Origin of the sequence: Erysipelothrix anatis (genome assembly GCF_009828745.1) — a bacterium.
Classification (GTDB): Bacteria; Bacillota_I; Bacilli_A; order Erysipelotrichales; family Erysipelotrichaceae; genus Erysipelothrix; species Erysipelothrix anatis.
The window spans coordinates 1-57,671 of the sequence record NZ_WTSX01000001.1 but is presented as its reverse complement, the minus strand read 5'-3'; the positions used below and the strand labels follow the sequence as shown (position 1 = coordinate 57,671).

The window sequence follows — 57,671 nt, the reverse complement described above, 5'->3', positions numbered from 1 at the left end:
AAGATACTACATTCGTATTTGCATTTTTAGTGTATAAATTCCAAAAGTGTGAAAAACAACATAAAGTATTTGTGAAAATAAGAAAAAATTTTGATATACTAAGCGTGCTAATATAAATATAGAAAGTATGATGCCCATGAAAAAAATTGCAATCGTTTGCGACTCATCCGTGTCGTTCACCCCTGAAGAAATCAAGCATTTTGATGTAAAAATTGCACCATTAACTGTTATGAATAATAACCATGCATATATTGATGAAGTGACAATTACGAAAGAAGAGGTTAATAACTTACTTCGTAATAAAGAACGTGTGACAACATCCCAACCAAGTATTGGATTTATGATGGAGTTGTTTGAATCGATGGTTGACGAAAATTATGACCATGTTTTCGTCCTAAGTATTGGAACGGCACTGTCCGGATCCTATCCATCATTCCAACAGGCAGTGAATGAAAGTGGACTTCAAAATACCACAGTTATAAATACCCATACGATTACCGGACCTGTACAACAAGCTGTCCGTGGTATTCGAGAATACAACGAACGTGGCGAATCCATTGAAACAATTCAAGCAATGCTCGACAAGATTTTCTCGGACACAATTTCATATGTCTATCCAGAAACACTAGACCAAGTTGTGCTAAGTGGTCGTATGTCCAAGACAGCACAAAAAATTGCATCATTACTTCGTGTGAAACCGATGCTCTATTTAGAAAATAAAGGTGTATCGATAGAAAAACGGAGTATTGGACGTACTGATCGAAAAGCGTTCCAAGCACTTGTTGATGATATGATTACGTATCATGTAAAACCTGAAACGCATGATCTTTATTTACTTGAAAGCGAAGGGATGGCAGTACTAGAGTCATGCCGTGATTACCTTTTTGAAAAACTAGGAACCTTTAAATACTATATTATCCCCCTTCCGGCAGCTGTTGCAACCCATGCAGGGTTGGGAACTATCGCCATCCAATGGGCACCTAAATATTAATCACCGCAAGGTGATTTTTTTTTGTATACATAAAAAAAACATACAAAACCGATTAAAAACAACGAGTGGAAGTAATGCGTGGTAAGATATTTGTATAGGAGGGATCTATCATGTTCCACAAACACGTACATCAAGCGTTTAAGTCTACCGTTGAAACCGCGTTCTATCATAATCACGTAATTCCGGTTAAAACCCGTGAAGCAGCATATCGCATGGCGGAAACTGCACCTGCGACCATTGTTACAGATCTTGTTGTGAATCATACAGAAGCACTCGGACTTCCTAGCAATGCAAAAGTCCTCGTTGATAACAACGGTTCTGTAGTCGGAAGAACTGCACGTGCACGCCATATTATTGACAGTCCCAAAGACATGGCTTTTGTAAAGCTTGTTCAAGATATCATCGAAAGCAATCATCACCGGACATTTTACAGTTCATGTGTTTATATTGGATTGGATGCAGATTTTCAAATGAATGCCCATATCATGCTGCCTCAAGGACACGAGAATAATCTCTATAATACAATGATAAACTTTGAAGCAGGTTGTATTGAAAATCCTAAGGGCGAACAGTTTATATATGTCGATCCAGAATGGCGTCATCCAGACTATCCCCATGGACTCGTCCTCCTAGATCCTCATGAAGATGTTGCTGTTATTTTAGGTCTAAACTATTTTGGCGAAATCAAGAAAGCAATTCTTTCACTCGCATGGAACGCAGCGAAACGCTACGACTATATCCCATGCCATGGTGGGTTAAAATACATGAAAGATGGCGAGCATGAACAAGTCATGGCTGCTTTTGGACTGTCTGGATCTGGTAAGTCTACAATTACGTTTGCTCAGCCCAAGGCAACAACTGAGGTTAAAGTCTTGCATGATGATGCGTTTATTATTCATGAAGAGACCAAACGTGCGATTGCACTCGAACCATCTTACTTTGATAAGACTGCCGATTATCCGATGGGACACGATGCCATAGAATCATTCATTACAGTTCAAAATAATGGCGTTGTACGTGATGAAACTGGAAAGCTTGTTCTGCAGACGGAAGATGTTCGCAATGGAAATGGTCGCACCATCAAATCGAAATATTGGACAGATAATCGCATCGATGCGATCGACTCACCACTCAAAACAGTTTTTTGGATTATGCGTGATGATGCTTTTCCACCGTGTGTGCGATTGGACGACCCAGTCTTAGCGGCTGTTATGGGAGCAACCATCAGTACAACCCGAAGTAATGCTGAAAATACCGACGAGGTGGGTAAATTGGTCATTGAACCGTATGCGAATCCATTTCGACTCTATCCACTATTGGAAGATTATACACAGTTCAAAGCGTTATTTGAAACAGGTGATGTCACAGGTTATATTTTAAATACAGGATATTTCAATGGTGAAAAAATAAAACCCGAAGATACAATGAAAGTAATTCACGACATTTTAACGGACACTGCAGTGTTTGAGCCATTCGGACCCCTTCCAAAAATGTCATATGCTGTATCCAATTCGTTTACACCACAATTTGCTGATATCGAATATTTAGAGAAGCTCCGTCGTACATTTACCCTGCGCGAGAAATATTTATTGGATGCTGATGAATGGCATTGGCTTCCGAAAGAAACCTATTCCATCATCAAAAACATCCTTCAAGAGATTGACTAATAATCTATTTTTTCACAAGTGTATTGCAAAAGCTTGCCTAAGCGGAACCTCAAAAAGCCACTCAAACGTGGCTTTTTATGTGAAAATGTGGCTTAATAAGTGAGTAATCCCATAGTGTACCCCAAGTGTATAGGGTGTTTATTGAGTGTTTTTTGGGCTGTTCAAGTATTGTTGTAATCGCTTTCTGGCATTATGATGAATGTACATTCTGATAAAGAATTATCCACAGGGAGGAGAAATATTATGCCTATAGCACTAACAGTGTTGGCGTGGGGAATGATCGCTGTATTCCTATTCTTGATAATGAAGAAAAAATTATCACCATTTACAGCTTTGATCATCGTACCACTTGTATTTGCATTAGCAGGGTCTTTCATGGGACTCTACACGGATCAAATAGTTGAGATTAAAAAACTAGCTGATCCATCAATGGTCACATTCATGGACCAAATTTGGATTCTAGGGGACTTTGTTCTTGATGGAATTAAGAAAACATCAACAACAGGTATCATGTTACTCTTTGCGATTTTCTACTTCGCATTGATGCTCGATGCAGGGATGTTCGATCCAATTACTCGAGTCATGATTAAATTCGCGAATGGAGATCCATTAAAAGTCTTATTCGCTACCGCAGTTGTTGCGGCTACCGTATCACTGAATGGTGATGGAACGACAACAACGTTAATTACATGTACCGCATTTATACCGCTTTATAAGAAGCTGGGTATGAAGATGATGAACTTGGGTGTTCTTGTTATCCTCATGAACACAATTATGAACTTACTACCATGGGGTGGTCCTACAGCCCGTGTTATCTCAGTTCTACCTGAATTAAACGGAATGGACTCAGAAGTCCTTCGTGCAGTTGCACCAGGAATGATTCTAGCTGTTATCTACATGTTAGGTGTTTCAATCTACATGGGATTCCAAGAACGTAAACGTATTGGAATCAAAGTATTATCAGAAACAGAATTACTTGAGCTTACATCAACAGATGATGAAGAAATCTTAAAAATTCGTCGTCCACACTTATTCTGGCCAAACTTAATCCTTACATTAACAATTGTTACATTGCTAATGATGGAAGGAACATTCCCATCAGTATTCTTGTTCCTTGTAGGTACAGTTATTGCATTAATGATGAACTATCCAAACCTTAAAGATCAAAAAACGCGTTTACACGAAAACTCAGGAGACGCAGTTGCTGTTGTTATCTTAGTACTTGGTGCTGGGGTATTTACAGGATTATTTACAGTTTCAGGTATGTCAGATGCATTAGCAATTAGTTTAACAAAAATTATTCCTGCAAGCTTTGGTCGTTTCTGGGGTCTTGTTGTTGCCTTCTTGTCAGCACCAGGTACATTCTTCCTATCAAACGACGCATTCTACTATGGTGTGTTACCAGTGCTTACAGAAGCAGGTGCAACATACGGATGGACACAAATGGAGTTGGGAGTTGCTTCACTCTTAGGACAAGCATTCCACTTACTCAGTCCACTCGTTGCCTTCATCTACTTACTCTTACAAATGACAGAGTTAGATATGGGTGAATGGCAAAAAGAATCCGCAAAATGGGCATTGGGAATCTTCGTGATTTTCATCCTCGTGGCTGGATTCACAGGTGCTGTACCATTTATTAAATAACAAACTAAAGCTGGTATTTCGCAATACCAGCTTTTTGTAACTATTTACAACGACTCCGATGATGTAGTTTGCGATTGGGTAAAAGGTAAAATCTTGGTTTGGACCAAATAACTAAGTCCCATTGATAAGCAATCAGTCGGTAAGAAAATTAACCAATAGGTGACGAGTAACTTTGAAAGTGAAAGCACCGTTCCGGTATTTAACTTCAGATTGAAATATAAAATAGGAAGTGCCACAGCATAGAGTGAAAGGCTTCCAGCAATGAAGGCAAGCCAACGTTTGCCTTTCGGTAGTTTATGGAATAGTGTGTTGATAATGAAGACCATGGGAATGAATCCAAGAATAAATCCAAATGATGGAGATAAGATAACTTGGAAACCACCACGACCTCCAGCAAAAACAGGAAGTCCGATCAAACCAACTAGGGTATAAGTCAAGATGGCAAAGAGTGCCTGTTTACGCGTTAGGCAGATAGCTGTTAAGCTAACAGCAAATACTTGAAGCGAAAAAGGAACGACAGGGAGTGGAATGACGATATAAGAGCTAATTGATATAAAGCCTGCAAAGAGTGCAGCAAGTGTTAAATCTTTAGTTTTCATTTTTGAAACTTCCTCCAATGCTGACTTCGCCAGCGTTTAAGATATGACGGTTGTGTTCATCATCTTCAACGATGAGATAACCATGATCGTCGATATCAATAGCAGTAAAAGACTGGTTCGGATCATTATTAACATGAACGACTTCACCCAAGACAATGCTAGATGCTTTATATTCGTGCAACAATGCATCTCGATTCTGGGGGATTCCATGGTAAATATCATAAAAATTGTTAATGATCGCCCCGACCAATTGATTTCGATCAATAGGCTGGGATACAACAGCATCGAGGGCCGTGTAAATGCTTTGAATCGAATCTGGCAATTGGGAATCAGTATAAACATTAATACCAAGTCCCAAAATTAAATAACGGTAACTGCTAGACTCAAGGACGATTTCACCTTCGGTCAGAATGCCGCATAATTTACGTTTGTTACTATAAATATCATTAAGCCACTTAATATCAACATCAACATCATAAAGTTGCTTGATACTTTGGACAACGGCCACCGCGGCAGCAATCGTTAATAATTGCGTATCTTGCAGGGCTAAGTTTGGTCGTAGGATGAAACTCATGTATACCCCATTTTTAGAAGGGGAATAAAATGAGCGTCCCATGCGGCCGCGGCCATCGGTTTGAAGGTCAGAAACAACAACATAATCTGTTACGTCACTATCTTGTGCAAGCAATTTGGCATACGTATTCGTTGAATCAACCGATTCCAAATACTCAACATCACGAATTAACGCGTCGTGAACATGTGTTAGAATTTGTGATTTCGATAAATTACCGTTTAAATCAATAAGGCGGTAGCCTTGATTGCGAACTGACTCAATTCGGTAGCCTTGAGCCTTAAGTTTTTGGATTTCTTTCCATACATTAGCGCGTGTCATCCCAAATTGGGTAGCAATCGCTTCGCCGCTGATAAAAGAACCCATATTGTTTTCAAGTATTTCTAAAACTGATGGCGTCATAAAAGCCTCCTTATGCATGCTAGAATATCATGCAAATCAGGCATTGTAAACTCAAATAAATAAAATAGTTTACAATAGGTGTTTTTTGAATGTTCAGACACGTAAAAAACACCATAAAATCATATATCCAGAAGTGTATACATTATAATAAGAGTGTAGAAAGAGCAGGTACTGGCATGTTTTGGAGAAAACGTAATAAAGTAGAACCCGTTGAAGATAAAACTGTAGCACCAACGCCAGTTGCCGCACCTCAAATTCCATTGGTTGACTTCACTGAAGCAATCACAGATCAAGAGGAGCACGATACGGTAGCTGTCATTGCTTCTGCAATTTTATCTACAAGCTTTGATGATGCGACAGTTAAAATCAAATCAATTCGTCGTATTGATCAAGACAAAGAAGCTGCAGCATTGATTGCAGCAAGTGTCCTGGCACACGATAAGCCAGAATCAACCTTTAGGTTGGTAAGTATTACTGAGGAAGGGAGCAATTAGAATATGCTTAGAAAATTTAGAGTAAAATTAAACGACAAAGAATACGTTGTTGAAATGGAAGAAATTGGAAATCCAGAAGGTTTATCATTTACACCTGCTGCACCAGTAGCAGCACCTGCACCAGTAGCAGCCGCAGCGCCAGTAGCTGAAGCAGCACCTGCACCAGCACCAGCAGCTGCACCAGTAAGTGTTGAAGGCGGAACAGAAGTTATTTCACCAATGCCAGGAAATATCTTATCAATCGCTGTTAAAGTTGGTGACGTCGTTACTGAAAACCAAGTATTACTTGTTCTTGAAGCAATGAAAATGGAAAACAATATTGTTGCACCAAAAGCAGGAACTGTTGCTGCAATTTATGCAGAAAAAGGAACTGCTATTGACGTTGGACAAGTCATGGTCGTCATTAAATAGTAAAGGAAGGAAAGACATATGGATATTTTAATTCAGGGGATAATGCAAATCACATTACCACAGATTATTATGATGGTAATTGGATTAGTACTCATTTATTTAGGAATTGTTAAAGAATACGAACCAACGCTTTTAGTACCAATGGGCTTGGGTGCGATTCTTGTTAACTTCCCGAACTCGGGACTTATTACACAACCAGGAGGGCCAGAAGGTGTTCTAAACATTCTTTTTGCCGCAGGGATCGAAACAGAGTTGTTCCCACTCCTCATCTTTATTGGAATTGGAGCAATGATCGACTTTGGACCATTACTACAAAATCCATCAATGTTACTCTATGGTGCTGCTGCACAATTCGGAATCTTCTTTACGATTGTGGTTGCAGTTATTGCTAACTTTACATTACCACAAGCCGCTACTATTGGAATTATTGGAGCTGCTGATGGACCTACATCAATCTTCGTTGCAAATAAACTTGCACCAGAGCTCTTAGGGCCTATCACTGTTGCCGCATACTCATATATGGCTTTAGTACCAATCATCCAACCTGCCGCAATCAAATTAGTAACAACTAAAAAAGAACGCGCAATTAAGATGAACTATAAAGCATCCGGTGTATCAAAACGTACGAAAATTCTTTTCCCAATCATTATCTCAGTGGTTGCTGGATTTATTTCACCAGTTTCATTACCACTTGTTGGATTCTTAATGTTTGGAAACTTACTTCGTGAATGTGGAGTTCTTGATCGCTTAAGCCTTACAGCACAAAACGAATTAGTAAACCTTGTTTCAATCTTACTTGGTTTCACGATTGCTATGAAGATGACTGCTGGTGAATTCCTTAATGTTCAAACATTACTCATCATTGCATTTGGTCTTGTTGCCTTTATTATGGATACAATCGGTGGTGTTCTCTTTGCAAAATTCATTAACTTGTTCCGTAAAGAAAAAATTAATCCTATGATTGGTGGTGCTGGTATCTCAGCCTTCCCAATGTCAGCACGTGTTGTTCAAAAACTTGCTACAGAGGAAGATCCACAAAACTTCGTACTCAACTACGCTATTGGAGCGAACGTGTCGGGTCAAATTGCATCAGTTGTTGCTGGTGGAATGATCCTCATGTTCTTCGCTTAATAAAGGAGTATCATTATGACATTAAACTTAAATATGGCAGATATTATGCCAGCATTGGAAATTATGGTAATTGGAATGGGTGGTATCTTTGCCGCATTATTAATCATCTATGCAGCAAGTGCCGTCTTACTTAAAGTCTTCCCAGAAGACAAAAAATAATCGAAAGGAGTGCGCCAGATGTCAGAAATTCGTCGAATGCACATCAAACGTTATCGTGATGAATACGAACAATGGGTTTCGTTCTTGAACGATGCCAATATCCGTCATGAGGACAACGTCGATTATACTTATGGAGTTTTTGAAGGGGATACGTTAATTGCGACGGGATCCATCTATCAAAATATTCTAAAATGCATCGCCGTGTGTAAGAAATACACTGGAGGTGGAACCTTGAACCAACTTATCTCATTCTTAATGAATGAGGTGTTGGACAATGGTTACACTAATGTGTACGTTTACACAAAACCAAGCGCTGTTGAATCCTTTAAATATCTTGGATTTAAACAAATTGCCGCTGTTGGTGAAGACCTTGTATTCTTAGAAAAAGCAATGAATGGTTTCGATCGTTATCTTGAACGCATCGAGCCGTATCGAAAAGAAACAGGCGTTAGTGCAGCCATTGTAATGAATGCAAATCCGTTCACCAAAGGTCATCAATACCTTGTTGAATATGCAACGTTACATGCTGATCATGTCTTTGTGTTTGTTTTATCAGAAGATGCGTCCGCATTCCCTGCGCATGTGCGTCGTAATCTTGTTGAAAAAGGAACAGCACACTTTGCAAATGTGACAGTGTTAGATACTGGGAACTATATGGTTTCCAATCAAACTTTCCCTTCATATTTCCTTAAAGAAGACGTCAGTGTCACTGCAGTTCAAGCAGCTTTAGATGCAACCATCTTCAAAAATATCGCGAACGTAATGAATATTACCAAACGCTTTGTTGGTGAAGAGCCGTACTCTGAAGCAACAGCAATCTACAATCAAGCGCTAAAATCTGTTTTAGAACCTGAGATTCGTCTAAGTATCATTCCCCGCAAAGAAATTACGGGCAATGTCATTAGCGCATCTTTGGTCCGTAAAGCGCTTTTCGAAAATGATTTAGAGCTGGTTCAAAAGCTCGTGCCAACGACCACCTATGACTACTTAATGTCAGAGGAAGGTCAAACACTCATCAGTGAGATTCGAAATGGAGGAACATCAATTGGCAAAATTTGAAATTAAAAATCAAGCGGTAGCCGGTACGCTGGAATCATCAGATTTACAGATTATGATTGACCAAAACGCTGGTAAAGGAATTGAAATTGACCTACAAAGTAGCGTCGAATTCCAATTTGGAAAACAAATTCGTAAAGTTGTCGAGGAAACACTTGCGAATCTTGGAATTACCGATGCAAAAGTATCTATTGTTGATCAAGGAGCATTGGACTGTACCATAAAAGCACGTACCATTGCAGTTGTTCACCGTGCGTCAGGAATTACACAAAATATCGATTGGGAGGCATTAGAATCATGGAACGTTTAAGAAGAACAATGATGTTCATTCCTGCAAGTAATCCAGGAATGCTACGTGATGCAAACTTATACGGGGCTGATTCCATTATGTTCGACCTCGAAGATTCAATTTCACTTAAAGAAAAAGATACATCACGTTTCTTAGTTTACCAAGCAGTAAAAACACTCGATTTTGGAACAACTGAAACTGTTGTTCGTATTAACGACTTAGCACAGGGTGGTCGTGATGATATTCATGCGATGGTTCGTGCAGGAATCGACGTTATTCGTCTTCCAAAAACAGAAACTGCGCAAGATGTTATTGATGTTGAAGCAATTATGCTCGAAGCTGAAAAACAATCCGGTCGTGAAGAAGGATCTACTAAAATCTTTGCTGCAATTGAGGGTCCAATGGGAGTCCTCAACGCGTATGCAATTGCAACTTCAAGTCCACGAATCGTGGGAATCGCAATTGGGGCAGAAGACTATGTTACTTCAATGAAAACACGTCGTTACCCAGAACGTAACAGTGAAGAGCTATTCTTTGCTCGTTCAATGATTGTACATGCTGCACGTGCAGCAGGTGTAGCTGCGGTCGATACGGTCTTCTCAGACGTCAACGATCCTGATACACTTCGCCGTGAGACAGAATTAATTCGTCAACTTGGATTTGACGGAAAATCTGTTATCAACCCACGTCAAATACCTATCGTTAATAGCGTTTACCGTCCTACAGACAAAGAAATTAAAAACGCAAAAGACGTTATTGCAGCAATTGCTGAAGCTGAAGCAAAAGGTTCAGGTGTTATTGCACTAAACGGTAAAATGATTGATAAACCAATCGTAGAACGTGCTGAGCGTGTCATCATGCTTGCACGCGCTGCTGGAATCGATGTAGACGGGGAGGTACGTTAATATGCCAAAAAATAAAGTCGGACGCGAAATTCCTACAGAATACGCAGAAAAATTTGGAATGTTTGTTGATCAATTTGATCGCAAACCAACATACCAACGTAATGCCGCAACTGTAACTGCAGTATTACCTGGGGAATCAAAACTTCGTGAATCCATTAAAGATGTTATTATTGAAACAGGTTTAAAAGATGGTATGACCGTATCATTCCACCACCATTTCCGTGAAGGGGATAAAGTCCTCAACATGGTTATGGAAGAAATTGCAAAACTTGGAATTAAAAACTTAACATTAGCATCAAGTTCTATCGCAAACGTTCACGAACCAATTATTGACCATGTCAAAAATGGTGTGATTACAAATATTACATCAAGTGGACTTCGTGATAAAGTTGGAGCAGCTGTTTCTAACGGACTCATGGAAAACCCAGTTGTGATCCGTTCACACGGTGGTCGTGCACGAGCAATCGAAATGGGCGATATTAAAATTGATGTTGCCTTCCTTGGAGCATCCAGTTCAGATGAATATGGAAACTCAAATGGATCACATGGTAAAGCAGCGTGTGGATCATTAGGATATGCACGCGTTGATGCAGAATTTGCAGAAAAAGTCGTCATTATCACTGATACACTTGTACCATACCCAAATACACCAATTAGTATTCCACAAAACCATGTCGATTACGTTGTTGTCGTTGATTCAATTGGTGATCCAAATGGGATTGCTAAAGGCGCAACACGCTATACAACAGATCCTAAAGAACTTCTTATTGCAGAATATGCAAGCAAAGTTATTCAAGCATCACCATACTTTAAAGAAGGATTCTCATTCCAATCAGGAACAGGTGGATCATCACTTGCAGTTGCACGTTACCTAAAAGACGCAATGATTGAGAAGAACATTAAAGCAGGATTTGCTTTAGGTGGACTTACAGGCCACTTAGCAGAAATGCATGAAGAAGGCTTAATCGATACATTAATTGATACACAATCATTTGACCGTGGTGCGATTGATTCGATTAAAAACAATGAAAAACACTACGAAATTAGTGCTTCAATGTATGCGAACCCTGGAAATAAAGGTGCTGCTGTCAACATGCTTGATGTGGTTGTACTATCTGCATTAGAAGTTGATACTAAATTCAATGTCAACGTTATGACTGGTTCTGATGGTTTAATCCGTGGTGCTTCAGGTGGACATAGTGATACCGCTGCAGGTTCAAAACTCAGCATTATCCTTTCACCAGTCGTGCGTGGTCGTATCCCAACAATCGTTGATGACGTTAATACAGTTATTACACCAGGACAATCGATTGATGTCGTTGTTACGGAAGTAGGGATTGCAATTAACCCATTACGTCAAGATCTAATCGAACGTTTCAAAAATGTTGATATTCCGCAATTCACCATTGAAGAACTTCGTGATCGTGCTTATGGAATCGTTGGAACACCTGAGCCAATCCAATATGGAGATAAAGTGGTTGCATTAATTGAATACCGTGATGGTAGCTTAATCGATGCAGTGCGCCAAGTTAAACGTGACTAAATATCACATTGATCAGAGTGTAAAAGATGCTTTTGAAGTTGGACCAGTTCCTACGCTTGAGGCAGTTCTTACACATCGTGATCATCGTATTCAGTTCCAACAACAACTTGTGTCGCTTTATCCGGATGCAGTTCTCATTGCATTAAAGGTCAATATGCCAGGTCCTGTTAAAAACAATGAACTGATTCAAACACTTTTAGAACTTGGAATTGAACGGTTGCATGCAGCTTTGAGTGCTGCAGCACTTGAAACGCTTTATACGAAAACTGTGAATGCCATCACAGGGATCGAATATTTCATTGTCGTCAATACATCACAAATTGACTTCGTAAAAAAACTCACAATTCAACTTGAAGATCAAAATGCACTTGGAAGACTCTATGACTTTGATGTTTATAATTCAAATGGATCGCTTTCTCGTGAAGATCTTGGATATGATGGCCGTCGTTGCTTGATTTGTAATGAATCAAGCAAGGCGTGCGGTCGTAACCGAACACATACAGTTAAAGCATTGCACAAGGCAATGCAAGATATATTAATAAAAGAAGGGAGTGTGACGTTTAATGACGAAACACGTTAAAATCACCGATACAATCTTACGTGACGCACACCAAAGTCAAATTGCAACGCGCATGACAATAGAACAAATGATTCCAGTATTGGAAACACTTGACCATGCTGGATTCGAAAGTCTTGAAGTATGGGGTGGTGCAACTTTTGATGCATGTATCCGTTTTTTAGGAGAAGATCCATGGGAGCGACTCCGTACAATCCGCAAACACGTAAAAAATACCAAGCTCCAAATGCTATTGCGTGGTCAAAACCTTCTTGGATACAAACACTATCCAGATGATGTTGTGGATGCTTTCATCCAAAAATCCATTGAAAATGGTATTGATGTCATCCGCGTTTTCGATGCTCTAAACGACTTACGAAATTTAGAACAATCTGTTAAATCAATTATTCAACATGGTGGACATGCACAAATGACAATTTGCTATACAATTAGTGAAGTTCATACAGATGCATACTATGTTCAATTGGTTAAAGATATGGAAGCAATGGGTGCTCATTCAATCTGTATTAAAGATATGGCTGGAATCCTGACTCCAGCTCGTGCTGAAACTTTAGTCCGTCTTATTAAAGAAGTGACAGCATTACCTATTCATGTTCATACACACTCAACAAGTGGTATTGCCGAAATGACATACCTTAAAGCTGTTGAGGCAGGAGCAGATGTTATTGACACAGCAAACTCATCATTTGCTGGAGGGACAAGCCAACCCTCAACAGAATCCATGGTTATTGCGTTACGCGAACTTGGATACGACATTGATGTGAACCTCGAAGACTGCCAAATTGTCGCGGATCACTTCAAAGCTGTAAAAGAAACATTCAAAGAGAGTGGTGTCTTTAATCCTAAGGTTCTCGAAACGGATCCAAATACGCTTATTTATCAAGTTCCAGGAGGTATGTTGTCAAACCTTCTCTCACAACTTAAAGAAGCAAAACAATTGGATAAATATGAAGAAGTGCTTGCGGAAGTTCCAAGAGTGCGTGCAGATATGGGATATCCTCCTTTAGTTACCCCATTATCTCAAATGGTTGGTACACAAGCCGTTATGAACGTCTTGAGTGGTGAGCGCTACAAACTAATACCAAACGAAATTAAAGAATACGTTAAAGGTTACTATGGTAAATCTCCAGCTCCAATTGCTGAAGAGATTGTTGAAAAAATCGTAGGTAAAGATGCAGAAATCGTAACTGTCCGCCCAGCTGACCTCCTACAGCCAGCTATGGCAACATTTGCGAAAGAAGCGGAAGCATTTGCAACGACAACAGAAGATGTCTTGTCTTATGCATTATTCCCACAAATTGCTACTCCTTTCCTTAAGAAAAAACAAGATCCATTCTACGATGTACCAGAACAAATCGTAACGATCGTAATCTAATCACACGCCAATAATGTGTGTTATACATCAAGACCAATGACCTTGATGATACCTTGAACACTGCACTTTTCCCTGCAGTGTTCTTTTTTACGGCAAATAAAAAAGCACCACATTGTGGTGCTTTCGTTATTCAGAAATAATGATATCGAGTAAAGGTGCATACTGTTGCGAGCCATGCATATCACTTTCACCAATGCTTCCCTGTGCCCAAGGACGTGGAATGGTAATTTTCAAGCCCCGCGCTGGGTCAAAGTATTCAAAGGTAATGACATCTTCTGGGCTTAGGTGATACAACGTTGCAAAGGACTCTTTAGTAAGTGCTTGACTGTTTTTAAAGTGATTGTAGTCAGCTTCGCTTTTGAATATTATATCAAAAGTAATTTCAAAAGGACCCGAGTTTTTACTCCGTATAACTTGTGCAAAATCTTTAAGTTTCATTATAAAGTAACCTCCGTAATTCGAGTTGGGAATTGTGCAATTGGATCGGTAATATCCATTAAATGATAAACATTAAAGGCACATACAGGACCGAGTGGAATTTCTAACGGTGTAAAAGGCATTCCAATATTTCCTGATGTCGCGATACGGCCAGGGTAATGGTAATGTAATAATGTAGTACGGACGCGGTTGGTTACGAGTTGTGCTATTTCTTGTGTTGGGCCAGTTACCTCAGCGATGACGCATACTTCATGGGCACTTGGGCCATTATACGATTCGAGAGATTGCATGATACCGTTTCGTCCATATTCGTGCATGATGATAGTACATTGGGAACTTTCATCAGGTAAAGCTTTCGCAACTTCAGTGCGCACATACTTTAGGACATCATCGAGTTGACTTAAAAGAATTGGGTCGCGAAGTCCCATTACCGTAATTGAACGGTAACCGACAATTTTCGCACCTTCAAGCTTGATACGATACTGTGAGTCGGGTGCAAACTTGCTTCCCGCAACACGAGCAACGGAATCAGTTACTGCACTAAAGTCACAGTCATTGAGTAAAAGCTGACCACCTGGTCCTGGAAGGATGCTTGGACTACTTTTTTCATACATTGTATGTGCTGCAACGGTATGTGGTTTAGCTTGAGAATTTTCATTCATAGGTTCAATCGTAAAGTGGTCATGGTAAAGGGTTCCGATGACACTCTTTCCTGAAGGAACAGCACACAATGCGCCACATTCAATGATTTTACCCATATGCCATGCTAGTGCAGGAGCGAAGCCATTCATGATCCCAATCGCTGCAGTAGGTGCTGGATCATATGTACGACCACCGATAATAACATGTGGTGGATTTTCAGATTGAAGAAGATTGATGTAAGGTTCTGCACCCATTTGAGCTGTAATAACCGTTACATCATCAATATCTTCGAACGTTAAATCTGGAACATTCGTCATTGCACTGATCTTATTATTTTTGAGTGCTTCGCGGACGGTATCTTTCGGAATATCACTATAAACTGCAGCAATTCGAACCTCAAGTTGATGTGCTTTCGCAACGGATTCAGCAAGTTCCATAAACAAATCAACATGCTCATTGGTTCCGTCACCACCAGCAGATGTAATGATAAGTGGTACCTTTGCTTTAACTGCAGCAGGGATAAGAATTTCCATTTCTTTCTTATATGCGGACGCAGGGCATGTCATTTCACCAAGTGCTAACTTTTGCGGACCACTGTCGGTTGATCCTGCATCCAATACAATTGCATGTGGTTTATAAGTTAAACCACGTTCAAATTCCTTAATCGGAAAACCATACCCCATCATTGGTGTAGGTACTAAAATACGTAAAGAATCCATGTAATGCCTCCTTATTCATAAATATAGTGTACAATGATAATGAGAAATCGTCTAAGACTATTAAACGATAAATGGTATCGCTATTTACGATAGGAGAATGTATGCGAACAAAACAATACGAATACGTTATTGCGCTAGCAGAAACACAATCGTTTTCGCAAGCAGCAAAGAATTTATACATAGCACAATCCTCATTAAGTCAGTATATTCTCAATTTGGAGAAAACATTGAATGTGACGTTATTTGATCGATCTCAAACGCCAATACAGTTGACTCAACACGGAAAAATCTATCTAGAGACTGCTTATGTTATCATGCACCTTGAAGATAAATTAGGGACGCAATTACAGACTGTCGATGCACAGGCGACTTCAATTTTACGGATTGGTACCACACGCTATTGGAGCGGCTTATTATTGCCTCGAATTTTAGGACGTTTTCAAGATAGTTATCCACATATCAAACTTGAAATCAGCGAAACACGCACCTTTGAACTTTCTGATAAATTAGAACACAAGGACGTGGATGTCGCATTCTTTTCACCTCCAGTCGATTTGTCGGGAACGTATGCGAACTATAGTTGCGAGCGTTTGTTGAAAGAAAAGATTGTCCTAGCGATTAACCGTGACTTGAAACGATACTATGGGATTATGTCCAATGTTGTGGATCGTGAAACTATGAAGCAATTGCCTTACATAAGTTTGAAGCGGGGTCAAAAGATGCGGCATTTTTCAGATCAACAATTTACGGAACTGGGCTTTGCGCCAAATATCGTTCTTGAAACGGAAAACATTGCTACAGCGTACAAACTTGCAGAGTCGGGCATTGGTGCGGCTTTTGTTCCTGCACACATTTATGAGTTTGCACCGAACTTAGATAATATCGTTCATTTTGACTTGGAAACGCCACGATATTGGTCATTGTATGGCTATATTTCGGATTCGCTTGAAAATCAAGAGGCGGCAAACTATTTAATTACGCTTATTAAAATGGAAGTTTTGAAATTGGACAAATAAGAAAACATCGACATTAATCTGTCGATGTTTTCTTTTATGATGATTGTTCTTTATCGTATAGATATAAGAAGATTGAAATGGCAAGTAAATCAGCACTGCCTCCTGGACTTAAATTTCGTTGAACAAACATGCGATTCATGTAGCTCAGATGATAGTCGAGATCATGATAATCCATTGCTGCTAATGATTTTCCATAATCAAGTCCTAAGATGCCTCCGCGTTTGACCATATTTGCGTCATCGTTGGTTGCGATGAGTTGAAGTAAGGCAAGTTTGAGACGGTGGTCATAGGGAACTGAGTCATCTTGAAGGATTGGAAGTGCAAGGTTAAAGGCATGAGGTATCCCGGCTTCAACCTCACCGCGAATGCCTGTAAAACCGTATTGTTCATACATTTTTTCGCCATGTGTTTGAAAATGGGTCAGTGAACCAAGTTCTGCTTGAACCAATCCAGTTGTCATGGTTTGAATGCTGGTTTGTAAAGTCTCTAAGTCTGGATAATCAAGATACGCGATTGCTGCAATTAGGATACCAAACATGAAGTTTGCACCTTTGTGTGTGTTAACATTCGCTGTAGCTGTAAACATTTTAGCTTCATTATTGATGCCGGCTTGGCGAATACTTGCGAAGAGTTCAGGTAATGTACCGTGATGCTGTGCTCCTATCTCATAATAAACGTGAAACCCAGGTACTAATGCGAAACAGCTGTCAATAAAGGTAAAGGCATCCATATCAGTATGTGATCCTGGGTGATAAGGATCAACAAGTCCTGGTTTTGGTGTTAAGGTAACTTCTTGAATGAGTGCTTTAAGTGCAAGGGCAACGAGTTGATCTTTACTCATGCGTGTTGTTCAGATTCCATTGCTAAAATAATAAACTCTTCGGATAATGCAAGGTGTTCTGTGATCACAAGTTTCATTTGTTCAACATCACCGTTCTTAAGGCAACGATAGATGAGTCGGTGCTCTGCCAAAGCTCGCTCACGACGTGGTGCGGCTGTCAGTGAAATATCGCGGAAGCGTGTCAGATAGTCACGAAGCCGATTCTGAATGGTTTCAAGACGCGGCATTTCTGAGAATTCATAAATCATCGTATTAAACTCTTTGGACATTTGAATGACACTGTTGACGTCATTAGCTGCTTGAGCGGCGTCGGTGCGATCTAGTAACGCTTCCATACGAGCAAAACGCTCGTCATTCATTAATTGCATGGCATTGGTTGCCGCGAGAATATCCAGTGCTGTACGAATCTGATAAATTTCGCGAACATCGTCTAAATTAAATGTTGTAACTACAATTCCGTAATTTGGAATGTATTGGACAATGTCTTCATCTTGAATCCGTCGTAATGCTTCACGAACAGGTGTTCGGCTTACGTTGAGTGATTCAGCATAGAATTTTTCATTGATACGTTCCCCCATAGGAATGACACCACTAATGATTGCGGTACGAAGTCCTTCGTAAATGATTTGATTGAGCGGTAAATTTTGGCTCAAGTCAACCAAGTCAATAACTCTATCCATGTAATCTTTCATATATTTATCTCCTTATTTGCTTAGTAAGCTCATGGTTATTTCTATTATATGCTATTTTTTAGCCGTAGGTCAAAATAGTGTATACACTGTATACACATCATATTGTCCATATAATCACTAATGAGTGCGTTTACATTGGTGAATTGTATTGGTTTTTCTGATGTTTTTTTTCCATAATTAGAAAAATACATCACCGTCATAGGAAAAAGATACGGTAATTCATATTTGATAACAGGAGATGATATACATGAATTTAGAATTACCGATGCATTACGAATTGATTGAACACCACGAACGAATCAATGGAGGTGATGGCCAACGCTTTTTCAATAACCTTCGTGGACTTATCTTAGGTGTTCCGTCAGCAAATCGGGCACTCAAAGCGATTGGAATTAACACAAGTAGATTGTGGGGTGTAGTTCGAATGGGCTATGGTGCCGCTTATATGAAATTTGGCACTGCTGCTCTAATTGCGGGTGGTGTTGTTGGTGGGGCGTTGGCAGTGGGTGCATTTGCTGCACTGTGGAATATCCGGATGTTCTATTAAAAAAAGCAAGCGTAAGCTTGCTTTTTAAAGGGGATTATTGTGTGTTTGTGCTAACGAATTTTAACGCAGCATTTAAGACAAGTTCTGCTGATTCACGGTGGAGACGGCGATAGTCTTCATCGTTGGTCCATTTTTCATTTGTGCGACTGACATGAACGACAAGGCAGTTCGCTACCGGAATGTTGTAAAGGGATCCGAGAAGATATAAAACGGCAGTTTCCATTTCACAGTTGATGATACCGCGAGGCTCCCAATATTCGATAAGATTAGGTGTTTCAATCCGTGTCTTCAGTGCTGGTGTGCGGCCTTGTCCGAAATAATATGTTTCCGATGTAAGTCCAATTCCTACATGTACTGTCTTGTGATTTGAAGTTAATTCATTGTGTATTTGTGATAGTAGCAATGGGTTTGGAACCGCAGGATAAACTGCAGGTACATAGGCTGATAATAGACCTTCAGAACGAGCCATCCCGCTATTTAAAATAATATCACCAGGATTGATTCCTTCTCGCCATGCACCACAGCCACCACAGCGAATTATCATTTGTGCATCATTCTCAAGGAGTTCTGTAATAGCGATTTCTGTAGAACCAACTCCGATACCTGTTGAACAAACAGAAACGCGACGTCCTTGATATTCGCCAACATACAAGACAAATTCACGACTGGTATCAACAACTGACTCCACGTTCGTAAATAATGATGATATTAACTCAACCCGACCTGGATCGCCAACGATGAGTGTTACTTCTCCTAAATCGCCAGGCTTTAATCCTTTTAAATGTATGCTCATAATGTTACTCCTTTGTATTTATTTTCAATGATAGTACAGTAATTAAAGAAACACAATACAGTCCTGATAAGAAAAGCATTGCAATTGTTAGTGAGTAGTTATCGAGGAAGAATCCAATTGCTACGGATGAGAATCCTCCAACGGCACGGCCAATGTTAAAGATAATGTTATTAGCAGTTGCACGAATACGTGCTGGATAAAGGTTTCCAACGATTGCTCCATAACCTGCATTCATCCCATTTGCAAAGAATCCAACAGCTGCACCACCAATTAGGATACCAAGGTTAGAGGATGCGAATGAGTAGAGATAAACGGCGAGGGCGGATGCAATTAAGAATGAAGCATACGCTTTTTTAGCACCAAGTTTATCCATAATTTGACCAAATACGAGCATTCCTAAGGACATCCCGACAATTGTTGCAATCATCCAAATTGAAGAACCCGAAATACTAATACCAGCTTTTTTCTGTAAAATTGATGGTAACCAGTTCATTAATCCAAAGTAACCCGCAACTTGAGCAGTCGCCATAATCGTTAATTTGATCGTTGTTGCTGCGCGTCCTTCTTTGAATAATTCAGAGATACCAATTTTTTCAGCTTTTTCAGTAGATTGTTGACGTTGCTCTTTCCATGATGCAGACTCATCCATGGTTAGGTAAACATAAATTGCTAAGAAGATTGGCAATGCACCAAAAATAAAGAGACCTTTCCAACCGAAGCTTGGCATAATAATGGCTGCTGCGATGGCTGCAATGATACTACCAACTTGACCTGCGATGGTAACAAAAGAATTCATTCGTCCGCGTTTCTCTGCGGGGAAGGCGTCAGCGACTAGTGACATTACGACACCATATTCACCACCACCACCGACACCAACGAGGAATCGTAAGAAGTAAACCATGGTAATATTTGTTGCGAATGCCATCATTCCTGTAGCAATAGAGAAAATTGCAACGGTGATTGCAAAAATCTTGATTCGCCCGTATTTATCAGCGAGTGTCCCGAATATGATACCTCCTACAAGCATCCCGATATTCGTGATTGTGGAAATAAATCCTCCAGCAGCACCATTGATTCCAAAATCAATAATCATGGAACTGAGTGCGAATGATAACATCATTGTGCTCATGCTTTGTAATCCGAGCCCGGCCATCGAGCTGAATAAAGCTTGACGACGATATGACTTGTTATCGTGTGTTTCTGTTACTGTATTCATATTTGTCTCCCTTCGACTTTGAACGCCTTAACTATAACAAACACTCATTGAATAAAATATTGTAGAATCACACATAAATATCGAAAATTATTGTGTTATAATACAATTGTTTGTAAGCGGATACCGCTATATAATGAATGCGGAACGGTAGCGCTCTCAGGAGATTGCAATGATTAGTTTAAAAGAAATATACGATGCACTGAATCGACGATTCGATATTATATCGCTTAATAAGCGTGCAGAATACGCGGAACATGCATCCGTTTCTTCAATAACCGTAATGGAAACGGTAAATGTTGACCAGTGGGTAAAAGGCGGAGAACTCATACTTACAAGTAGCTCAACATTTCCAAAGTCACACGAGGACCTAACATCATTAATTGAGACACTCAAACAAAAGCATGCAACATGTCTTGCGATTAAAGTCATTGAGGAAGATCGCCCGTCTCAGGACGAGCTCGAAGCTCTTACCGAAAATCTAGAATTCCCAATCTTATGGATACCCCACAGTGTTACATACCTTGAGATTATGAATTATGTCAATTCCATGCTCTTTAATATCAAAGAATACAATGATTTTAGAGAACGTGCAGCCTACAATATTATTTTTAACAACGGAACAATAGACAGTTTAATTGTTGACTCATTTAAGTCATATGATGTCGATATTACGAATTTAGACTGCTTGGTTGCTAATTTTAATTTCAAGGCAGACTCAGAAGACAATCGCATTAATGTTCATTTTGATGCATTTTTTAAAACAGTCCAGCTTATGTGTTCGGATTTAATTAATACATCGAAGATTGCAGAATATTTGTTTGTTCGCCAGTTGAATAGTTTTATTATCATTTTTCTTGGGAATCGAGAACAACTCCAAGAACTGAAATTAAAGCACTATTCAATCGAAGCATTGGATCAATACAAAGAGAATTTAAATGTGCTGAGTGTAGGACTGAGTAACATCGAGTATATTAAATTTATGCCGCAACTTCTTGATCAAGCCCAATTTACGTTGAGTTTTACAAATCATGATGTTGAAGGTGGTTATATTGAAGCCTATGAAAATGTCGAGTTTTACCACATGATTTACAAGGGCATTGGTTCGGATATGGATACATTCCTAATGTCCACATTACACACTGTGCGCAAAGGTTCGATTCTCTATGACACATTACTGATGTATTTCCGTTGCAATGAAAACCTCCAAGAGACGAGCAAACAACTGTACATCCATATCAACACCTTGAATTATCGTTTAAAGCGAGTTCAAAATGTGACAGGATTAAATTTAAATGTGACACAAAACAAAGTGAAGTTATACTTAGCGGTCATTGCTGAGTACAACCAATAAGGGAGATAGATTATGTCAAGTAAACGTATTGTCAGTGTTCAAAATCTAAATAAAACATTCGTAAACCAAGCGAATGAAACGATCACGGCACTCAAAGATATAAATTTTGAAATCAATAGTCAAGAGTTTGTTTCAATTATCGGTCCATCAGGATGTGGAAAATCTACATTGCTTCGGATTGTATCTCAACTTGAAACATACAATAGTGGTAACATTGAATATTTCACAGATGGTCCAATAGCTGATAACATCGGATTTGTTTTCCAGGAATCTGTGCTATTTCCATGGAAGTCCGTCTATAAAAATGCAGTCTTTCCACTTAAAGTAAAAAATATGATGACAGATTCTCACCTCAAATATGTTGATCATCTTTTGAAAACGACAGGATTAGAAAAATTTAAAAATGCACTACCCAAAGAACTATCTGGAGGAATGAAGCAGCGAGTTTCAATCGTGCGTTCATTATCCTATAGTCCTCAGTTATTATTAATGGATGAGCCGTTTGGAGCTCTAGATGCAATTACTCGCGATACGCTTAATTTAGAATTGGCACGAATCTCTCGTGAAGAAAAAATGACTGTCGTATTCGTAACCCATGACATTGATGAAGCAGTATTCCTTTCATCGAAAGTCATTGTTATGTCAGCTCGCCCAGGCGAAATTAAAGAAATTGTTGATATAGATCTTCCAGCAGATCGTGATTTATCCATTCGTGCTGATGAACGGTTCACTACCTATGCGAAACACCTCAGAGGGCTGCTCAATGAAGACAATTAGAAATACTTTTGATAAGCACCCGTTACTAAATACCGTAGCGTCTATCACGGTTTTTATTCTGATCTGGCACCTTTATGTGACACTCGTTCAAGTGCCACACTTCATGCTTCCAGCACCGCTAAGTGTGCTGAAAGAGTTGGTCTATCAGTTTAGTGGAAGTAGTATTTGGCTTCATATTGGCATCACTTTGTATGAGGTTTTGGTCGGATTTATTTTGGGCGTTATTGTTGGGGCGATTATTGCCTATGCAATTTACAAATCAGAAACGCTCAGTGATTATATAAAACCAATTTTGATTTTTCTCCAAGTTGCGCCTAAAATTGCGTTAGTACCGCTTTTTGTTGTTTGGTTTGGACTTGGCCTGACGTCTAAAATTATAGTTGTATTTTCGATGGTCGTATTCCCAATTATAATTGGGATTGAATCTGCTTTACGTCAGATTCCGTCATCTTATTATGATTTGTTACACGTCGTTCAGTCGCCAAAGTCAAAAACAATCGTTGATTTAGAAATTCCGTACATTCTACCCGAAGTGTTTGCATCGCTTAAAATTGCAATTGTTCAAGCAATAATCGGTGCAACAGTTGCAGAATGGATGGCCGGACAATATGGTCTTGGTTATATTCAATCCTTTGCATCATCCACATTCAATACACCACTGTTAATCGCAGGAATTGTAGTGACGATTATTCTGGGTGTGATTCTCTATCAGATTATCGAAATACTTGAGCGCAAGTATGTCTTTTGGAAGTAGGTCGATTATGAAACGAATTATTACAATACTCTTACTAACAGTAATGCTCGCAGGCTGTGGGCAAAAAAGTCACACATACACACCAAATCAAGATGGTTTGATAGATGTAAGTGTTCAAATTGACGGTGCGGCAGTTCCGTACTATGCACCAATGTATGTTGCTCAAGAACGCGGTTTTTTTGCCGAACAAGGTCTTAATGTTTCATTCTATTATGCTTCAGCGGCAGAAATTGTAAAAAACGTTGGATCTAACAATATAGAATTCGGTTTTCCGAATGCAGATCCAGTTATCATTGGGCGCGCAAATGGCGTTCCTGTAAAAATAGTCCACACAACGTTACAAAATGGACTGGGTTCAGTCATTTTTAAAGATGCATCTGGAATTAAAGTACCGAGTGATCTAAAAGGGAAAACAATCGGGATCACCTCCTATGGTAGTCCTAATTACAGTCAACTAAAAATGTTACTCGAGACAGAAGGACTTACCATCGATGATGTCACAATCAAGATTATTGGTACTGGTGCTATTGTGAATGCACTTATTACAGATCAAGTGGATGCTATCAGTTTCTCAATGCTACGTACTTATGAGCTCCGCGCAAATGGAGAAGCTGTATCAGAATTTAGATCGAACGAGTTTACAACTACCTACGGAAATGTTGTTATAGTAAGTGACACTTTCTTAGAAACAAATCCTGAGCTAGTTGAGGGCTTCACAAAAGCACTCAACAAATCGCTCGAATATATTACGGATGGCAATCTTGAAGATGCCGTCGACTTATCCATTGATAACTATGCTCAATCAGCTAAAAACTCTCGAGACAAATTCGTGACAATAATGGATGATGCCTATGTTAACGGATTATGGCAAAGTGAGGATACGAAAATCCATGGATTTGGTTACAATAATCGTGAGCGATATCAATTGTTCATCGATGATCTTGTAAAATTTGGTATTATCTCTAAATCATACGATGCATCGGAATTAATCGTTGAAGGAGGTGCTAACCATGAATAAAAAAATTATCAGACCTATGATTCTCACAGCTATCATTCTTGTGATTTGGCAAATTGCAGTTCAAGTTACGAAGGTGCCGAACTATATTATGCCAAGCCCAGTTGAATTGGTTCAGTATATGGGCAATCAGTTTGCAACAGGTTCAATTACGAAACATATTTTAACAACACTGCATGAAGTTATCGTTGGGACATTCTATGGAATTCTTGTTGGGATTGCGTTGGGATATGCAATTGCGAAGTCGAAATTGGTGGACCGATTAGTGACACCTATTATCTTGATTCTACAAATTGCGCCAAAAATCTCACTCGCACCGCTCTTCCTTTTATGGTTTGGCTTAGGGGCAACGTCTAAAATTGCTTTAGTTATCTTAGTTGTTTCTTTCCCTGTTATGATTGCACAAAGTACAGTTATCAAAAATATTGATAAAAATTATATCGACTATATGACGGTCTTAAACGGAAATGCTTTACAACGATTCATTCATGTAGAACTACCGTATTCATTAACAGCAGTTTTGAGTGGGATCAAAGTTTCTGTGACTCAAGGGATGACAGGAGCAGTCATTGGTGAAATGATGGGGGCTCAAGCTGGTCTTGGGTACCTGTTGGTCTATGGAAGTGAAATGTATGATATTAAAATAATTCTTAGCTCAGTCGTCATTCTGTCTGTCCTTGGACTTATCTTATATTATCTTGCAGAGTATGCTGAAAAGAAAATCATTTATTGGAATTAAAACTAAAAAAAGCTAGCAATTATGCTAGCTTTTAATTTGTTTTAGAATGCAGGTGCAAGTGTTTTTGAGTTTTCTTCGTTTGTTAAGAAATCTTTAACTTCTTTACTTGTCATTGCTTCTTTTAATTTATTGATTTTTTCTGAATCTTTATTATCTTCGCGTGCTACAAGTGAAATAGCATAGTGTGTTGATCCGGATGTTTCAAGAATTAAAGCATCTTGTTTTGGTGTTAATCCAAGTGCCTTGATGTATGTAGGGTAGTTGTATACTAAATCTACTTCATCGTATGCTTGTGTTAATGTGAGCAAATCAACTTCGATGAATTGGTAACTTGTTGCTGCAACATCTTTTAAAGTTGCATCGTGTGTTTTTCCATTCAAATTGATAAGACCAGCAGCTTCGAGCATCATTAATGCACGTGCTTGATTAACTTGATCATTAGGAATGGCAATTTTAGCATCTGTTGGTAAATCTTTGATGTCAGATACTGTTTTTGAATAGAACCCAACGATTGCATCATAAATTGGTTGAACGCCAACAAGTGTGCCATTGTTAGCAGTATTAAACATTGTCATGAACGGAACATGTTGGAAGAAGTTCGCGTCAATCTCTTTATTGTTTAGTGCAATGTTAGCTGCAGCATTATCTGATACAGGAACAAGTTCAACAGTATAACCATCTTTCGCGAGAACTTCGCCAGCAATTGTTACGACGGTTGTCATCGGTTCCATGTGTGATGCAACTTTGATAACTTTGTCTTCTTTAGAATCCTTAGCAGTGGTGCCACATGCTGTCAGAACTAATAATGCAAGTGATGAAACTAGTAATTTTTTAAACATATTCTCAATCTCCTCATCGTTTATCTATTTTTCGTGCGATGGTTGTTCCAACAAACTGAATTGCTTGAACAATCACAATCATGACTGCAACTATCGAATAAAGTAAAAGATAATCGAAGCGTTGGTAGCCATAACGCATTGCAAAGTCACCGATACCCCCGCCGCCTACTGCACCCATAACGGTAGAGTAAGAAACGAAACTAATAATTGAAGATGTGAGTCCAAGAACAATTCCGGACCGTGCTTCTACATAAAGGAACTTCGTAATGAGTTGTGGAACGCTTGCGCCCATAGAAAGTGCCGTATCGACAATTTCTTGAGGGACATCTAGTAATGATTGCTCGACGAAACGGGCAAAAATTGCTACGGCAACAAAGGAAAGGGGAATGGATGCAGGAATGGTTCCAAGCGATTTACCTAAAAGAAATCGTGTTACTGGAATCATTGCTACGATGAAAATTAAAAATGGAAAGGAACGGACAACGTTAACATAAAGATTTCCTAACGTGTAAGCAATGCGATTCTCAAGGACACCATCTTTACGTGTTAGATAAATAAGTGTTCCTAAGGGTAATCCAACGAGAATTGCGAAGCATGTGGAAATTCCAATGAGAATTCCAGTTTCGCCTAATGCTTTAAGAATCTCAGCTTGGTATTGAAGGATATGTGCCATCATCGTTGAAGCACCGCCTTAGCATGTGCGACATACGAGGTATCTGTCTCCATTGGTAGATTGTTGACAGTGACAACATCTTTTAGAACGCCACGTTCCATGACTGCAACTCGGTTACAGATTGCTTTTGCAACTTCCAACTGATGCGTAACCACTACTATAGTCGTTCCAAAAACTTCATTAATTGATTTCAAAACATCAAGTAAGTCTGCGGTTGACTTCGGATCCAGTGCAGAAGTGGGTTCATCACAAATCAAGATATTTGGATTTGTCGCCAATGCGCGCGCAATTGCAACGCGTTGTCGTTCGCCTCCAGATAATTGATTGGGATAGTGATCCTTTTTATCAAGCAAATTTACAAACGTTAAAACCTCTTCGACCCGTGCATTGTCGTTCACGTTGCTAAGTGTTAATGGTAGGGCAACATTTTCAGCGACTGAACGGTTTTTGAGAAGGTTGAAGTTTTGAAAAACAACTGAGATTTCTTTCCGTATGGTACGAAGGGCTTTTGCAGTGAGGGTACTCATATCGGTACCATTCACAAACACCGTGCCAGCATCGTGTGTTTCGAGTTGATTCACCAACCGTAACAACGTCGACTTGCCAGCGCCGCTTTCGCCAATTATTCCAAAGATTTCTCCACGGTGCACTTCAAAGCTCACGGAATCGAGAACTGTGAATGCATCATAGGCTTTGGAGACATTTTCAAATCGTATCATTTCTTCACCAACCTTTGACCCGCGTTCATTATAAGCCTTAATGAGAGCGATTGCACGTATTGTGCGGGCATCTGGTTCAAGTTTTTAGATTTAATTTGTGATGCGGTTCGCATGCAATAAAAACCTATCAAAAGCCACTGTTTTAAAGCAAACAAGATAAATATTTCTTATATGTGTGCTAGAATAGGGTAAAGAAAGAGGTGCTTTAAATGAGCGAATTGTATAAAACATTAGCAGTCAACGATTCCAAAATGGAAGACGAAACACGTATTGAAGGAGAATGGAAGATTAAGGTTGCGTCTCCCACTTCAAATCAAGAAGGTGCAAACCCTGAACAATTTATGGGTATGGCATGGGCGACTTGTTTAAATAAAACCGTGCAAGCGCTGATGAAAGCGCGAAGCTGGGATAATGAGAGTCGCGTCCGTGTTGAAGTAACACTCCATCCACAACCAGAAACCAAAGGCCTTTACTTTGCAATGCGTGCATTTGTGGCAGTTGAAGGATTAGAAATGGATAAAGTTGAACAACTTGCAGAGCAAGCACACCGCCGTTGCCCTGTTTCAAAATTAATCCAAGCAAATGAACATGTCTTTGTCGAAGTTGAAACATACTAATTCATAATAAACTAAGAAAAGCGTACCTCGGTACGCTTTTTGTTTGGTGTTATTTGGTTAATACACGATTTTGTCGATGTGTCATGTCCATTGAGGTTTGAAATGCGTCGTGGGTTGTGTCATATCCTGTGATTTCGTAAGTTGAATCGGTCCGGCGTTTCAGTTCATCAATCATTAGCTGCGCGACTTGAGGAACCGTAAGTGTAAGCCCTGTGAGTGACGACAGTGTACCCATGAAGTCTTTATGCACCACTACATCATCATAATCCATGGCTTCATAAAAGCCTTGTACTAAAGAACTACGCTGATCTTGATTTCCATTAACACCGATGTAACATACCAATGCCACACTATCCAAACGTTTGCGCTGAGCAGTTCCGCAGAACTTGCGCCCGTTGATACTCATATCAGAATTTCCGGGGCAATATGCGCCAATTATTTCTCCAGTATCAATTGCATGGGTAATAGGGGATAAAGCATCGCGGATAAACTGATCCAAATAGCGGTAATTATCATACATATTTGCATTTGACTTCAAAACAAGGGACATATTGAGAACGCCTGAGTCTGAGACAATTGAACGACCTCCAGAATTACGGACAATTACAGATGCATCATGATCATGATAGTAAGCAAGTCCTTTTTCAAATGCTGGTATCTTAGTATCATCTAAGCCCATATTGACACCTTCATGCTGAAAGAGGTGTAAAATAAGTGTCTCTTGATCTACTGTTCGAACTGAATAATCGTCCATTGCTGTTGAATGCATTGCATTTTCGGGTTTCCCCAATTCATTAATGATTAAGCCTTTCATCGTATACCTCCATGTAAATAATCATAGTCCTTAAGATGTGATAGGTAAAGGTATTTGTTCATACAGAATTCAAAGAAATGGGTATGAATTATGCTATAATGCTCCTATGACAGAGGTGAATGATGATACTATTAGAAAATGATATTTTAAAAGTAACGATTAACCCAATGGGAGCAGAGTTACGATCCGTCTACCACAAAATTAAAGAACGCGAATATATGTGGCGTGGTGATGCCAAGTACTGGGGACGTGTTTCTCCGGTTTTGTTTCCTATCGTTGGACGCGTAAAAGATGGCTTTTATGTTTATGATGGTCAAAAGTACGAGCTTTCACAGCATGGATTCTTACGTGACCAACAGTTTGAGGTTATTAGCAATGACGCATCCTCAGTAAGATTCCAATATGAAAGCAAGGGTTCGAAGTTAGAGGTTTATCCGTTTGAACACGCTGTTGTGATTACGTATAGTTTAATTGCGGACGTGGTATGTATTACGTGGCAAGTGTTTAATAAAGACACTAAAACAATGTATTATGGTATTGGTGGACATCCTGCATTTGCATTAGATGCTGATGGCGATTATGAGTTCCGATTTGATGCTCAAAAAGATGTGAGCGAACTAACCTTAACCAAAGGACATGTTGATCAAGCAATTCCGATGGAAACACTGAATCCAGTCGCAGTCACATTTGATACATTTAAAAATGATGCAATCATCTATACGAATGTTGATGCGGTTGAGCTTGTTAATAAACGCAATGGTGATACAGTTCGTGCCGATTTCCCAGGCTTCAATTTTGTGGGACTTTGGACTTCCGTTGTTGACGACGCACTCTCACCATTTATCTGCATCGAGCCATGGATCGGTATTACCGATAGAATTGATGCAAGTGGCAAACTTGAGGAAAAATACGCAATCGAAGAATTGGAGGCAAATACGGATAAATCGTATAGCTATTCGTTAAGATTTATATGAGACAAAAATTTATGCAGTTCATGCGCGGTCGATATGGAACGGATAAGTTAAATACACACTTATTGTACTTTTCGTTGGTACTTGCGCTCATAAGTATGATTTTCAACATTAATTGGCTTATCTTTATATGGGTAGGGATTATGGCTTTTGTTTACTATCGAATGTTTTCGAAGCAAACGACCAAACGATTCCAAGAGAATCAGGCGTATCTCTATATATGGCATAAGTGGCGTGCAAAGGTTCGTAAAGTAACACAACGTATCAAAGACTTTCCGAAATACAAATATTTAAAGTGTCCTGAATGTAAAACCGAAATGCGCGTGCCACGAGGTCGTGGAAAAATCGAAGTAAAATGCCCGAAATGTGCAACGAAATTCGATGCAAAATCCTAAACTTACCAAAGTTAGTTAATTATTTCACAATGTAAACGCTTTACACAAAGCGTTTATTTTTTTATATCAAATTATTAATCAAATAAGCTTGCAAACATTCGCCAGGAACCGGAAACAACGATATACTAACAATGTGAAAGAAATAACAAGGAGGACTTTATGACAGACAAAAAGACAGTCATTGACAATGAGGTAAACGAACTCGTTGCAAAAGGACAAAAAGCATTAGAAGAATTCTTAAAGCTCGATCAAGAACAAATCGACTACATCGTTGCGAAAGCAAGTGTTGCAGGTGTTGACCAACACGGTTACCTTGCACAAGTGGCTATTGAGGAAACAGGCCGTGGTGTATTTGAAGATAAAGCAACTAAAAATATGTTTGCATGTGAACACGTTATTAACCATATGCGTCATCTTAAAACCGTAGGTATCATCAGCGATGATGATGTTACAGGTATTACTGAAATTGCCGATCCAGTCGGTGTTATTTGTGGTATTACACCAGTAACAAACCCTACTTCAACTGCAATGTTTAAATCATTAATTTCATTAAAAACCCGTAATCCAATTATCTTTTCATTCCACCCATCTGCACAAAGATGTAGTGTTGAAGCAGCGAAAGTTATTCGTGATGCAGCTGTAGCTGCTGGTGCTCCTAAAGATTGCATCCAATGGATTGAACGTGGATCAAAAGAAAAAACAGACGAACTTATGAACCACGAAGGTGTCGCAACAATCTTAGCAACTGGTGGTAACGCAATGGTTCGTGCAGCATACTCATGTGGTAAGCCAGCGTTAGGTGTTGGAGCCGGTAACGTTCCAGCATATATTGAAAAAACAGCGGATATTCCACAAGCTGTTAACGATATTGCACTTTCAAAAGCATTCGATAATGGTATGATCTGTGCTTCAGAACAAGCTGTTATCATTGATACGGAAGTTTATGATGAAGCCGTAGAACGATTCAAAAAATACGGTGTCTACTTCATTAACAAAGAAGAAAAGAAAAAAGTTGAAAAATTCATGTTTGGCGTCGCATCAACTGATAAGAACTATGCTGATGCAGTCTTAAATCCAACCGTTGTTGGTAAAGATGCAACATGGATTGCAGAACAAGCAGGTATTAAAGTCCCTTCAAATACAGTTATTATTGCTGCTGAATGTGCTCAAGTTGGACCTAAAGAAGTCTTGACACGTGAAAAATTATCACCAGTTCTTGCAGTTCTAAAATCAAAGAGTACAGAAGAAGGAATCGCATTAGCACGTCAAATGGTTGAATTTAATGGAATGGGTCACTCCGCAGCGATTCATACGAAATCAAAAGAAATCTCAGAACAATTTGGAGAAGCGATTCCAGCAATTCGTATTATCTGGAATGCACCATCAACATTTGGTGGTATCGGAAATGTTTACAACGACTTTATCCCTTCATTAACACTTGGATGTGGATCATATGGTCATAACTCTGTTGGTGATAACGTGGGTGCCGTACACCTCTTAAACATCAAAAAAGTAGGGAGACGAAATAATAATATGCAATGGTTCAAAGTTCCTCAAAAAATCTATTTCGAACGTAACTCAATTCGTTACCTTCAAGAAATGCGTGATGTACAACGTGTCTTCATCGTAACAGACAAATCCATGGTCGATCTTGGATTTGCTAACCTAATTACAGAACAATTAAACCTCCGTGCAAACCGTGTTGATATTCAACTCTTTGCCGATGTTGAACCAGATCCATCAATCGAAACAGTCCGTAAGGGTGTTGAGATGATGCAAGCATTCCAACCTGATACAATCATTGCTTTAGGTGGTGGATCACCAATGGATGCTGCGAAAGGTATGTGGATCTTCTACGAACACCCAGATACAGACTTCAATGATCTTAAACAAAAATTCATCGATATCCGTAAACGTGCCTTTAAATATCCAGACTTAGGACAAAAAGCACAAATGGTATGTATTCCAACAACATCAGGAACAGGTAGTGAAGTAACACCATTCGCTGTTATCACTGATAAAGTGGCAAACAAAAAATACCCACTTGCAGACTACTCAATGGTTCCAAACGTTGCAATCGTTGACCCAATCTTTACGACAAACCTACCAGCATCTGTTACTGCAGATACAGGACTTGATGTCTTGACTCATGCTACAGAAGCATTTGTATCAAACTTTGCTAACGACTATACAGATGGCCTCTGCATTCAAGCGGTTAAGATGGTCTTTGAATACCTCGAACGCTGTGTTCATGATGGTAAAAATGACTTAATTGCACGTGAAAAAATGCATAATGCATCAACAATGGCTGGTATGGCGTTTGCTAACGCATTCTTAGGAATGAACCACTCATTGGCTCACAAAATTGGTGGACGTTTCCACGTACCTCATGGACGTATCAACGCAATCTTGATGCCACATGTAATTCGATATAATGGAACACATCCAGAAAAACCATCATTATGGCCAAAATATAATGTTTACCGTGCACACGAACGCTATGCAGAACTTGCACGAATCTTAGGATTAAAAGCAGATACTGTTGAAGAAGGTGTCGAAAGTTATGCTCAAGCATGCCACGACCTCGCAGTTCGTTGTGGTGTCACAATGAATCTTAAAGCACAAGGTGTTGATGAGAAAGAATTCCTCAAATACGAAAAAGAAATTGCTTACCTTGCTTATGAAGATCAATGTTCACCATGTAACCCACGTCTTCCAATGGTTGAAGATATGCGTACAATCTTAAAACAAGCATACTATGGCGAATAGTTAATCAAACATAAAACACGATGATTCTATCATCGTGTTTTTAGTTTGTTTGAATTAATTTTCATTCGTTTTCTGAAAACTGTTGCAACAATCTTTTAACGTGCTATAATCACTGTAATAAATATCAAAAAGGAGGATATTATGAAGAAACTAAACCAAGATAATGAAGCAGAATTGCGAGCTTTCTTAGCCGTTGAACCTCACTATAATCTCTTCCTCATCGGTGACTTAGATGCTTTTGGATTTGATGATGCGATTCAAACATATTATGGTGATTATAAAGATGGGGAGCTTGTAGGAGTAATATTTCGTTTTCGAGATGATTCAATTCATATCTATGCTACAGAAGTTCAAGACTCACTGATTGCGAAGATTGACACATTATACAAAGGCTTGCCTTTTAAACGCATTATGGTCACGCAGCCAACCATGGACTTACTCGGAAATCATATTTTGCCCTATATCCAAGAACCACGTCCAACAACCATGTCAGTCTATACACCGAATGACCTTGATGTAGACACACATTTAGTTCAAAAGTTAGATTCGACCTATGCAGCACAAATTGCGCATATCGAAACACTTGCATTTGCGAGTGAAGAAAGTCGCGATGTTGATCGTATTCGCACAGGCATTGAATCAGGGGAGCGCGTTGTCTACGGTTTCATTGAAGATGGCAATGTTGTTACTGTGGCAAGCTACGTTGCCCAAACAGAATTCAGTGCGATGATTGTAGGCGTCGCAACTCTAGATAGTGCACGTAATAAAGGCTATGCAACACAAGTTGTCAAAAAACTAAGTGATGATCTGTACGCAAAAGGGAAACAAGGTGTGCTCTTTTATGATAATCCCAACGCGGCAAGAATTTATGAAAAAATGGGATATGCACCTTTAACACGGTATTATATGAACGATGTGAAACGTTAGTCTTATATCTATTGCCACTTTCATGTATAATAAAAATAGATGATGTCAGGAGGACAATAGATGGCAACACCACATATTAATGCAGAACAAGGACAAATCGCAAAAGTTGTACTTATGCCAGGAGATCCATTACGTGCCAAGTTTATTGCAGAAACATTCTTAAAAGATGTAAAGCAATTTAACGAAGTTCGTAATATGTTTGGATATACAGGAACTTACAATGGGGTAGAAGTATCCGTGATGGGTTCAGGAATGGGACAACCAAGTATTGGTATCTATTCATATGAACTTTATACACAATTTGGCGTTGAAGCAATCATTCGTATTGGTTCAGCAGGTTCATATAAAGAAGGACTTAATGTTTATGATGTAATCATGGCAGACAGTGCATATAGTGAATCTAGTTTTGCGAAGGTCGCTTTCGGTTACGAAGAAGATACGTTGAAACCAAGTGCAAAAGTTAACGAATCATTGCGCGCAAGTGCCGTTAAACTTGGAATTCCAATGCAAGAAGATCGAGTTCACTCAAGTGATGTATTCTACCGTGATTCTGGTGAAACATGGCAAGAACTTCGTGATAACCACGGCGTATCATGTGTTGAAATGGAATCATTCGCATTATTTGCAAATGCACAAAAATTAGGAAAACATGCAGCATGTATCCTAACAATTTCAGATTCATTTGTAACTTCCGAAGTTACTTCAGCTGAAGAACGACAATTGTCATTTACTAAAATGATGGAAATTGCGTTAGATACAGCATCAACCATTACATTCTAAGAGTAGCATAAGCTACTCTTTTTTTGTTTCGGTGTTGAGTATTGTGTGTGCCTCCTATATTATAGAAATACAAGGAGGTACACCCGATGGACCTATCACCTGCAATAATCGCAAGCATAATTTTAATGATCACAGGTATTTTTCTCGCACTCATCGTGAGTACCTTTACTGCACCTGAACATAGTAGATTCCGCAAAATACAATATGGAGTTTATATTGTAGCTGGATTACTACTTACAAATCTTGGATTGACGATCCTTTTTTGGGATGTATCGAACCGCTTAAAACTTGCTGATATCATGTTTATGATGGTTGGAATGTTTGTGGTAGGCTACAATGTCAGAAGTCTGATGAAAACGTTTAAAAAGTAACATCGCAGTTAAAATTAACCCAATTGATTTTAAAGGAAAAATAATGCACATCCATCCAAAACAATTCATCAAAAGTGACAAAAAACACATAATACATTATAATGAATATATCAATACAGAGATGGTGCGTGCATCATATCTTTAAAATGAATGCACCACTTGTCATAGGAGGGAAACATGACAAAAAATGGGAAATTTGTTTTGAAATCGCTTCTCATGAAGGGATTAGCGATTGTTAGTGTTATCAGTGTGGGGCTTTACACTTCACCCTATAGTGTAGTCTTTGCGGAAACAACAAAGAAAGAAAATAGTATCTTTGGAATGTCTTCTGGTCAATTTACGTCAATACTTTTAGTGGTCATTGGTTTTGGCCTCCTCATGTATTTACTTGATCGATCAGCGCGTCGAAATGATGAAATCGATCGAAGTGAAGAAGAGATTAGTCGCAGCAAACAGGATGAAATGTAAATTTATGCATGATAAAAGAGCTCTTTGGATTTAATACGTTAAAGCAAAGAGTTTTTTTTTATTACTAGATAATGCGTTAGAAATCCACTTAAGTGGCGTTATTGCCATCTTCATAAAACAGATGTATACGTAAAAAATATTAAAATTTTGTGAATTGTGCAAACTTCTTTTGCATTATAGCGAAGATAGATTATAATTAGAGTATCCTTAAGTAGGGTACGAGACGCGAACACAACCCCCCCGTGTTCGCGTTTTTGTGTGCGCATTTTGATTTTGATTACAAATGTAAACTATTTGAAGTCAAACTCTTGCAATTCCCGAAAAACAATGATAGACTACAAATGTAAACGATATAAAACCAAGGAGGATTTACCATGGAAAAAGAATTTAAAGTAACAGGAATGACATGCGGAGGATGTGTCCGACACGTAACACATGCTGTACAAGATATTGTGGGTGTTGAAACAGTCGATGTTGATCTTACATCAGGAATTGCGAAAGTTAAAGCCGATGCGTCTGTTACCGATGCACAAATCATTGCAGCTATAAATGAAAGTGGTTATTCAGCACAATAATCCACCATCTTGGAGGAAAGACTATGAGTACTAAAACATATGAAATAACAGGGATGACTTGTTCTTCATGCCAGCTACACGTTGAGAAAGCAATTTCGAAGGTTGCGGGTGTTGAGGCGGTCGATGTAAACCTTGTAACCAATAAAGCATCAGTGACCATGAATGATGATGTTTTAGAAGCAACAATTATCAAAGCTGTCGAAGACAGTGGCTATGGAGTTGCTGAAGAAGTATTAACGAAAAGTGTAGACCTAAAAATTACGGATATGACATGTTCATCATGTGTTGCGAACGTGGAAGGTGCGCTGAGTGCGGTTCCAGGAATTGAAAAAGCAACCGTGAATCTACTTATGGAACGTGCTCACATTGAATATGATCCCAATCAAGTGAAGCTTTTCGATATTATTGAAACAATCAAAGGCCAAGGCTATGGTGCGGTTCGCATGGAAGAAGTAATTGAAGATGACGATACGCTCATTAAAGCACAACGTAAAGAACGCCGAGGTGTCATTGTTGGATTAATTTTAGGTGCGATTATGCTCTACATAACAATGGGGCAAATGTTCTCAATAAAATTACCACAACCTGCATTCGTAGATATGATGGAAAATCCATTAAGTTATACCTTATTCCAATGGGCAATCACAATTCCTGTGGTATGGGTTAACCGAGGTTACTTTATTCGTGGATTCAAAACATTAATGAAACGTTCTCCAAATATGGATACCTTGGTAGCTATAGGAACAGGGGCAGCCATTGTCTATAGTTTCTATGGAACCGCACGTATCTTCATGGGTGATGCAAGTTACGCTCATCATCTATACCTAGAAACAGCTGTTGTTATTTTAGCGCTCATTAGTCTTGGTAAATACTTCGAATCAATGAGTAAAGCAAAAACATCATCAGCAATCAAAGCGCTTCTAAATTTGAAACCTGCAACAGCGATTCTCTTGCGAGATGGCGTTGAGGTTGAGATTGACAGTGACGAAATTAGTATTGGTGATCACTTAGTCGTGAAACCAGGATCATCGATTCCAATGGATGGAATTGTTATTGAAGGACACAGTAGTGTCGATGAAGCGATGCTAACTGGTGAAAGTATGCCAGTTGATAAAACCGTTGGTGACAACGTTGTAATGGGTACAATGAATATAAATGGACGAATGATCGTTGAGGCAACTGTAAGTAATGAAGATACTGCACTTGCAAAAATTGTCCAACTTGTTGAGAATGCTCAAAACGAAAAAGCACCAATATCGAAAATGGTCGATAAGGTATCGGGTATTTTTGTACCAATCGTTATTGCAATTGCGATCATTTCGGGAGTGTTCTGGTACTTCTATTCCGGTGACGTTGAATTAAGTATGACCGTGTTTGTTACAGTACTTGTCATTGCTTGTCCATGTGCCTTAGGATTAGCAACACCAACTGCAATTATGGTTGGAACGGGTGTCGGTGCACAAAATGGAATCTTCATCAAATCTGCTGAATCATTAGAAGAAGCGTCTCATATTCATACAGTTGTCTTTGATAAGACAGGAACATTAACATACGGTGAACCCGTCGTAACAGATATCGTGTCTCATGACCTTGATGATGTAACCTTGATGACGATTATAGGATCAATTGAACGCATGTCAGAACATCCTTTAGCGCAAGCCTTAGTCAAAGGTGCTGAAGATCTCAATGTGGTCTATGATGATATTGAAGGATTTGAAGCATTGGTGGGACGTGGTGTGCAAGGATTTTATCAAGGGAAACCACTCTATATCGGAAATGAAAAACTAATGCGTGAGCAGGATAGTGATATGTCTGCATATCAAAATGATGTGAATACATTTGCGAAGTCTGGAAAGACGGCCATGATTGTCTCGTTAGATCATCGTGTTGTCGGTGTCGTTGCCGTTGCGGACACGATTAAAGATGAAGCAATTGAAACAGTTGCAGCGTTGCAAAAAATGGGGCTTGATGTTGTTATGATGACAGGTGACCATAAGGATACGGCGAAAGCAATTGCTGATCAGATTGGTATTTCTCATGTTTTAGCAGAAGTTTTACCCGACGAAAAAGCATCCAATATTAAACGCCTGCAAGAAGGTGGCGAAAAAGTAATGATGGTTGGGGATGGAATCAATGATGCCATTGCGCTTGTTCAAAGTGATGTAGGAATTGCTGTTGGAACGGGAACAGATGTTGCGATTGAATCTGCTAAAGTTGTCTTGATGCGTGATAACATCAAGGACGTTGCAAATGCGATTGCTTTAAGTAAAGCGACAATGCGTAATATTAAACAAAACTTGTTCTGGGCATTTGCTTATAACGTTGTAGGAATTCCATTTGCGATGGGACTCTTCAAACTCCTCTTCAACGGACCATTATTAGATCCAATGATTGCGGGGGCAGCAATGGCATTCTCATCAGTGTCCGTTGTTACAAACGCATTGCGTCTTCGTAAATTTAAAGTGAAGCATTAAGCACATTTCAAAATGCTTTCATTGAAAATTGTGTCGTAAAAACGTACAATGGCACTAAGAGGTGTTTTCATGAAACATATAATTTTTGTAAAAGGATTAACAACTGAAGAAGATCGTGAGAAAGTACAATACGAACTTGAAAATACACGTATTGAGTTTACGATTAGTACAGCAACAAGTAGTGTTACGGTAAGTGGCTCAAACGATGTTATTCACAGTGCCAAACAAGCAATAATTCAAGCAGGCTATGTAATTCAATAGCCTGCTTTTTTCTGTGATATAATAGATGTAAGAGGTGATTTCATGGAACCATTTGATTTGGCTATCATTGATAAAGCTGCAGAACGTCTCTTTGAAATCGAGACATTACTTCAAAAACCGGCATACCGCTTAAATGCAATTACCTATACGGTTTCGTCACAGCATGTGAAAGCCAAAAATATTATTAAGATTCTAAAAGTAGAAGTAGAAACATTAATGCCACTGTTGGAAGCCGTCGAGAATGAATTTGAACGGTGTCATTATGCGAATGCGTTGACCTACCAATACGATGCAAGTTATCGCATTCTTCAACGTTTTGATGCAACAACGATCAATCATACTAAGCGGCAAATTTATAAAGCAGTTTATGGGATTGAAGCTGTGTTTGCCCGTCTCTATCGCATCTTGACAATGATTGAACAAGATATTGTCGTCAACCATACCGCTTAGCGGTATTTTTTGTGATGGAATTGAAACTTTTCGCAATCAGTCAAAATATAGGTGACAAATTATAAGACTATTGTGAAAACGAGAACAAGAGATGTTGATATCATTGTTTATCCAGTGTTTATTTGCTATAATAGTCAACGTATATAAGGAGGCAATTATGACAAAAAGAACTGTCACAGATTTGGATGTTGCTGGCAAACGTGTCATTGTACGTGTAGACTTTAACGTTCCGTTAAAAGATGGCGTCATTACAGACGACAACCGTATCAATGGTGCATTACCAACAATCAAATACTTGGTAGAAAATAACGCAAAAGTTATTCTTATGTCACACTTGGGGAAAGTAAACCATAAGGACGCTGAAAAAACAGAAGCTGACAAAGCTAAAAACAACATGGCTCCAGTAGCGACACGCTTACAAGAGTTAATGCCTGAAACAAACGTTACTTTTGTTCCTGTAACACGTGGAATCGAATTAGAAGACGCTGTTGCAGCAATGAACGATGGTGACATTGTATTAATGCAAAACACACGCTATGAAGCAGGTGAAAGCAAAAATGATGATAATCTTGCAACGTATTGGGCAGGATTGGGTGATCTCTTTGTAACAGATGCATTTGGATCTGTACACCGTGCTCACGCATCAACTGTAGGTATTGCAAATCACTTACCTTCAGCACTTGGATTCCTTGTGGAAAAAGAAGTCAAATTCTTAACAGAAGCAATCTACTCACCAAAACGCCCATTTGTAGCGATTTTAGGTGGAGCAAAAGTTAGCGATAAGATCAATGTTATTGAAAACTTGCTTGATGTTGCAGATAAAGTTATCGTTGGTGGTGGAATGGCTTATACATTCTACAAAGCAATGGGACGTGAAATCGGAACATCACTTGTTGAAATGGATCGTATCGACATTGCGAAAGCTGTTATGGAAAAAGCTGGAGATAAATTAATTCTCCCAGTTGACACAGTGGTTGCCGCTGAATTTGCACCCGATGCAACACCAGTTGTTGTATCAGCAGATGCTATTCCAGCAGATATGATGGGGCTCGATATCGGACCGAAATCAATCGAACTATTCAAAAATGAATTACAAGGCGCTAAAACAGTAGTATGGAATGGACCAATGGGAGTCTTCGAATTTGAAGCATTCGCAAATGGAACATTAGAAGTATGTAAAGCAATTACAGAACTTCCAGAAGTCTTAAGTGTTATCGGTGGTGGTGATTCAGCTGCTGCAGCTATTCAATTAGGATTTAAAGACCAAATTACTCACATCTCAACAGGTGGTGGTGCAAGCTTGGAATTTATGGAAGGAAAAGAATTGCCAGGAATCGCTGCAATTCAGGATAAATAAAAAATGAGAAAACCAATTATCTTCGGAAACTGGAAAATGAACAAAACAAATGCACAAGCACAATCATTCTTTGACGGTGTTGATGCATTCGCAACAGACAAAGCTGACTTTGGTGTTGCAGTACCTTTCACAGCATTACATACATCTGTAAATGCTGCGAAAAATATTCACGTTGCAGCTGAAAACGTACACTGGGCACCAAATGGCGCTTACACAGGTGAAGTTTCAGTTGAAATGTTGAAAGAAATCGGTGTCAAATGGGTAGTTTTAGGACACTCAGAACGCCGTCAATACTTCAACGAAACAGATGAAGAAGTCAATAAAAAAGCTGCTGTTGCTATTGAAGCAGGAATGACACCAATCATCTGTGTCGGAGAAACATTGTTCGAATTTGAAGCTGGTAAAACAGAGTCAGTAGTTCGTAAACAAGTTGCGGGTACATTAGCTGGATTAGCTCCAGAAGCTGTATCAAACTTAGTAATCGCTTATGAACCAGTTTGGGCTATTGGAACAGGTAAGAGTGCAACAATTGAAATTGCACAAGATACATGTGCATTAGTTCGTGATGAAGTTCGCAACATCTTCGGTGATGATGTTGCAAGCAAAGTACGTGTACAATACGGTGGATCTGTAAAACCAGATAACATTGCAGAATACATGTCACAAGAAGACATTGATGGTGCTTTAATTGGAGGCGCTTCATTAGAAGTTGACTCATTCAAAGCAATCATTGATGCAATTAAATAATTAGATAATCAATATAGAGGAGGACATATTAATATGCCATTTATTATCGATATCCACGCACGTGAAGTTTTAGACTCACGTGGTAACCCAACAATTGAAGTTGAAGTAGCAACAGATTCAGGTGCTTTCGGACGCGCTATGGTACCATCAGGTGCATCAACAGGTGAACGTGAAGCATTAGAACTTCGTGACGGAGACAAATCACGTTACGACGGAAAAGGTGTTTTAAAAGCAGTTGAAAACGTAAACGAAATTATTGCTGACGCATTAATCGGATTTGACGTAACAGACCAAAACTTACTTGACTTAACAATGATCGAATTAGACGGTACAAAAGATAAGTCAAAACTTGGAGCAAACGCTATCTTAGGTGTATCCATGGCTGCTGCACATGCTGCTGCTGATTTCTACGGAATGCCACTTTACAAATACTTAGGTGGATTCAATGGAAAAGAACTTCCAGTTCCAATGATGAACGTTATCAATGGTGGATCACACGCTGACTCATCAGTTGATTTCCAAGAATTCATGATTATGCCAATTAGCGCAAAAAACATCAAAGAAGCAATCCAAATGGGAGCAGAAACATTCCACGCTCTTAAATCAGTTCTTAAAGCTAAAGGACATGTTACAGCTGTTGGGGACGAAGGTGGATTCGCACCAAACTTAGCATCAAACGAAGAACCATTAGAAGTTATCGTTGAAGCTATCAAAAAAGCTGGATACGTACCAGGAACAGACATCGTCTTAGCAATGGACGTTGCTGCTTCAGAATTCTACGACACAGAAAAAGGTGTTTACGTATTAAGCAAATCAGGTGGAGAAGTATTAACATCTGACCAAATGATCGATATGTACGAAGGATTTATCGAAAAATACCCAATCGTTTCAATCGAAGATGGACTTGGAGAACGTGACTGGGATGGATGGAAACGTCTAACAGACCGTATCGGAGACCGTGTACAAATCGTTGGTGACGACTTATTCGTAACAAACCCAGCTATCCTTGCAGAAGGAATCGAAAAAGGAATTGGAAACTCAATTCTTATCAAAGTTAACCAAATCGGTACTTTAACAGAAACATTTGACGCTATGGAAATGGCTAAACGTGCAGGATATACATCAGTAGTTTCACACCGTTCAGGAGAAACAGAAGATGCAACAATCGCTGACATCGCAGTAGCATTTAACGCAGGTCAAATCAAAACAGGATCAATGTCACGTACAGACCGTTTAGCAAAATACAACCAATTAATCCGCATCGAGGAAGAATTGGGAGCAGCTGCTAAATACTCAGGTGCTAAAACATTCTTCAACATCAAAAAATAATTGATGAACATACAAGACATCCTTCGGGATGTCTTTTTTTTGTGAAGCAAACCAAACACCATGATTGATTTGAAAAAAACTTGCGAGGTGCGTATAATTAGAAAGTCAAAGTACATGGGGGAATTTATGAAATTAAAACTAGATAAGCAGTATCTTACCGAATTGATGCAAACATATGGGACACCAGGCGTCGAATCGCATGCCATTTATGCAGTTCAACAAAAAGCATTCACGGTGACGATGTCACCTAAAATACTAATACTAGAACCAAATGTTATCGTGATTCTCAGTCTACATCCATTTTCACTTAAAGTGAACTCTGTTGAAACATACCGTTTAGACGGAAATACACAAGTTATCGCTAAAAGAGGAATTCTATTCTATAAACTCAAACTTAAAGTAAATGGAAAAAAAGTTTTCAAAGCGAACGTCAATAAGACAGTTATGGGCCTTAATGACATTCAAAAACCAGGAATTCAAGCATTGCTCAAATACTAAGACACGGCTATCCGTGTTTTTTTATGCGAAAATGTACATTCGTTTCTTGAATCGGATAGCCATGTTATGATAAACAGGATTTTAAGGAGGTCTTGATGAATAAAAAATTAAAACGATTGTTTGTGGTGGGAGGTGTAATTGTCCTATTAATTGTAATGAATATGATTCTCAATAGAACGGTTAATACTACACTCGAATCACTTAATCAGACGACACAGGATGTGCTCCTTGACTTTGAGCGTCTGAAACAAAGTGAGAAAGCGGATCCAATTTGGGATGGTTATAATTTAAGTAGTGCGCCAATTATTTTTGTCGATAAAGATAGCTGGTTTAATAATGCCTACACATTCAATATGGACGAACTTGAGGGTCTCAATACAATTGGTTCTACCTTAATTACAAATACTGAATCATCTGTATATCGGTTTGCGAGTACAAATCCAGCGACATGGTTTTTAAATCTTCCTTTCGGGAATTTCCCATCGATGAATCAGCATTATCATGTTGGTTCCTATCACGATGTTTATTATACAAAGTATAGCAATCAAGATATTAAACAAGCATTTGATCAACCTGAGTCCTATCCAACGTCATTTTTTATGCATGAATATGCGCATTACAGCATTCAACGAAACTGGCCTGATGCTGCTGATTTCTTACAACCATTATCCGTCGAAGGACAAGCACTTGCACTATTGCAGTATCGTATTTATGATGCCTTGATTTTGGAAATGAATGGAGCGGGTCGTGAAGCGGTCCTTGCACAATTGTTAGCGGATTGGAGTGTAGTTCAAACTGCGCGAAGCACAGACAATCCATCGTACGTATCTGATGAAGGTGTAAAGCTAACGCTTGAAGGTGTTGCGACCTACATTGGGCGTGAAGCTTCCTTGCGAATCGGTCAACCTTTTCATTACCTAACTGCTTCTGATGGAACACCTGCGACCTATGAAATGATTATCAGTGCAATCGGTGATGGACTTATGGACGCATCCTACATTTCTAATAGTGGTCTCTATAATACAGGTGCAGTTTTAGGGGATGCTCTTGATACCGTATTTCCAGAGTGGCAGATGATTCTCAATGGTATGACACTGGAAAATCCTGTTTCAGTCTATGACTTAATATATAGGTTTGTTGATGGCCAACAACTGCAAGGTCAACGTTTGGACGATCTAAAAGCTATTTACAACTATGATTCATTATTATCTGTTTCCCAAAAATAAATCACAATAAAGATAAGCATTTTTTTCGGACATTGAATGACGAAAGCAAATGCTTTTTTTATTGCTTTGATAATCTGAGGCATTAATCAACCCCTTGTTTTTTTCTCATGTTAAAAAAAACACAAGTTTTTTGAGTTTTGGAACAAAAAATTTCACTTTGAAAACGATGAGGACCAATTTCTATTAGTTAAATATTAATATTTATTTAGTTAAGTGTGTATTTTAGGATATTCGTTAACGGAATAAAGAAATGTTTCAATTTAGGGGGTTCCATGATTACTGTTTTTATATATGAAGATGATGAATACTATCAAGAACGCTATTCGAGAATGCTTGAAGCAATAGCTTTAGAGCAACAAATGTATCTCTCCATCACCGTTTTTGATAGTGCTGACAAACTTATTGAAGTTCTAAAAGCGATGACACATTGTCCAACAGTAATCTATTTAGGTGTTGAGGTGAAAAGTATGAATGGCCTTGAGTTAGGAAATAGATTGCGAGAGCAGGGCGTCAACTCGGAGATTATTTTTATCTCGAATGCTACTGAGTATGTTTTCGATACATTTGAAATCGGTCCGTCTAATTTCCTAATTAAAGATCGATTGACGTGTGATGGGTTTAAGACAGAGTTCTTAAATGCGGTCGAAAAGTATCGACCAAACCGCGAACAAATTTTTGCTTATCAAATAAAAGGAACAACTTATGCGCAACGGATGTCCAAAATTGTATCAATCGAGATTAAGAAACGAATTATTATTCTCAATATAAATGATGGTCAAACAATCGAATTTTATGGAACGATGTATGAACTCGACCAACAGATTCGAAATACAGTTCTTGTACGGGTTCATCGTTCATATATTGTCAATATTACTTACATCGATAGTTATGATAAGACAACCATTACCCTTAAAGATGGTACTGAAATTCCTATAGGAAAATACTATATGACAGTCTTAGAAAATGAATACATTGCGTATGTTGGGAGTCATCGATGATCATCAATCTCGTGTTATTTACTGTCTTAATGTTCAGTGGTCACTTATGGTTAAGGATTGTATCTCATTATTATGTGAGGCGTGCAGTACCGGAAGTTATTGAAGGCCTCTTACTTATCATCTATGGGGTCGTCTTTGCTTTAATCAATCGTTTTAGTTTTACACATTTAGGTCCGTTTATCATGTTTTTGTATCTTATGTTCATGGCTCGGATACTCTTTATAATACCGACGTTGAATGTTTTGACTATTAGTTTTTTGCCCGTCGTTTCGTTCTATACGATCCGTGGATTTTTAGCAGCAACAACTGCAATGATTTGGCAAAAGACAACATTTTTTGTTTTATCATATTCATTCACGCGATGGACAATCTTTTTAGCATCCTATAGCATTCTCGCAATTTTAACGTATGCTCTTTCGCAAGTACTCGATGTTAATATGAATATCAAAATGTTTCTACGAAATACCATGAAATTAAAGCATATTCTCCGTATCGAACTGATTATGATGGTGTATCTTTTAATAGTGAATGATGGTCGGTTTTTAGACAATGAAATACATTGGTTTAATTTATTATATGCAAGTGCTTCAGTTTTTATTTTTGTGATATTGAGTGTGTCTTGGAATGATGCCATTCGTGGTGCGTCATTATTAGAAAATGCCCGGTACACTGCGAAAGTTGAAAACCAACTGAAAATGCAAGTCCAACATTATGAATCGTATCAAGATTTACTGGAAGAATATAAGAAATTTAAACATGACTATCGTGCAATGCTTCAAACAATCCAACATTTGATTGCTGAAGAACAAATTGTTGGCGCAAAAAATATCATTCAACAGTCTCATGACTCCTTTCAAGAGACGCAGGCTTTAGAGCCGTATTCTCAGAGTCACTTGCTGGATGCAATCATTAAAGATTTTAAAGTGCGTTGTGATGACTTGGAAATCAACTATCAGTTGGATTTGCAGCTACCAGATACTTTTAAACTCACGGAACTCAACATGTTGCGAGTTCTTACGAATATTATCAATAATGCTATCGAAGCATCGTTACCCATTTCAAATCCTTGTGATCGGTGGATTAAAATTAGAAGTAGGGTGAATCATCGTTGGCTGTCTTTAGAGGTTACAAATCAATACGTGACGGAGCCAATCTATAAGCACGGTCAATACTTGAGTACTAAAGATAGTCCCGATATTCATGGTATTGGCTTGCAAATTGTCCGGGAAATTGTAGAAAAATCTGAAGGAATTCTGAAAATAAAAACCGATCCCGTGTTGCGGCAGTTTCTTGTGAACATCACAATTCCATATTGATTACAATGAATATGGAAATTAAGGGAGCCTGTCGTTGACACACTACATTTACAGTGTTACCATTACGCTATGAAAACTACCATATAATTCTGGAAATAAGGTCCGGAAGTCTCTACTCATGACCCGTAAAGTCGTGTACTATGGCACTAGTTTCAAAGGCGTTTTTACGTACCTTTTGATACTACTGCCTATTGGCAGTTTTTTTGTATTCAAAAGGAGGAGACTATGAAAACATGGTTGAATACGTATTTTAGAATTGAGGAATCAGGGTCAACAATCAAACGGGAATTTGCAGGGGGTCTTACCGCTTTCCTGTCAATGTCTTATGTCATTTTTGTGAATCCGATTATTTTGGGGAATGCAGGTATGCCCGAAGATGCAGTCTTCATGGCAACAATACTCTCATCGGCAATTGCAATGCTCATTATGGGTTTGTATGCACGCTTTCCGTTAGGATTAGCGCCATGTATGTCGATGAATGCCTTCTTTGCATTTAGTGTTGTATTGGGAATGGGGATGGCATGGGAAGTTGCGTTAGCGGCAGTACTTGTTTCATCTGTCTTGTTTATCATGCTTTCATTCTCAGGGATTCGTGCCAAAATCATTAAAGGTATCCCACTGCCAATTAAACAAGCTGGGAATGTTGGATTGGGATTATTTATCGCATTTGTTAGTTTTAAAAATGCTGGGATAATCGTTCCTGATTCAAGTATGTTTATTACGTTTGGTGGATTCCACAATCCAAACGTTGTCATTGCGATAGTAGGTGTACTTACAGCCGCATTCTTCCTCGTGAAGAAGAATCAATATGCCGTCTTCTTTGGAATGATTGGTGCAGCAGTTTGTGGTCTTCTAATTCGCTTAGGTGTTGATATGGGATGGTTATCGATGGCACCAGAAATTGCGGCAACCTTGCCACAATTGCCAGCAGGAAGTCCGATTGTCGTGCCAGTGGGTCCGATGCAATCGATGATTGATAATACATTGTTTGTTGGATTTAAAAATCTTGGGGAACTTTTAAATCCACAAGCAATCATAGTTGTCTTAACGTTCCTGTTTTTGGATTTCTTTGGTACAGCAACGACATTATCAGCGGCTGCATCACAAATTCCTGATTTGCCTGCGGAAGCATTTGAAAACAATCATCGTATTTATGTTGCGGATGCAGTTGGAACATTTGTCGGAGGGGTTTTAGGGACATCGAATCTCTCTACATACATTGAATCCGTTTCCGGAATCATCAATGGTGCGCGGACAGGGCTTATGGCAGTCGTCACGGCTTGTTTATTCCTATTGTCAGTCTTTATCTATCCATTGCTATCTTTAGTTACTGCGGCAGTCACAACGCCGGCTATGGTCGTTATTGGAATCTTCATGATGCAAAATATTGTGAATATTGATTGGCGAGGTGGTTATGAAGTTATTGTGCCGTCTTTCATCACAATTGTCATGATGCCGTTAACTGGGTCTATTGCATTGGGTCTTACCATGGGATTTGTATCGTATGAACTTTGCATGATTTTTGCAGGAAAACATAAAGAATTAGGTTGGATTATGCATGGGATTACATTAGTTTCCATTGCATATATGATTACACTTTAGAAAGAGGTTAGAAATGGAATTGTTGAAACAACGGATACGCGAGGCGGGAATCGCGCGAACTGAAGAAATATTAGATGTGAGTACGTTTTTTAATGCTCAAGTTGATGCAAGATTGATGCAAGCAATCGGTGATGACTTTGCAGAGCACTTTAAGGATCATGACTTTGATGTTTTTGTGACCGTCGAGAGCTCCGGGATTGCACCATCTGTATTTGCAAGTTTGGCGGCTCAAAAACCACTTGTTATTATTAAGAAGTCTCAAAAAGTTATGGATGATCCACGCTTTGTTCAACAAGCATCCTTCTCGTTTACAAAAGGTAATGCATACCATCTCACAACGCAACTGGAATTTATTAAAGGCAAACGTATTATTTTAATCGATGATTTCTTAGCACAAGGTAGTGTCGTAACCAATGTAGAGACCTTATTACATAAAGCGGACGCAACACTTGTAGCGACCGGAATCTGCATCTCTAAGGATTACCAGCCTGGGTATCAAAAATTATCTGCCGAAGGGAAAGACGTTTACTGCCAAGTGCATGTCACGGCCCTTGAACCGCAAACGAATGCCATCCATATAAAATAGTTATTTCATTATTTTGCATAAAAAGCGTATAATAGCTTTATAAGAGGTGAAAATATGACACGATTATTAGAAGTAGTGGGTCGCGGTTTCTTAAAAGCAGAACCAGACATGATGCGTTTTAACTATGAATTAGTTCAGGATGCACCTTCCTATGGTGAAGCATTTGATAAACTATCACACCAATTTGATGCACTCGTCAAGGCATTTAAGTCTGTTGGCTTCAATGTTTCCTTGATTCAAACATCATCCATAAATGTTTCGATTATCCACGAAACTGATGTTGAAAAGAAAAAATTCCGTGGAAATCAGAGTCTAATCTTTGAAGACCGCATCAATCTAGAGAAAATGTCCAAACTTTTGGACGCACTTCGTTCCGAGGATGATTTTAACTTCTCACTATCATACTTTATTAAAGATGCAACGAAATATATCAATGACGCACTTATTCTTGCGATTAACGATGCGCACGATAAATCGAAAGTGATTTCGGACAGTGCCGGCGTTTGCCTAGGTGGGATTACAAATATTTCATACGAAAGCGCCCAACAGAATCGCCCATCACTGATGCGTGCCTATGCGTATGATCATGGTGGATCTGATATTCATGCAACGAATATCACAATCGAGCAATCCGTAACAATGTCTTGGGAAATTAAATAAAGCATAGAAAAACGACCCCATTATTCGGAGTCGTTTTTTTTATGCAATCGTGAATTGACTTTCATACAAGTCGGCGTAAACACCACCCAATTCAAGGAGTGATTCATGATTACCACTTTCAATAATATTTCCGCGATTCATCACGAGAATGATATCGGCATTACGGATTGTTGATAAACGATGGGCAATCACAAAACTTGTACGATTTTCCATTAGAGCATTCAATGCAGTTTGGATTTTCTGTTCGGTGATGGTATCAATATTGGAAGTGGCTTCGTCAAGAATCATCACTGCAGGGTTAGCAAGGGCTGCACGCGCAATCGTTAAGAGTTGTTGTTGACCTTGAGATACAATCGAGGCATCACTTGAGATGATGGTATTGTAACCCTGAGGCATCTGCATGATAAAATCATGACTTTGTGCGAGTTTGGCGGCGGCAATAATCTCTTCACGTGAGGCATCTTTTCGTCCATAGGCAATGTTATCGGCGACAGTTCCTTCAAACAACCACGTATCCTGAAGTACCATCCCAAAGAGATTTCGTACATCTGTACGTGTCATTGATTGGGTGTCGACACCATCAAATAAGATTTTACCACCATTAATATCATAGAAACGCATCAATAAGTTCACAAGGGTTGTTTTACCAGCTCCAGTTGGACCCACAATGGCGACGGTCTGTTTGGCACCAACCTCAAATGATACATCTGTCATAAGTAAATGATCTGGACCGTAACCAAAGGCAACATTTTCAAATGAAATTGCGCCTTCTGGATGGTCTATTTTCGGTGTGACACCTTCATGTTCTTGTTCGTCGTCTAAAGCCGTAATATCATAGACCCGCTCTAGCGATGCAAGTGCAGCTTGAAATGAGTTAATAATAAAGGAAGCTTCTGTAATCGGCTCAGAAACTTGGGATACGTATTGGAGGTAGGCTTGAAGAATCCCGACACTAAGTATTCCACGTAATGCGAAATATCCACCAATCACAGCACTAGCAATAAATGCTAATTGGTTTAAGAAGCGAACTGCGGGATAGATTGCGTAGTTTAAAAACATGGCCTTAAGATGTGCTTTTTCGTGACGTTCATTTGAAGCAATCACTGTATCCATTGCATAGGTTTGTTTATTGTATGACTTGAGAATAACATTCCCCGTAAAGTACTCTTCTACCAAGCTATTGAAATCAGCAAGGGTACTGAAATTGTCGAGGAACGATCGTTGACTCTTCAAGGAAATAATATAAGTCACAAACCCACTAATAACAATAAGAGCGAAAATTAAGAGTGTCAATGAGCTTGCAATTTGAGTCATGACAATCAAACCAATCACAATATTAAAAAATGATGAGATAAATTGATTGAAGCCAACGACAAGAATTTCGGCAACTCGTTCGATATCAACAGAGACACGACTTAAGACTTCTCCTACTTTCACATCGTCATAAAATCGTAGCGGAAGTGTTGTCATTTTATCTGTAATAATTTTTCGAAGATGGGTACCAGCTTGTTCACTAATCGACGCCATGATGCGTTCTTGAATGAAAGAAAACAAGAAGGAGAAAAAAGATGCAAGGACCAACCATAGCAATGGCTGGATAATAACTGCTTCAACACTAGCAATGGATAAGTTATTGGTGCTAATTAGCGTTGCGACAGCATCAATCGAGAGTCCCATAATCCAAGGGATAACTGTATAGGTAATACTACCGAGTAGGGAAACAAGCAAAACTAAGGCGATGCGTCCCTTCCAATTTAATAATAGATTAATGAATAATTTGAAAGCATGCTTCATGTTCGAAGGTTGCTCTTGTTGGGTTACCTTCTGAACTCTAGTTTTTTTGTGCTTAAACATTTAAGGGTTCCTCCATGTCATCAAAAATATGTTGGGACTGAGCAAATTGACGGTAAATATCGCTTGTTTGCATGAGGGATGCGTGTGTTCCGATACCAACTACATGTCCTTTATCCATCACAATAATTTGATCTGCATTCATAATGGTGCTCACGCGTTGTGCAATAATTAAATAAGTTGCTTCGGGCATATCTTCTTTTAAGGCTTTGCGTAGTACCGCATCCGTTTTGTAGTCAAGGGCAGAGAAACTATCGTCGAAGACATATAAGTCAGCATCCTTATACAAAGCGCGCGCAATACTAATTCGCTGTTTTTGTCCTCCAGAGAAGTTCATCCCGCCGCGAACAACTTCGGCATCGTATTGTTTCTCAAGGGATTCGATAAAGGATGCAGCTTGTGCTGTTTGTGCGGCCTGACGCATTGCTGTGTTACTTCCATTGGGTTTGTGGAATTTGATGTTCTCTTGAACGGTACCACTAAACAAAAACGACTTTTGGGGAATATAGCTGACAGCATCACGAAGGGCATGTTGCGAAATACTTTGAACATCGCTATCTTGGAAAAGAATTCGTCCGTTTGTAGCGTCGTGGAATCGCATAATAAGTTTCGCAATCGTACTTTTACCCGATCCTGTAGCACCGATAATCGCTGTAGTTTGTCCTTTGGGTACAAAGAAACTGACATCTACCAATGCATCACCATCTTCGCCCTCATATCCAAAGAAGACATGTTCAAAACGAACAATATCATTGCTTCCAGGTGTCAAAGGGTGGACTGTTTGTGAGTCTAATACTCCTGGTTCAATCGCAAGGAGCGTATCAACACGACTCAATGCCGCTAACGCACGAGGGATCATAACGATAACCAAGGCTGCCATTATTAGGGTTAAAATGGTGAGTGTTGTGTATTCAATGACGGCTGTAACTTCACCTAGCTGCAAAATACCACTTGGAACTTCAATCAGTCCAAACCAAAGGATTGCTACCATCGATAATCCTAAAAGCGCATATGCGATGGGAGACAAGAAGGCGAATAAGCGGTTAATCTTGATCATGTTTTCAGCGTGCTCTTCAAAGGTTTTATCAGTGCGTTGGCGTTCAAATTCAGAGTTGTCAAATGCTCGAATAATTCGTACTCCAACAAAGAATTCACGCAAAACAAGAATCATACGATCGAGGTAATGTTGGATTGCATTCATGTATGGAACTGCTAATTTTGTAACCAAAATAGCAGCACCAAGGAAGACAAGAATACTGATCAGTGCCACCCATCCTAAAGTTGGTGAAATCATAAAGGACATAATGATACAGACAATACCGATGAGGGGTCCAGGAAGAATCATCTGAAACAACATGACAACAACTTGCTGGATGTTGACAACATCAGAGGTAATTCGAGATACGAGCGATGAAGTACCATAATCTTCAACATCTTTAACGGAGAGTACCTGGACTTTATGGAAGACTTGAAGTCTTAGGTCGGTACCAAATCGTGTAGCAATCACGGACGAGTAATAACTGCATGCGACAGCAGCGATCACGCCAATAATAGCCACAATCAGCATTTCAAATCCTAAACTGTAGATGGTATTAAGGTCGTTGGCTAAAATTCCATCATCAACGATATGAGCAACCAAATACGGAATGTAAAGGGTAGCCGTTAATTGGATCAAGAGTAGGATCATTGTTCCAGAAACGAGGGCGAAGTGCTCTTGTAAAAACTTTTTAACTAATTTCATAGGGTCTCCTTCTTCTAAAAAATAAAAAGGACGTCATAGATGCTTCTTCGTATGGCCTACGAAGCATCAATAACGTCCTAGAGTTGTCCGGCGAGAACTCATAGGGAATCTTAGTTGCCAAGCAAAATAAAAAGACGTCTTGAAGTATTTCTTCGTATGGCCTACGAAATACATGTAACGTCCTGGAGTAATCCGGCGAGAACTCAAAGGGATTTTGCTCACTCGATAATAGCACACCCCAATTTTGTTGGCAAGGAGTTTTGTCTAAAAAAGTGCGAGGTGGTCTCTTTGGGGACGATGGTGTGATTTTGAAAGGTTTCACAAAAGTCCGATACGTGCGTAAATATGTATATGTCGTTTTTTGTTTTAATGGTACAATATGACAAGAGGTGAGACCATGTCTAAACAAGATTATACATCAGTTTTTGATATCATTGGTCCAGTGATGACTGGACCCAGCAGCTCCCACACTGCAGGTGCCGCACGGATTGGGAAAATAGCACGTGAAGTATTTGGAAAGACTCCCGAATCCGTAAATGTTTATCTTTACGAGTCATTTGCGAAAACGTACCGTGGTCATGGTACCGATGTTGCGATTGCTGGTGGAATTTTAGGAATGGATGCTGATGATGATCGGCTTCATGAGTCTTTGTTGATTGCTCAAGCTGAAGGTGTTGACATTAAATTTATTCCTTTAGCTGAAGCAGTTAGTCATCCCAATACCGCAAAATTAGTTATGCGTTCGGGTCATCAAAAAATGACAGTTATCGGGGCATCTATTGGAGGCGGGAGTGTCAAAATTGTAAATATTAACGACATTGATGTTGATATTAATGGTGGTATACCTACAATCCTTATCTTTCATCAAGACCTTCCCGGTCTTATTGCACGTGTTGCAACTATCTTATCCGATTTAGAGATTAATATTAGTACGATGAAAGTGGACCGTGATACGAAAGGGAATAATGCTTACATGGTTATAGAGTTGGATCAAGAAGAATTACATACGTCGCTAGACGCAATCCGTGAGATACCCTATATTAAAAGTGTTATTTATATTGGGAGGAATTTATAATGTTTGATTCAATCGAAACGCTTATCCACCAAGCAGAATTACAAGGGTCGATTGCGGAAGCGGTCATTTGTGCAGAAATTGAAAATTCAGGCAAATCACGTGAAGCAATTTTGACACTGATGGGGAAACAATTGGATGTCATGTTACGTTCTGTTGAACAAGGAATACAGGGTGTACAATCTAAGACCGGATTAACAGGTGGAGATGCATTAAAACTGCAAACGTATCTCGAAAGCAATGAAACGTTGTGTGGTCCGATCGTAGTTCGTGCAGTTGCAGGCGCTGTAGCTACAAACGAAGTTAATGCGGCAATGGGACGAATCTGTGCAACGCCGACGGCAGGTAGTGCAGGTGTGGCTCCTGGTGTACTTAGTGCATTAATTGAACGGTATCACTTAACCCGTGAACAGCAAATTAACTTTTTGTTTGTTGCAGGGGGCTTTGGCTTAGTTGTCGCAAACAATGCATCCATAGCTGGTGCGACAGGGGGATGCCAAGCTGAAATTGGCAGTGCATCTGCGATGGCATCAGCAGCAACCGTTGAAATACTGGGTGGCTCTCCACGTGAAGCCGAACAGGCATTTGCAATGACCATAAAAAATATGCTGGGCCTCATATGTGATCCAGTTGCCGGATTGGTTGAAGTACCTTGCGTTAAACGTAATGCTTTGGGAGCTGCGCAGGCTCTTGTTTCCGCAGATATGGCTCTAGCAGGGGTACGGAGTGCTATTCCAAGTGATGAAGTCGTAGCGACAATGTATAAAGTTGGGAAAGAATTGCCCCGTAAATTCAGAGAGACAGGCGAAGGTGGCCTTGCTGATAGTCCAACAGGTCGTCGCTTCGAAGCAGAAATATTCGGTGAGTCAAATTCTAAATTATAAAATCTAAAACTGTACACAAATATGTACAGTTTTTATTTTTTCTTGACGTAATGTCGAAGTATTTGTATTGTAAGTACAACCATAAATACGTTATAAATAATTGTTATATCGTTAAAATTGCGTTACTATTAATACAAAGAGGTGGGACCATGATAACAATTTTTCTGTGCGATGACGATCCTGAAATTAGAGAGAAATACGCGAAACTCATTCAGTCAATTGCAGAAAAGCACAATCTCTACATTTCAATTACAGCCTTCGAATCGGCGGAGGAACTTTTCTTTATGCTTGATGATATAAAAGTGTTACCCGATATTATTTATCTTGATATTCAAATGGGAGAAATGAACGGACTGGATGCAGCGGCCAAACTTCGAAGTCTTGGTATCCAAGCTGAAATCATTTTCTTATCAAATCTTAAAGAGTATGTGTTTGAATCATTTGATGTCATGCCAGCCAATTACTTACTTAAATATGCAATCACTGACGAGCGCTTTGAATCTGTCTTGATGAAGTCTATCGAGAATGTTAGCATCACACGTGATCAATTGTTTATGTATGAAATCAAGGGGATGTCATACACACTCGTAATTTCGGATATTATCTATATCGAAGTTAAGAAGCGCATTATTGCAATCAAGACACGACAGGAGCAAATCATTGAATTTTACAGTACGATGACAGAAGTGGAGCAGCAAATTCTGGGGAGTCCTTTAGTCCGTGTCCAACGTTCATTTATTGTAAACATGACCTACATAAAAACTTTTGGAAAATCAGAGATTGTTTTATTAGATGGTAGTGTAGTACCGGTTGGTCGTACGTATCAAAATGCGCTTGAAAACAGTTTTGTCGATTTCATCAATCGTTAGGGAGAGACTATGATGCTTTTTATATTTTTACCACTCTTAGTATTCAGTGGCAATTTATGGATTACTAATTTATCAAAAGTTTTTGAGAAACGTTACAACACTCGAAAACTTGAGTATTTATTAATTCTTGTCTATGCCTTGGATTTTATATTTGTTGATCAATTGGATGCTGTGCGGATGAGCACCTTTTATCTTTTAGCCTACTTGCTCCTGATGACTCAGCTCGTTTTTATTGTGTCTCCACTCAATCTTGTAACGATTTCTTTGTTTCCAATCCTCTTTATTTATACCTTACGGGGGTCGTTTGCAGCATTCGCAGCCTTTGTTGCTGGCACAACAACTCACCAAATTCTTCTGACAACATCCTTTCGATGGATTATATTTGTTCTAACCTATGTTATCTTTAACTGGTGTGTTTGGGTTGGTATGAACAACGAGGAAATTGTTCAAAAACAAATAAAACTTTTTAGAAACGTTATGAAGACCAAACATGTCTTACGTATTGAAGTGATTATGCTGTTTTATATTATGATTGTGAACGATGGACGATTCCTTCAAAACAATGTTCTATGGTTTAATACGGTGTACCTATCTTCATGTCTATTCATCCTCGTAATTCTATGTGTTTCATGGAGTGATGCCCTTCGAGGTGCTGATCTATTAGAGAATGCAAGGTATACAGGTAAAATTGAAAACCAGCTAAAAATGCAAATTGAGCATTATGAGTCATATCAAGATTTAATGGCCGAATATCAAAAATTTAAGCATGATTACCGTTCTACCTTAACGACCATTAATGCACTTATAGAATCCAATCAACTGGTGAGTGCACAGAATATCATTAATCAAACGAATCATTCCTTTGCAGATACCACCTTGTTGGAACCCTATTCCCAAAGTCATCTTTTGGACGCAATCATTAAAGATGTTGAAAAGCGATGCATTGATAACGATATTAAGTATGATTTAGATCTTCAAATTCCGGAGATGTTTCGACTTTCAGAACTAGATATGTTACGTGTCATCACCAATCTTATTAACAATGCCATTGAGGCCTCATTAAATATCGAAGATCCGACGAAGCGATACATTCAAGTTTCGAACATTATTCATAAAAATTGGTTATCGTTGACCATTTCCAACCGCTACACAATCAAACCGATTTTAAAGTATGGTGTATTTAAAAGTACCAAAGAGGATGCAGACATTCATGGTATTGGACTTCAGATTGTACGCGAAATCATTGAAAAATCAAATGGGATATTTAAAGTTGAAGTTGATGAATCAGCCCATATGTTTAAAGCAACCGTTTTGGTTCAATATGAGTAAAGCACCAAGCGGTGCTTTTTTTTTGTGCATTTTAAAACCCCCAGATAGTCTGGGGGTTCGATTATAGCTTTAGCGATGTATTCTGTTTTAAACCTCCATTTGATAATATTTAAGTGTAGTCTGCAAACTATCTAAAATTATCAAAGGAG

General features: G+C 39.1%; 60 protein-coding genes and 1 riboswitch. Of the genes, 46 read left to right on the top strand and 14 right to left on the bottom strand.

The window, feature by feature from the left end:
- Positions 1-136: 136 nt before the first annotated feature.
- From GVV19_RS00300 to GVV19_RS00290, 3 genes are all read left to right on the top strand, one after another.
- Positions 137-991: a DegV family protein gene (locus GVV19_RS00300; RefSeq protein WP_159633631.1), complete on the top strand. Its 855-nt coding sequence runs from the start codon at positions 137-139 to the stop codon at positions 989-991.
- A gap of 110 nt (positions 992-1,101) precedes the next feature.
- Positions 1,102-2,658, top strand: coding sequence for a phosphoenolpyruvate carboxykinase (ATP) (locus GVV19_RS00295; protein WP_159644668.1), 1,557 nt, complete (start codon positions 1,102-1,104; stop codon positions 2,656-2,658).
- A gap of 243 nt (positions 2,659-2,901) precedes the next feature.
- A complete protein-coding gene (locus GVV19_RS00290) occupies positions 2,902-4,302 on the top strand; it encodes a CitMHS family transporter (protein ID WP_201288169.1) in 1,401 nt (466 codons plus the stop codon).
- A gap of 44 nt (positions 4,303-4,346) precedes the next feature.
- Here the strand turns inward: GVV19_RS00290 and GVV19_RS00285 are convergent, their stop codons facing one another.
- Together GVV19_RS00285 and GVV19_RS00280 are read right to left on the bottom strand one after the other, a co-directional pair.
- Positions 4,347-4,901, bottom strand: coding sequence for a biotin transporter BioY (locus GVV19_RS00285; protein ID WP_159644665.1), 555 nt, complete (start codon positions 4,899-4,901; stop codon positions 4,347-4,349).
- On the bottom strand, positions 4,891-5,874 hold the full coding sequence (locus GVV19_RS00280; protein WP_159644663.1) for a biotin--[acetyl-CoA-carboxylase] ligase: 984 nt from the start codon (positions 5,872-5,874) through the stop codon (positions 4,891-4,893). The genes GVV19_RS00285 and GVV19_RS00280 overlap by 11 nt, the downstream gene beginning before the upstream one ends.
- Before the next feature lie 176 nt (positions 5,875-6,050).
- On the opposite strand from GVV19_RS00280, the gene GVV19_RS00275 reads away from it, so the two are divergent.
- The 10 genes from GVV19_RS00275 to GVV19_RS00230 are packed head-to-tail and all read left to right on the top strand — an operon-like array spanning position 6,051 to position 13,814.
- A complete protein-coding gene (locus GVV19_RS00275; protein ID WP_159633619.1) occupies positions 6,051-6,368 on the top strand; it encodes a hypothetical protein in 318 nt (105 codons plus the stop codon).
- A 3-nt stretch (positions 6,369-6,371) separates the two neighbouring features.
- Positions 6,372-6,779, top strand: coding sequence for a biotin/lipoyl-containing protein (locus GVV19_RS00270; RefSeq protein WP_159644661.1), 408 nt, complete (start codon positions 6,372-6,374; stop codon positions 6,777-6,779).
- 18 nt (positions 6,780-6,797) lie between these two features.
- Positions 6,798-7,910: a sodium ion-translocating decarboxylase subunit beta gene (locus GVV19_RS00265; protein WP_159633613.1), complete on the top strand. Its 1,113-nt coding sequence runs from the start codon at positions 6,798-6,800 to the stop codon at positions 7,908-7,910.
- 15 nt (positions 7,911-7,925) lie between these two features.
- Entirely contained in the window at positions 7,926-8,069 is a 144-nt protein-coding gene (locus tag GVV19_RS00260; RefSeq protein WP_159633610.1) for an OadG-related small transporter subunit, read from the top strand.
- 18 nt (positions 8,070-8,087) lie between these two features.
- Positions 8,088-9,128, top strand: coding sequence for a [citrate (pro-3S)-lyase] ligase (gene citC, locus GVV19_RS00255; RefSeq protein WP_159644659.1), 1,041 nt, complete (start codon positions 8,088-8,090; stop codon positions 9,126-9,128).
- Positions 9,115-9,435, top strand: a complete 321-nt coding sequence (citD, locus tag GVV19_RS00250) for a citrate lyase acyl carrier protein (protein WP_236261672.1) — start codon at positions 9,115-9,117, stop codon at positions 9,433-9,435. Before citC ends, citD begins: the two co-directional genes overlap by 14 nt.
- On the top strand, positions 9,423-10,319 hold the full coding sequence (locus GVV19_RS00245; RefSeq protein WP_159633601.1) for an aldolase/citrate lyase family protein: 897 nt from the start codon (positions 9,423-9,425) through the stop codon (positions 10,317-10,319). Before citD ends, GVV19_RS00245 begins: the two co-directional genes overlap by 13 nt.
- A gap of 1 nt (position 10,320) precedes the next feature.
- Positions 10,321-11,862 carry a citrate lyase subunit alpha gene (gene citF / locus GVV19_RS00240; protein ID WP_159633598.1) on the top strand — a complete coding sequence of 514 codons (1,542 nt, stop codon included), beginning with the start codon at positions 10,321-10,323 and terminating at the stop codon, positions 11,860-11,862.
- Positions 11,855-12,442 carry a citrate lyase holo-[acyl-carrier protein] synthase gene (gene citX / locus GVV19_RS00235; RefSeq protein WP_159639205.1) on the top strand — a complete coding sequence of 196 codons (588 nt, stop codon included), beginning with the start codon at positions 11,855-11,857 and terminating at the stop codon, positions 12,440-12,442. The genes citF and citX overlap by 8 nt, the downstream gene beginning before the upstream one ends.
- Positions 12,426-13,814, top strand: coding sequence for an oxaloacetate decarboxylase subunit alpha (locus tag GVV19_RS00230; protein WP_159639204.1), 1,389 nt, complete (start codon positions 12,426-12,428; stop codon positions 13,812-13,814). Before citX ends, GVV19_RS00230 begins: the two co-directional genes overlap by 17 nt.
- Positions 13,815-13,940: 126 nt before the next feature.
- Here the strand turns inward: GVV19_RS00230 and GVV19_RS00225 are convergent, their stop codons facing one another.
- Together GVV19_RS00225 and GVV19_RS00220 are read right to left on the bottom strand one after the other, a co-directional pair.
- Positions 13,941-14,252, bottom strand: a complete 312-nt coding sequence (locus tag GVV19_RS00225; RefSeq protein ID WP_159633589.1) for a DUF4387 domain-containing protein — start codon at positions 14,250-14,252, stop codon at positions 13,941-13,943.
- Positions 14,252-15,613, bottom strand: coding sequence for an acyclic terpene utilization AtuA family protein (locus tag GVV19_RS00220; RefSeq protein WP_159644657.1), 1,362 nt, complete (start codon positions 15,611-15,613; stop codon positions 14,252-14,254). Before GVV19_RS00220 ends, GVV19_RS00225 begins: the two co-directional genes overlap by 1 nt.
- A gap of 101 nt (positions 15,614-15,714) precedes the next feature.
- Between GVV19_RS00220 and GVV19_RS00215 the strand changes: the two genes are divergently transcribed.
- Complete coding sequence (locus tag GVV19_RS00215; protein ID WP_159639202.1) at positions 15,715-16,629, top strand: LysR family transcriptional regulator; 915 nt, start codon at positions 15,715-15,717, stop codon at positions 16,627-16,629.
- Between the two features lie 34 nt (positions 16,630-16,663).
- On the opposite strand, the gene GVV19_RS00210 is transcribed toward GVV19_RS00215, so the two are convergent.
- Positions 16,664-17,470, bottom strand: coding sequence for a triphosphoribosyl-dephospho-CoA synthase (locus GVV19_RS00210; protein ID WP_159639201.1), 807 nt, complete (start codon positions 17,468-17,470; stop codon positions 16,664-16,666).
- On the bottom strand, positions 17,467-18,162 hold the full coding sequence (locus GVV19_RS00205) for a GntR family transcriptional regulator (RefSeq protein WP_159633577.1): 696 nt from the start codon (positions 18,160-18,162) through the stop codon (positions 17,467-17,469). The genes GVV19_RS00210 and GVV19_RS00205 overlap by 4 nt, the downstream gene beginning before the upstream one ends.
- Before the next feature lie 247 nt (positions 18,163-18,409).
- Here GVV19_RS00205 and GVV19_RS00200 point away from each other — a divergent pair, with 247 nt between their 5' ends.
- Positions 18,410-18,709, top strand: a complete 300-nt coding sequence (locus GVV19_RS00200) for a hypothetical protein (RefSeq protein ID WP_159639200.1) — start codon at positions 18,410-18,412, stop codon at positions 18,707-18,709.
- 34 nt (positions 18,710-18,743) lie between these two features.
- Here GVV19_RS00200 and GVV19_RS00195 read toward each other — a convergent pair whose 3' ends face one another.
- Both GVV19_RS00195 and GVV19_RS00190 read right to left on the bottom strand, forming a co-directional pair.
- The gene (locus GVV19_RS00195; RefSeq protein ID WP_159639199.1) at positions 18,744-19,502 is read right to left on the bottom strand and encodes a nucleoside phosphorylase; all 759 of its coding nucleotides are present in this window, start codon (positions 19,500-19,502) and stop codon (positions 18,744-18,746) included.
- Positions 19,503-19,506: 4 nt separating this feature from the next.
- The gene (locus GVV19_RS00190; protein WP_159639198.1) at positions 19,507-20,718 is read right to left on the bottom strand and encodes an MFS transporter; all 1,212 of its coding nucleotides are present in this window, start codon (positions 20,716-20,718) and stop codon (positions 19,507-19,509) included.
- A gap of 169 nt (positions 20,719-20,887) precedes the next feature.
- Between GVV19_RS00190 and GVV19_RS00185 the strand changes: the two genes are divergently transcribed.
- From GVV19_RS00185 to GVV19_RS00165, 5 genes are read left to right on the top strand one after another with little or no spacing between them, the layout of a single operon-like run.
- A complete protein-coding gene (locus GVV19_RS00185) occupies positions 20,888-22,069 on the top strand; it encodes a PucR family transcriptional regulator (RefSeq protein WP_159644655.1) in 1,182 nt (393 codons plus the stop codon).
- A 12-nt stretch (positions 22,070-22,081) separates the two neighbouring features.
- On the top strand, positions 22,082-22,846 hold the full coding sequence (locus tag GVV19_RS00180) for an ABC transporter ATP-binding protein (protein ID WP_159644652.1): 765 nt from the start codon (positions 22,082-22,084) through the stop codon (positions 22,844-22,846).
- On the top strand, positions 22,833-23,600 hold the full coding sequence (locus tag GVV19_RS00175) for an ABC transporter permease (protein WP_159644650.1): 768 nt from the start codon (positions 22,833-22,835) through the stop codon (positions 23,598-23,600). The genes GVV19_RS00180 and GVV19_RS00175 overlap by 14 nt, the downstream gene beginning before the upstream one ends.
- A 7-nt stretch (positions 23,601-23,607) precedes the next feature.
- Positions 23,608-24,618, top strand: a complete 1,011-nt coding sequence (locus tag GVV19_RS00170) for an ABC transporter substrate-binding protein (RefSeq protein ID WP_159644648.1) — start codon at positions 23,608-23,610, stop codon at positions 24,616-24,618.
- Entirely contained in the window at positions 24,611-25,354 is a 744-nt protein-coding gene (locus tag GVV19_RS00165; RefSeq protein ID WP_159644645.1) for an ABC transporter permease, read from the top strand. The genes GVV19_RS00170 and GVV19_RS00165 overlap by 8 nt, the downstream gene beginning before the upstream one ends.
- A gap of 41 nt (positions 25,355-25,395) precedes the next feature.
- Here the strand turns inward: GVV19_RS00165 and GVV19_RS00160 are convergent, their stop codons facing one another.
- From GVV19_RS00160 to GVV19_RS00150, 3 genes are read right to left on the bottom strand one after another with little or no spacing between them, the layout of a single operon-like run.
- Positions 25,396-26,193: a MetQ/NlpA family ABC transporter substrate-binding protein gene (locus GVV19_RS00160; protein ID WP_159644642.1), complete on the bottom strand. Its 798-nt coding sequence runs from the start codon at positions 26,191-26,193 to the stop codon at positions 25,396-25,398.
- Between the two features lie 13 nt (positions 26,194-26,206).
- The gene (locus GVV19_RS00155; RefSeq protein ID WP_159633547.1) at positions 26,207-26,869 is read right to left on the bottom strand and encodes a methionine ABC transporter permease; all 663 of its coding nucleotides are present in this window, start codon (positions 26,867-26,869) and stop codon (positions 26,207-26,209) included.
- Positions 26,866-27,585, bottom strand: a complete 720-nt coding sequence (locus GVV19_RS00150; protein ID WP_159644640.1) for a methionine ABC transporter ATP-binding protein — start codon at positions 27,583-27,585, stop codon at positions 26,866-26,868. The genes GVV19_RS00155 and GVV19_RS00150 overlap by 4 nt, the downstream gene beginning before the upstream one ends.
- Before the next feature lie 209 nt (positions 27,586-27,794).
- On the opposite strand from GVV19_RS00150, the gene GVV19_RS00145 reads away from it, so the two are divergent.
- Positions 27,795-28,202, top strand: a complete 408-nt coding sequence (locus tag GVV19_RS00145; protein ID WP_159633541.1) for an OsmC family protein — start codon at positions 27,795-27,797, stop codon at positions 28,200-28,202.
- Between the two features lie 49 nt (positions 28,203-28,251).
- Here GVV19_RS00145 and GVV19_RS00140 read toward each other — a convergent pair whose 3' ends face one another.
- Positions 28,252-29,016 (bottom strand): lipoyl protein ligase domain-containing protein, encoded by a 765-nt coding sequence (locus tag GVV19_RS00140; RefSeq protein ID WP_159639190.1) that lies wholly within the window; start codon positions 29,014-29,016, stop codon positions 28,252-28,254.
- A 122-nt stretch (positions 29,017-29,138) separates the two neighbouring features.
- On the opposite strand from GVV19_RS00140, the gene GVV19_RS00135 reads away from it, so the two are divergent.
- The 21 genes from GVV19_RS00135 to GVV19_RS00035 all read left to right on the top strand — a co-directional run bounded on the left by GVV19_RS00135 (position 29,139) and on the right by GVV19_RS00035 (position 49,776).
- Positions 29,139-29,990, top strand: a complete 852-nt coding sequence (locus GVV19_RS00135) for an aldose 1-epimerase family protein (RefSeq protein ID WP_159644637.1) — start codon at positions 29,139-29,141, stop codon at positions 29,988-29,990.
- Positions 29,987-30,382 (top strand): MJ0042-type zinc finger domain-containing protein, encoded by a 396-nt coding sequence (locus GVV19_RS00130; protein ID WP_159644635.1) that lies wholly within the window; start codon positions 29,987-29,989, stop codon positions 30,380-30,382. The genes GVV19_RS00135 and GVV19_RS00130 overlap by 4 nt, the downstream gene beginning before the upstream one ends.
- Before the next feature lie 159 nt (positions 30,383-30,541).
- Positions 30,542-33,151 (top strand): bifunctional acetaldehyde-CoA/alcohol dehydrogenase, encoded by a 2,610-nt coding sequence (gene adhE / locus GVV19_RS00125; protein ID WP_159633529.1) that lies wholly within the window; start codon positions 30,542-30,544, stop codon positions 33,149-33,151.
- A gap of 141 nt (positions 33,152-33,292) precedes the next feature.
- Positions 33,293-34,078, top strand: a complete 786-nt coding sequence (locus tag GVV19_RS00120) for a GNAT family N-acetyltransferase (protein ID WP_159644633.1) — start codon at positions 33,293-33,295, stop codon at positions 34,076-34,078.
- A gap of 60 nt (positions 34,079-34,138) precedes the next feature.
- A complete protein-coding gene (deoD, locus tag GVV19_RS00115; protein ID WP_159639186.1) occupies positions 34,139-34,858 on the top strand; it encodes a purine-nucleoside phosphorylase in 720 nt (239 codons plus the stop codon).
- An 86-nt stretch (positions 34,859-34,944) separates the two neighbouring features.
- Complete coding sequence (locus GVV19_RS00110; RefSeq protein ID WP_159633520.1) at positions 34,945-35,229, top strand: hypothetical protein; 285 nt, start codon at positions 34,945-34,947, stop codon at positions 35,227-35,229.
- Between the two features lie 177 nt (positions 35,230-35,406).
- A complete protein-coding gene (locus tag GVV19_RS00105; RefSeq protein WP_159644631.1) occupies positions 35,407-35,697 on the top strand; it encodes a hypothetical protein in 291 nt (96 codons plus the stop codon).
- 374 nt (positions 35,698-36,071) lie between these two features.
- Positions 36,072-36,272, top strand: a complete 201-nt coding sequence (locus GVV19_RS00100; RefSeq protein ID WP_159644629.1) for a heavy-metal-associated domain-containing protein — start codon at positions 36,072-36,074, stop codon at positions 36,270-36,272.
- Positions 36,273-36,295: 23 nt separating this feature from the next.
- Positions 36,296-38,746: a heavy metal translocating P-type ATPase gene (locus tag GVV19_RS00095; protein WP_159644626.1), complete on the top strand. Its 2,451-nt coding sequence runs from the start codon at positions 36,296-36,298 to the stop codon at positions 38,744-38,746.
- Positions 38,747-38,815: 69 nt separating this feature from the next.
- The gene (locus GVV19_RS00090) at positions 38,816-39,007 is read left to right on the top strand and encodes a copper chaperone (RefSeq protein WP_159633508.1); all 192 of its coding nucleotides are present in this window, start codon (positions 38,816-38,818) and stop codon (positions 39,005-39,007) included.
- 42 nt (positions 39,008-39,049) lie between these two features.
- Positions 39,050-39,457 carry a hypothetical protein gene (locus tag GVV19_RS00085; protein ID WP_159633505.1) on the top strand — a complete coding sequence of 136 codons (408 nt, stop codon included), beginning with the start codon at positions 39,050-39,052 and terminating at the stop codon, positions 39,455-39,457.
- 157 nt (positions 39,458-39,614) lie between these two features.
- Complete coding sequence (locus GVV19_RS00080; protein ID WP_159639178.1) at positions 39,615-40,814, top strand: phosphoglycerate kinase; 1,200 nt, start codon at positions 39,615-39,617, stop codon at positions 40,812-40,814.
- Between the two features lie 3 nt (positions 40,815-40,817).
- Complete coding sequence (tpiA, locus tag GVV19_RS00075; RefSeq protein WP_159633499.1) at positions 40,818-41,561, top strand: triose-phosphate isomerase; 744 nt, start codon at positions 40,818-40,820, stop codon at positions 41,559-41,561.
- A 33-nt stretch (positions 41,562-41,594) separates the two neighbouring features.
- On the top strand, positions 41,595-42,890 hold the full coding sequence (eno, locus tag GVV19_RS00070; RefSeq protein ID WP_159633495.1) for a phosphopyruvate hydratase: 1,296 nt from the start codon (positions 41,595-41,597) through the stop codon (positions 42,888-42,890).
- A 126-nt stretch (positions 42,891-43,016) separates the two neighbouring features.
- A complete protein-coding gene (locus GVV19_RS00065; RefSeq protein WP_159639177.1) occupies positions 43,017-43,388 on the top strand; it encodes a hypothetical protein in 372 nt (123 codons plus the stop codon).
- A gap of 95 nt (positions 43,389-43,483) precedes the next feature.
- Positions 43,484-44,614, top strand: a complete 1,131-nt coding sequence (locus GVV19_RS00060) for a hypothetical protein (protein WP_159644624.1) — start codon at positions 43,484-43,486, stop codon at positions 44,612-44,614.
- Positions 44,615-44,886: 272 nt separating this feature from the next.
- Positions 44,887-45,612, top strand: coding sequence for a LytR/AlgR family response regulator transcription factor (locus GVV19_RS00055; protein ID WP_159639175.1), 726 nt, complete (start codon positions 44,887-44,889; stop codon positions 45,610-45,612).
- Positions 45,609-46,928 carry a sensor histidine kinase gene (locus GVV19_RS00050; RefSeq protein ID WP_159639174.1) on the top strand — a complete coding sequence of 440 codons (1,320 nt, stop codon included), beginning with the start codon at positions 45,609-45,611 and terminating at the stop codon, positions 46,926-46,928. Before GVV19_RS00055 ends, GVV19_RS00050 begins: the two co-directional genes overlap by 4 nt.
- Positions 46,929-46,987: 59 nt before the next feature.
- A riboswitch (purine riboswitch) is annotated at positions 46,988-47,089 on the top strand.
- Positions 47,090-47,153: 64 nt separating this feature from the next.
- Complete coding sequence (locus GVV19_RS00045) at positions 47,154-48,530, top strand: NCS2 family permease (RefSeq protein WP_159644622.1); 1,377 nt, start codon at positions 47,154-47,156, stop codon at positions 48,528-48,530.
- Positions 48,531-48,543: 13 nt separating this feature from the next.
- On the top strand, positions 48,544-49,116 hold the full coding sequence (locus tag GVV19_RS00040) for a phosphoribosyltransferase family protein (RefSeq protein ID WP_159639172.1): 573 nt from the start codon (positions 48,544-48,546) through the stop codon (positions 49,114-49,116).
- Positions 49,117-49,170: 54 nt separating this feature from the next.
- Positions 49,171-49,776, top strand: coding sequence for an SIMPL domain-containing protein (locus GVV19_RS00035; RefSeq protein WP_159644620.1), 606 nt, complete (start codon positions 49,171-49,173; stop codon positions 49,774-49,776).
- Positions 49,777-49,815: 39 nt separating this feature from the next.
- Here the strand turns inward: GVV19_RS00035 and GVV19_RS00030 are convergent, their stop codons facing one another.
- Positions 49,816-51,630: an ABC transporter ATP-binding protein gene (locus GVV19_RS00030; protein WP_159644618.1), complete on the bottom strand. Its 1,815-nt coding sequence runs from the start codon at positions 51,628-51,630 to the stop codon at positions 49,816-49,818.
- Entirely contained in the window at positions 51,623-53,368 is a 1,746-nt protein-coding gene (locus tag GVV19_RS00025) for an ABC transporter ATP-binding protein (protein WP_159644616.1), read from the bottom strand. The genes GVV19_RS00030 and GVV19_RS00025 overlap by 8 nt, the downstream gene beginning before the upstream one ends.
- Before the next feature lie 397 nt (positions 53,369-53,765).
- Here GVV19_RS00025 and sdaAB point away from each other — a divergent pair, with 397 nt between their 5' ends.
- From sdaAB to GVV19_RS00005, 4 genes are all read left to right on the top strand, one after another.
- Positions 53,766-54,443 (top strand): L-serine ammonia-lyase, iron-sulfur-dependent subunit beta, encoded by a 678-nt coding sequence (gene sdaAB / locus GVV19_RS00020; protein ID WP_159633465.1) that lies wholly within the window; start codon positions 53,766-53,768, stop codon positions 54,441-54,443.
- Positions 54,443-55,324 carry an L-serine ammonia-lyase, iron-sulfur-dependent, subunit alpha gene (sdaAA, locus tag GVV19_RS00015; RefSeq protein WP_159644614.1) on the top strand — a complete coding sequence of 294 codons (882 nt, stop codon included), beginning with the start codon at positions 54,443-54,445 and terminating at the stop codon, positions 55,322-55,324. Before sdaAB ends, sdaAA begins: the two co-directional genes overlap by 1 nt.
- A 149-nt stretch (positions 55,325-55,473) precedes the next feature.
- Positions 55,474-56,193: a LytR/AlgR family response regulator transcription factor gene (locus GVV19_RS00010; RefSeq protein WP_159633459.1), complete on the top strand. Its 720-nt coding sequence runs from the start codon at positions 55,474-55,476 to the stop codon at positions 56,191-56,193.
- 12 nt (positions 56,194-56,205) lie between these two features.
- Positions 56,206-57,522 (top strand): sensor histidine kinase, encoded by a 1,317-nt coding sequence (locus GVV19_RS00005; protein ID WP_159644612.1) that lies wholly within the window; start codon positions 56,206-56,208, stop codon positions 57,520-57,522.
- Positions 57,523-57,671 lie beyond the last annotated feature (149 nt).

Excerpts from the sequence above, each read along its gene's own strand:
- GVV19_RS00160 (WP_159644642.1), bottom strand. The coding sequence starts at position 26,193 with ATGTTTAAAAAATTACTAGTTTCATCACTTGCATTATTAGTTCTGACA.
- GVV19_RS00290 (WP_201288169.1), top strand. The coding sequence starts at position 2,902 with ATGCCTATAGCACTAACAGTGTTGGCGTGGGGAATGATCGCTGTATTC.
- GVV19_RS00045 (WP_159644622.1), top strand. The coding sequence starts at position 47,154 with ATGAAAACATGGTTGAATACGTATTTTAGAATTGAGGAATCAGGGTCA.
- GVV19_RS00040 (WP_159639172.1), top strand. The coding sequence starts at position 48,544 with ATGGAATTGTTGAAACAACGGATACGCGAGGCGGGAATCGCGCGAACT.
- GVV19_RS00140 (WP_159639190.1), bottom strand. The coding sequence starts at position 29,016 with ATGAAAGGCTTAATCATTAATGAATTGGGGAAACCCGAAAATGCAATG.
- GVV19_RS00065 (WP_159639177.1), top strand. The coding sequence starts at position 43,017 with ATGAAATTAAAACTAGATAAGCAGTATCTTACCGAATTGATGCAAACA.
- adhE (WP_159633529.1), top strand. The coding sequence starts at position 30,542 with ATGACAGACAAAAAGACAGTCATTGACAATGAGGTAAACGAACTCGTT.
- GVV19_RS00275 (WP_159633619.1), top strand. The coding sequence starts at position 6,051 with ATGTTTTGGAGAAAACGTAATAAAGTAGAACCCGTTGAAGATAAAACT.
- GVV19_RS00100 (WP_159644629.1), top strand. The coding sequence starts at position 36,072 with ATGGAAAAAGAATTTAAAGTAACAGGAATGACATGCGGAGGATGTGTC.
- GVV19_RS00280 (WP_159644663.1), bottom strand. The coding sequence starts at position 5,874 with ATGACGCCATCAGTTTTAGAAATACTTGAAAACAATATGGGTTCTTTT.
- GVV19_RS00150 (WP_159644640.1), bottom strand. The coding sequence starts at position 27,585 with ATGATACGATTTGAAAATGTCTCCAAAGCCTATGATGCATTCACAGTT.
- GVV19_RS00180 (WP_159644652.1), top strand. The coding sequence starts at position 22,082 with ATGTCAAGTAAACGTATTGTCAGTGTTCAAAATCTAAATAAAACATTC.
- GVV19_RS00060 (WP_159644624.1), top strand. The coding sequence starts at position 43,484 with ATGAATAAAAAATTAAAACGATTGTTTGTGGTGGGAGGTGTAATTGTC.
- GVV19_RS00155 (WP_159633547.1), bottom strand. The coding sequence starts at position 26,869 with ATGATGGCACATATCCTTCAATACCAAGCTGAGATTCTTAAAGCATTA.
- GVV19_RS00130 (WP_159644635.1), top strand. The coding sequence starts at position 29,987 with ATGAGACAAAAATTTATGCAGTTCATGCGCGGTCGATATGGAACGGAT.
- GVV19_RS00170 (WP_159644648.1), top strand. The coding sequence starts at position 23,608 with ATGAAACGAATTATTACAATACTCTTACTAACAGTAATGCTCGCAGGC.
- GVV19_RS00050 (WP_159639174.1), top strand. The coding sequence starts at position 45,609 with ATGATCATCAATCTCGTGTTATTTACTGTCTTAATGTTCAGTGGTCAC.
- sdaAB (WP_159633465.1), top strand. The coding sequence starts at position 53,766 with ATGTCTAAACAAGATTATACATCAGTTTTTGATATCATTGGTCCAGTG.
- GVV19_RS00165 (WP_159644645.1), top strand. The coding sequence starts at position 24,611 with ATGAATAAAAAAATTATCAGACCTATGATTCTCACAGCTATCATTCTT.
- GVV19_RS00210 (WP_159639201.1), bottom strand. The coding sequence starts at position 17,470 with ATGAGTAAAGATCAACTCGTTGCCCTTGCACTTAAAGCACTCATTCAA.
- GVV19_RS00265 (WP_159633613.1), top strand. The coding sequence starts at position 6,798 with ATGGATATTTTAATTCAGGGGATAATGCAAATCACATTACCACAGATT.
- GVV19_RS00185 (WP_159644655.1), top strand. The coding sequence starts at position 20,888 with ATGATTAGTTTAAAAGAAATATACGATGCACTGAATCGACGATTCGAT.
- GVV19_RS00285 (WP_159644665.1), bottom strand. The coding sequence starts at position 4,901 with ATGAAAACTAAAGATTTAACACTTGCTGCACTCTTTGCAGGCTTTATA.
- GVV19_RS00135 (WP_159644637.1), top strand. The coding sequence starts at position 29,139 with ATGATACTATTAGAAAATGATATTTTAAAAGTAACGATTAACCCAATG.
- GVV19_RS00295 (WP_159644668.1), top strand. The coding sequence starts at position 1,102 with ATGTTCCACAAACACGTACATCAAGCGTTTAAGTCTACCGTTGAAACC.
- GVV19_RS00245 (WP_159633601.1), top strand. The coding sequence starts at position 9,423 with ATGGAACGTTTAAGAAGAACAATGATGTTCATTCCTGCAAGTAATCCA.
- GVV19_RS00010 (WP_159633459.1), top strand. The coding sequence starts at position 55,474 with ATGATAACAATTTTTCTGTGCGATGACGATCCTGAAATTAGAGAGAAA.
- GVV19_RS00030 (WP_159644618.1), bottom strand. The coding sequence starts at position 51,630 with ATGTTTAAGCACAAAAAAACTAGAGTTCAGAAGGTAACCCAACAAGAG.
- GVV19_RS00005 (WP_159644612.1), top strand. The coding sequence starts at position 56,206 with ATGCTTTTTATATTTTTACCACTCTTAGTATTCAGTGGCAATTTATGG.
- GVV19_RS00190 (WP_159639198.1), bottom strand. The coding sequence starts at position 20,718 with ATGAATACAGTAACAGAAACACACGATAACAAGTCATATCGTCGTCAA.
- eno (WP_159633495.1), top strand. The coding sequence starts at position 41,595 with ATGCCATTTATTATCGATATCCACGCACGTGAAGTTTTAGACTCACGT.
- GVV19_RS00205 (WP_159633577.1), bottom strand. The coding sequence starts at position 18,162 with ATGAAAGATTACATGGATAGAGTTATTGACTTGGTTGACTTGAGCCAA.
- GVV19_RS00110 (WP_159633520.1), top strand. The coding sequence starts at position 34,945 with ATGGACCTATCACCTGCAATAATCGCAAGCATAATTTTAATGATCACA.
- sdaAA (WP_159644614.1), top strand. The coding sequence starts at position 54,443 with ATGTTTGATTCAATCGAAACGCTTATCCACCAAGCAGAATTACAAGGG.
- GVV19_RS00105 (WP_159644631.1), top strand. The coding sequence starts at position 35,407 with ATGACAAAAAATGGGAAATTTGTTTTGAAATCGCTTCTCATGAAGGGA.
- GVV19_RS00035 (WP_159644620.1), top strand. The coding sequence starts at position 49,171 with ATGACACGATTATTAGAAGTAGTGGGTCGCGGTTTCTTAAAAGCAGAA.
- GVV19_RS00260 (WP_159633610.1), top strand. The coding sequence starts at position 7,926 with ATGACATTAAACTTAAATATGGCAGATATTATGCCAGCATTGGAAATT.
- GVV19_RS00095 (WP_159644626.1), top strand. The coding sequence starts at position 36,296 with ATGAGTACTAAAACATATGAAATAACAGGGATGACTTGTTCTTCATGC.
- GVV19_RS00085 (WP_159633505.1), top strand. The coding sequence starts at position 39,050 with ATGGAACCATTTGATTTGGCTATCATTGATAAAGCTGCAGAACGTCTC.
- GVV19_RS00270 (WP_159644661.1), top strand. The coding sequence starts at position 6,372 with ATGCTTAGAAAATTTAGAGTAAAATTAAACGACAAAGAATACGTTGTT.
- GVV19_RS00300 (WP_159633631.1), top strand. The coding sequence starts at position 137 with ATGAAAAAAATTGCAATCGTTTGCGACTCATCCGTGTCGTTCACCCCT.
- GVV19_RS00195 (WP_159639199.1), bottom strand. The coding sequence starts at position 19,502 with ATGAGCATACATTTAAAAGGATTAAAGCCTGGCGATTTAGGAGAAGTA.
- GVV19_RS00090 (WP_159633508.1), top strand. The coding sequence starts at position 38,816 with ATGAAACATATAATTTTTGTAAAAGGATTAACAACTGAAGAAGATCGT.
- GVV19_RS00145 (WP_159633541.1), top strand. The coding sequence starts at position 27,795 with ATGAGCGAATTGTATAAAACATTAGCAGTCAACGATTCCAAAATGGAA.
- GVV19_RS00200 (WP_159639200.1), top strand. The coding sequence starts at position 18,410 with ATGAATTTAGAATTACCGATGCATTACGAATTGATTGAACACCACGAA.
- tpiA (WP_159633499.1), top strand. The coding sequence starts at position 40,818 with ATGAGAAAACCAATTATCTTCGGAAACTGGAAAATGAACAAAACAAAT.
- deoD (WP_159639186.1), top strand. The coding sequence starts at position 34,139 with ATGGCAACACCACATATTAATGCAGAACAAGGACAAATCGCAAAAGTT.
- citF (WP_159633598.1), top strand. The coding sequence starts at position 10,321 with ATGCCAAAAAATAAAGTCGGACGCGAAATTCCTACAGAATACGCAGAA.
- GVV19_RS00225 (WP_159633589.1), bottom strand. The coding sequence starts at position 14,252 with ATGAAACTTAAAGATTTTGCACAAGTTATACGGAGTAAAAACTCGGGT.
- GVV19_RS00120 (WP_159644633.1), top strand. The coding sequence starts at position 33,293 with ATGAAGAAACTAAACCAAGATAATGAAGCAGAATTGCGAGCTTTCTTA.
- GVV19_RS00080 (WP_159639178.1), top strand. The coding sequence starts at position 39,615 with ATGACAAAAAGAACTGTCACAGATTTGGATGTTGCTGGCAAACGTGTC.
- GVV19_RS00025 (WP_159644616.1), bottom strand. The coding sequence starts at position 53,368 with ATGAAATTAGTTAAAAAGTTTTTACAAGAGCACTTCGCCCTCGTTTCT.
- GVV19_RS00175 (WP_159644650.1), top strand. The coding sequence starts at position 22,833 with ATGAAGACAATTAGAAATACTTTTGATAAGCACCCGTTACTAAATACC.
- GVV19_RS00055 (WP_159639175.1), top strand. The coding sequence starts at position 44,887 with ATGATTACTGTTTTTATATATGAAGATGATGAATACTATCAAGAACGC.
- citC (WP_159644659.1), top strand. The coding sequence starts at position 8,088 with ATGTCAGAAATTCGTCGAATGCACATCAAACGTTATCGTGATGAATAC.
- GVV19_RS00220 (WP_159644657.1), bottom strand. The coding sequence starts at position 15,613 with ATGGATTCTTTACGTATTTTAGTACCTACACCAATGATGGGGTATGGT.
- GVV19_RS00230 (WP_159639204.1), top strand. The coding sequence starts at position 12,426 with ATGACGAAACACGTTAAAATCACCGATACAATCTTACGTGACGCACAC.
- GVV19_RS00215 (WP_159639202.1), top strand. The coding sequence starts at position 15,715 with ATGCGAACAAAACAATACGAATACGTTATTGCGCTAGCAGAAACACAA.